We start from the raw sequence: 57,671 nt of genomic DNA on the forward strand, positions 1-57,671 counted from the left end.
CCCAGGTAGCCGCTGTAGTAGCTGCGGTCGTAGCCTTCGTGTTGAAGTATAAATTCCAGGGCAGGCTCTTTGGGCAGACCGCAAACAGCCGAAGTAGGGTGGAGGAGGTGCAGCATGTCCGTTCCCAGCGTCGGGAAATCCACTTCCTTCGTATCTACCTTAAAATCGGTGCGCAGGTGCATCAGGTTACCGGCTACCACCGTTCTCGGGCCAATTTCGGAATATTCGCGCAGGCGCAGCTTCTTAAAGCAGCTCAGGATGTAGCGCTCCACCATGGCCTGCTCCTCAATTTCCTTTTGCCGCCAGATGGCGCTCGAAGTGCAGCCGTCTTCTGTCAGGGGCTGTGTGCCGGCCAATGCCACTGTTTTAAATATATTGTTCTGATCGATACTTACCAGGATCTCCGGCGAAGCGCCCATCCAAGTACCTACTCCCGGCACCGAAACCAACGACACAAAGGCATTTGGATAGGTTTGCAGCATTTGCTCAAAAGCTGCAACAGGGGAGAAGGAGGCAGGTACGACCTCGCTGAAATTGCGGGATAAAACCACTTTCTCCATTTCTTCGGCGGTGATAGCTGCCACCGCTTTTTCTACCGCAGTTTTAAAACCGGCTTCCGTTTGATAGGAGGCTTGTGTGGCGTCTGAGCTGTGCCAGCCTAGAGACGCGTGCTCTATACTTTGTAAAGCCTCTGTAAAACCTTCAACAGCCGCTGCAGGCGCATCTGCTGCTGCAGTTATACTTTGAGAAGTTGCATCAAAGCACAGATCACCTTTGATAAACAGTTGCTGCTCCTGCCCCGACGTATGGAAGGGACAAAACAGGAACCCAAAAGGGCTTTGTTCCAGGTTAGGCAGACTAGTAGTATAACTTTGCTGCAGCGATATACAAGCCTGTACCTGCTCTGAAAGCGGCAAACGCCAGACAGCCACCGCCTTTTGCTGTGCGATGGCTGCCCGGAAAATATTTTCTAAAGTATAATGCCGGGTTTCTGTACCCATCAATTCAGTTATCAATGAACAGTTATCAGTAAACAGTAAAAAATGAAACGGATAGCTGTACGGTTAAAAATACACTTATCAAAACACGAAACACTGTACACTACTTCTTGTCAATAACGGCCACCGTCATGCGGCTCAGGCACACCAGGTCGCCGGTTTCGGTCGTGATTTTGGTTTCCCAGATCTGCGTGCTGCGCCCGATGTGGATGGCCGTTGCTTTGGCATACACCCAGCCCTCCTTTATACTTCGCACGTGGTTTGCGTTGATTTCTAAACCGACACAGGCTTTCTTTGTTAGATCTACGTGTATGGCAGCGCCTATACTTGCCAGCGTTTCGGCCAGGGCTACTGAAGCACCTCCGTGCAGCAGGCCCATGGGCTGGTGCGTGCGGTGGTCTACCGGCATTTTTCCGCAGATGTAGCCTTCGCCAAACTCCGTCAGTTCGATGCCCAGATGCTCCACCATCGTATTTTTTCGCCACTCATTGAGCTGCTCTAACGTAATATCTTTTTTGTGCATAAGCTGCGGATCGTAATTTCGCACTCTGGTTAACGTAAGAAAGCAAAAGTAGAAGAAATTTGAGTATTAAGAAAATATACCTCATCCGGCATGGCCAGACCGATTTCAACGTACAGGGCGTTGTGCAGGGCAGCGGCGTGGACTCTTCTCTGAACGATATCGGCCAGCGACAGGCGCAGCTGTTTTACCAAAAGTATAAAGATATCCCGTTTGATAAAGTTTATACTTCTACCCTGAAGCGCAGTGTGCAGTCGGTGCAGGGGTTTATAGATAAAGGTATTCCGCACGAAACGCATGCCGGGCTCAATGAAATAAACTGGGGCACCCGCGAAGGCACCCGCATCACCCCGGAAGAGGACGCTTACTACCACCACATCCTGCATACCTGGAGCGAAGGCAACACCCACATCTGTATAGAAGGAGGGGAGAGCCCCGACCTGGTGGCGGCCAGGCAGAAGCCTTTTGTGGACCTGATGCTAAGCCGGCCGGAAGAGGAAAATGTACTTATTTGCATGCACGGCCGGGCCATGCGCATCATGCTGAGCCATATGCTGCACTACCCGTTGCGCTGCATGGACCAGTTCCTGCACCAGAACCTGTGCCTCTACCAGCTCGATTTTACAGGCAGCATGCTCGTAGTGAAGAAGTACTGCGATGTATCGCATCTGCAGGAAATGGGGGTATAAAACTGTAACACCTGCGTGTTCGATAACAAATTAGAATCTATAGTTTGAATAGTATATTTTTAAATCTAATTTTGGGCAGATTAAACACGACCTTTGGGCGAACAAACAACACGATTTTAATATGGCTGAAGTAATACGAATGCCCAAGATGAGCGACACGATGACAGAGGGGGTGATAGCATCTTGGCTCAAAAATGTTGGTGATAGCGTTAGTTCAGGCGACGTATTGGCTGAGGTAGAGACCGATAAGGCCACCATGGAGCTGGAGTCTTACAACGATGGCACACTGCTGTACATCGGTCCTAAAAAAGGAGAGGCTGTGCCAGTAGACGGCGTTATCGCAATTATTGGCAAAGAAGGAGAGGACATCTCCGGCCTGCTGAGCGAAGTACAGGGAGGCGGGCAACCAGCTGCAAAAGCTGAAGAAAAGCCTGCCGAGCAGAAGGAAGAGAAAAAGGGGGCTGCTCCGGCCAAGCAGGAAGCTCCTGCGGCAAAAACTTCCGTTGACACTTCCAATATCAAAGCCTCTGTGATCCGCATGCCTAAGATGAGCGATACCATGACAGAAGGTGTGCTTGTTTCCTGGCTGAAGAAAGTGGGCGATAAAGTAAAATCAGGCGACATTCTGGCTGAGGTGGAAACCGACAAGGCTACCATGGAACTGGAGTCGTACGAGGATGGTACGCTGCTGTACACTGGCGTTAATGCCGGCGACGCGGTTCCGGTTGACGCTGTTATTGCGGTGATTGGAGAAGAAGGTGCTGATTACAAAGCGCTGCTGAATGGCGGTGCTGCAGTACCAGCCGGTGTAGAGGAGCGCTCACGCGAAGAGAATGCTAAAACAGACGAGAATATAGCCGCACAGGAAGAAGCAACTACATCCGAAAGAGTACAAGAGGTAAAAGTACCTGCTACGGGTGCTGCAACAACAACTGTAACTACGGAAGCTAACGGCCGCATTAAGGCTTCGCCACTTGCCAAGAAACTGGCACAGGAAAAAGGCTTTAACCTGTCAGAAATCAAAGGCTCGGGTGAGGGCGGACGTATCGTGCTGCGTGACATCGAGAACTTTAAACCATCTGCTGCTCCGCAACCGGCTGCTGCGCCACAGGCAAAACCTGCTGCTGCACCAGCTGTTACTGCTGCCGTGCCAGGCGCACCTGCCGAGGCTTACGAAGAAGTGAACGTATCGCAGATGCGTAAGGTAATTGCCCGCCGTCTGGCCGAAAGCAAATTCTCTGCGCCGCACTTCTACCTGACCATGGAAATTGATATGGACAAGGCCATCGAAGCCCGTACCAGCATCAACGAAGTGTCTCCGGTGAAGGTATCGTTCAACGACTTGGTAATCAAAGCTGCTGCTGCTGCCCTGCGTCAGCACCCTGCAGTTAACTCTTCGTGGTTAGGCGATAAGATCCGTTACAACAAGCACATCAACATTGGTGTAGCTGTAGCGGTAGAAGAAGGCCTGCTGGTACCTGTAGTGCGCAACGCTGATTTCAAATCGCTTTCTGCCATTGCAGCTGAAGTAAAAGACCTCGGTGGTAAAGCAAAGACCAAGAAACTGCAGCCATCAGACTGGGAAGGTAACACCTTCACGATCTCTAACCTGGGTATGTTCGGCATCGAAGAATTTACCGCCATCATCAACCCGCCGGATGCCTGCATCATGGCCGTTGGTGGTATCAAGCAGACGCCGGTAGTACGTAACGGTGAGATCCGCATCGGCAACGTAATGAAAGTTACGCTTTCCTGCGACCACCGCGTGGTAGATGGCGCTGTTGGGTCAGCTTTCCTGCAGACTTTCAAGAACATGCTGGAGAACCCGGTGAGAATACTGGTGTAACACGCAAAGTATAAAGTATAGAAAAAGCCTCTCCGGATACGGAGAGGCTTTTTGTTTTGGGAGCAATGCCGGTTTTACGACTTCGCTGGAGTTGATGCTATCCTCCAATACAGGAACTGCAATAAAAACTGCTTCCTACAGCTTTTACAATCAAAGTACTGTTGACCTGCAACCTTTTTGCAATTTTTTACTACTATAGTACTATAGCAGCAGGGCAATACATCCGCACTTACAACATACTCACCCATCTTCCACATCTCCGCTGCTACTTTCTTCCCATCACACTTTATTAAAGCACTACCTGAGCAGTTAATTTAAATTAAGGAGTGAAAATGAAGAACACCACACCAATTCCAGCAGGCATTGCCTCCCCCGACAGGGTGGAAACTCGCCTTGGCACCCTCAGCTTCTTCGATGGTTTTCCCGATGATGCCACGGTGCAAAAGTTGTACAATAACCTCGACTTTCAGCGTGCGGTCCAGTCATACCTGCTGGGTTTGCCGGCGGTGAGCCAGGTTGCTGCGAGAAAGGCGATCATCGGGTGGGGGCCTGCAAACGCCACTCTCCTCATCTGGGAGAACATGATCACCCCACGAAGCATCATCCTGACGGGGAACAACAATACGCCTTACAGCACAATGTGGATCGATCTGAAGGAGGGGCCACTGGTTCTCGAAATACCTCCCAGGGTGCTGGGCGCCGTCAACGACATGTGGGGCCGTTGGGTAGTCGATGTAGGCTTTATCGGGCCAGACAAGGGCGAAGGCGGCAAGTATTTGTTTGCTCCCCCAGGCTATGAAGAGCAAGTACCCGAAGGCTACATTGCGGTGCGGCCCAAGACGTTCGGGATGTACATCTTCTGGCGCAGTTTCCTGGACGAAAAAGGAGACCCCAAACCCCACATAGACCTCATCAAGCAGAAAACTCAGGTATACCCGCTCTCTAATGCCGGTAACCCACCTGAACTCACCTTTGTCAACATGACAGACAAGCCCTTCTGCCAGGTTGCTCCGGCGGACTATACCTTCTGGGAATACCTGAACGAGGTCGTGCAGTCGGAATCCTCCGATTCGCTCGACCCGGTAACGCTCGGCTTCTACCGATCTATAGGTATAAAGAAAGGAATGCCCTTTGCACCAGACGAGCGGATGAAAGCCATGCTAAAAGAAGCTGCAACTGTAGGAGATGCGACCGCAAGAGCGATTACTTACCGTATGCGGGAGAAGGAGGCCTATTTATACGAGAACAGCGCGTGGAGACCTTTCCTCGTCGGTGGCTATGAGTTCCTGGACAATGGCGCCCTTAACCTGGACGCGTACGTGCAGAACTACTTTCACGTAACGGGCATATCGCCGGCCGAGGAGCAGAAAATGGTAGGTCAGGGTTCGCAGTATGCTGATGCCTTCGTGGATGCGGAGGGCAGGCCGCTTGATGGCGCTAAGAACTATAAGCTCCATCTTCCGCCCAACATCCCTGTAAACAACTTCTGGTCGGTGATCATCCACGATACCCAGACCCGCTCTCAGCTGCAGACAGATCAGCACTGGCCGGGCCTGAGCAGCCAGGATGCGGGGTTCCGGCTGAATGAGGATGGCTCGGCTGATGTCTACTTCGGACCGGAGGCACCCGCGGGTAAGGAGAGCAACTGGATCCAGACCATTCCCGGCAAAGGGTGGTTCGCCATGTTGCGCCTGTACGGACCGCTGGAGCCCTGGTTCGATAAGACCTGGCGTCCGGGAGAGATTGAGCCGGTCAGGTAGTTGCTGGATGGGGGAGCAGGCGAAGTATAAAGGCACTCACACCTCTTGAAGGCAAAAGAAAAGGACATAAGAGGCTGTTAGTTTGCGATGCAAATAATTTAAGACTCGGCATTTAGTGATTTAATACATATTTGAGCAAAGAGATACCAAATAAGAAAAGAGTAACAGACTTTAAGATAAGGAGGAGTAAATGAAGAACACCACACCCATTCCAGCAGGCATTGCCTCACCCGACAGGGTGGAAACTCGCCTTGGCACCCTCAGCTTCTTCGATGGTTTCCCCGATGATGCCACGGTGCAGAAGCTGTACGATAGCCTCGATTTTCAGCGTGCGGTCCAGGCGTTTTTGCTGGGGCTGCCCGCGGTGAGCCAGGTTGGCATGAAAAAGGCACTCCTCCAATGGGGACCTGCAAACGCAACGCTCCTCATCTGGGAAAACAGGATCACACCTAAAACGATCTTCTGGATGACCCAAAACGTTACGCCGTACAGCAACATATGGATCGATCTGAAGGAGGGGCCGCTGGTTGTTGAGATCCCCCCGAAAGTGCTCGGCATGATCAATGACATCTGGGGCAGCTGGGTTGCGGATGTTGGGTTCACCGGACCTGACAAGGGCGAAGGCGGCAAGTACCTGTTGGTGCCACCAGGCTATGAAGGAGGCGTACCGGAAGGATACATCGTCCTGCGGCCCAAAGCTTTCGAGATGTTTATCTTCTGGCGAAGTTTCCCGGATGAGCACGGAGACCTGAAACCGGGAGTTGATATGATTAAAAAGACCGCGCGGGTATACCCGCTCACGAGTGCCGGTAACCCGCCTGCGCTCACCTTTGTCGACGTGACAGACAAGTACTTTTGCCTGGTGCCTCCGACAGATTATACCTTCTGGGAGTACCTGAACGAAGTGGTGCAGGCTGAACCATCGAACTCCCTCGACCCGATAACCTTAGGTTTCTTCCGGTCAATTGGCATAAGGAAGGGAGTGCCCTTTGCTCCAGACGAGCGGATGAAGGCCATTCTGGTTGAGGCTGCAGCAGTGGGAGCTGCGACCGCACGAGCGCTCACTTTCCGGATGCGCAATAAGGAAGCATATTACTACGAGAACAGCGCGTGGAGAAGCTTCTTCGTGGGCAACTATGAAGTACAAGAGGACGGAGTCCTTATCCTTGATGCCTACTCTCAAGCTTACTTCCTCGGTGGAGCAGGCACAACACCTGCTGAGGAGCAGAAAATGATCGGCCAGGGATCGCAGTACGCATCGGCATTTGTGGATGCGGAGGGCAGGCCGCTCGACGGCGGCAAGAACTACAAGCTCCACCTGCCGCCCAACATACCGGTTAACAACTTCTGGTCAGTTACTGTCTACGATAACCAGACCCGCTCCCAGCTGCAGACCGACCAGGACTGGCCAGCGTTAAACAGTAGGAACGAAGGATTTCGCCTCAACGAGGATGGCTCTGCCGATGTCTACTTCGGACCACAACCACCCACAGGCAAGGAAAATAACTGGATTCAGACAATACCAGGCAAGGGGTGGAACGTCACCCTGCGCCTCTACGGCCCCCTAGAGTCCTGGTTCGATAAGACCTGGCGTCCGGGAGAGATCGAGCTGGTCAGGTAGCTGTCGGCTATCGTGCAAGTGAGGTATTATGGCACTCACACATCTTGAAGGCAAAAGAGGGGAAATTAAATAGTAGAAAAGGAGTAGACCTTAAAGTAAGGAGGAGCAAATGAAGAACACCACACCAATTCCAGCAGGCATTGCCTCCCCCGACAGGGTGGAAACTCGCCTTGGCACCCTCAGCTTCTTCGATGGTTTTCCCGATGATGCCACGGTGCAGAAGCTATACGACAACCTCGATTTTCAGCGGGCGGTCCAGGCGTATTTGCTGGCATTACCTGCGGTGAACTTAGTTGCCACACGCAAGGGGCTCACGCAGTATGGGCCCGAAAACTCGACGCTGCTCATCTGGGAAAACAGAATTACCCCCCGGACGATCTGGTGGCTCACCCAAAACGTTACGCCTTACAGCGCTATGTGGATTGATCTTAAGGATGGTCCGCTGGTTGTAGAGATTCCTCCCAAATTGCTCGGCTTCATCAGTGACATGTGGGGTCGCTGGGTCGTCGATTTCGGCTTCATCGGACCCGACAAGGGCCAAGGCGGCAAGTATTTGTTGGTTCCTCCGGGCTATAAAGGCGAGGTGCCCGAAGGCTACATTGTCGTGCGGCCTAAGACATTCGAGATGAATATTTTCTGGCGCAGTTTCCTGGACGAGCACGGAGATCCCAAACCCGGAGTTGACCTAATCAAGAAGACAGCAAGGGTATATCCGCTCTCAAAGGCTGACAGCCCCCCGGAGTTCACCTTTGTCAACGTGACCAACGAGCCCGTATGCTTTGTCGCTCCTGCGGACTATACCTTCTGGGAGTACTTAAATGACGTCGTGCAGTCTGAGCCATCCGAGTCGCTCGACCCGGTGACGCTCGGCTTCTATCGATCAATCGGTATAAAGAAGGGAATGCCCTTTGCGCCCGATGAACGAATGAAGGCTATTTTGGTAGAAGCTGCAGCAGTAGGTGATGCTACGGCACGAGCGCTTACCTATAGGATGCGGGAGAAGGAGGCATACTTCTATGAGAACAGCGCGTGGCGAACCATCCTGCTCGGCGGTTACGAATTCTTGGACAACGGTGCCCTCATCCTCGATTCCTACTCGCAGCTTTATTTCTTCGGCGGCTTGGGCATATCACCAGCTATGGAGCAGAAGATGGTAGGCCAGGGATCGCAGTATGCAGCGGCGTTCGTGGATGCGGAGGGAAGGCCGTTCGATGGCGGCAGGAGCTACAAGCTCCACCTGCCGACCAACATACCGGTTAACAACTTCTGGTCGGTTACTGTCTACGACAACCAGACCCGTTCTCAGCTGCAGACCGACCAGGACTGGCCGGCACTAAACAGCCAGAACAAGGGGTTGGCTTTAAACGGGGATGGCTCGGCTGATATCTACTTCGGCCCGGAGGTACCCGCGGGTAAGGAGAATAACTGGATCCAGACAATACCAGGCAAGGGGTGGAACGTAGCCCTCCGCCTCTACGGGCCACTGGAGCCCTGGTTTGACAAAACCTGGCGTCCGGGAGAGATTGAGCCAATTAGGTAGTTGATAGGTGGCGAGCAGGCGAAGCTCGATCATATTTTGAACTCCCGAAGGTAGGGTAGAAGCTTCCGATTTTTTTGTAAAAGCAGGCCGATAAAATTTAAGGGAAAGAAATGGATGATAAACAACCTCCTGTTAACGATTTATCGCTTGAACGAACCATTTTTGCGGCTGAGCGCACCCTGATGGCCTGGATCCGGACAGCTCTCTCCATGATCAGTTTCGGGTTTACGATCTACAAGTTCATGAAAATGTTCTTGGCAGAGTCTGCCACGTCTGTTATTCGAGCTCAAGAACCACGTAACGTGGGCCTTACCCTTATTAGCCTGGGTAACTTTGCGCTCATTGTCGCCGCTATCCAACATGTAAGATACATGAAAAGGTTAAACCCCGATAAACCTTACAGGTTTTGGAAAGACCTGTCCTTCATCGTAGCATGCTTGCTACTGCTTCTTGGTTTTCTGATGTTCGGAAGCATTATTCTCAATACAGGCCCCTTTAACTAAAAGCACTGGCGTTGCTGAAGGTATCAACAGTTAGATTTGCGCAGAGAGGCATTAATTCGTGCCTAAAACACCAGCGAAGGCAAAATAACTACCAACTTCTGTGCGGTCTGCTTACGCTTTTAAAGTTACACCTACGCCTCTACGTAATGTGTTATGCACTTCTGCTATTTTATCTACGTGCTCAATCAGCTCTCTCAATTCAAACTCAGAATGATTTGGTGCCTGAAGGTGTACTTCATATACGATATTCGAGGCTGGCTCTCCTTCTTTGCCAAACTCTCCTGACACAGTAACCTCCACGGTACTTATTTCCATACTTCTTCGGGCAGCTTCGCGATATACATCGTTGCAAAAGCAGGTGGCCAGCGACAGGAACAGCAATTCGCCTCCGTTTACCGATGAGCCATAACCTTCTGCCTTAGCCGGTATGCTAATCTCCTTCTGGTTGCCTTCAGTTGTAACGATCAAGTCGTTCTTCTGAAAGCTATTCCTGATAGTGGCGGATATATTCATGGTTAAAGTTAAGAGTATGTGCTTATTGGTAACGGTTGGGCTAAAGCACGTTTTAATGTGCTTTAGGTGTGGTTAGCGGAGGTATTTCTTAGTACGGCTGAAAATCATATTTCTCTTGGAATTCACGTCCATTAATATGACTTTTCACTTTTAATGAAATTGAGTTCTGTTCAATTTTACCTTTATAGACTACCACTCCAGATTCTGTATTAGTTTTAAACTTTATACTATCATCAATTATCGTAAAATTTCCTCTTTCTATTGGGCTAGTTGGAGATTCCAGCAAATTTTTAACTATTTCCAATTTATAGGACGAACTCGTCGCATAAACAGTACTGTCAATGTTAAATTTCAAATAGTGTTTTAAATTTTCATCGCCATGCATAGGTATATCAGTAACATAAACTCCGTCCGTTTGTAAAAGATGTTTATTCTCTTTTTTTTGGCAAGAAGCCAATAGTAACAAAAACAATAAGAAGGATATAGAGTTTTTCATGATTTCATATTACTGCTAACGGACCGCGTGCATGCGGAGCCTGAGCATTAGCGAAGGTTGAGCATGCATTGTGTTGGCAAATGCTATTCTTCCTGTTTTTGAATTACCCATTTACTGTTTACACTCTCTCTATAAGCGTAGTAGCCTTCGGGCATATCAGCCAGCTCAAGAATGGACTTATCCATTTTTATGATTTCGCCGAGTCCGACTATTTTAGCTATACTTTCAAAATCTTCAAATTCGTCGTCGCTGAAGAACTGCCAAGCCCCGTCATCTGAATCATGCATAACGTAGGTGATTGGCTTACTTTCTTCAATCACAAATTTCGTCGTAAATACTGCTGTGTTTAAAGGCTCTTTAAATTTTTTAACTGACTGTGCCTTAGTGTTACCAAATCCGAAGAGTGCCATAATAAGGGTGAGGTAGATTATTTTCATTGATTTTAGTATTTGCCAACGGGCTCGTACAGGCAACGGGTGAGGCATCAGCCGATCCTGATGGATGTGTTTTGTTGGGTGAAGACGTTTTTCCATACCTCCTGTCATAATTTATTTTGTTTGGCTTAAGAGCAACTCATAAAGCTTTTTTCTTCTAAAGACAATTGTTTGAAGCTTCTGGCTTGTACCGTCCTGGAGTAGCAGCAGAATACCGTTCGGCATGATTCCCAAGGTATTGGTTCTGGTCACCTTGGCTATTTCATCCAAAGGAATTTCTTGAATGCTTACATCTTTGGAAAGAAAAGTTTTGATGGGAGTAAAAATAAGCTTGGTGCTAGTCACCGAGATAATTCCTCCATTTGGTAATAACTCGCTCTTCCCGATTAAAGCGCCGTATCTTGACAGCTGAATGTTCTCCGGCAGGCTGTCACTTTTTCTCTCATCCCATGTCACCGGTCTACAGAAGGCGGTATTTACAAGAAGTAGGAAAGCCGCTAGAAGTAAGTTTGAGATTTTCATATGTATCTGTTTTAGAAGCGAAGGATGATTTGTATATAACTGATCTCTTTCATTCTATGATTACCGTTTACACCCAACTACTGGATAAACGGAAACATACGTTTATCTGCACTATGTATGGAGTTGTTTTACTTTCTACAAACATCTTCATTTCTACTTGAAGAGAGTATTATTAGTGTCTGTGATAAGAAATTCTCCATTTATTCAATATAATATAATATTCTGGAAGCGTAATATTGTTTGATCAAAATTTCAAAAATGAGTCTGCCAGGAAGAATTTAGATCCATCTTTGAGTTTGCCAGATTAATTCTATGTCTTCGGAATGTCTATTGTGGTATAATTCTAATGTATGATTTGTATGCCTGCCCATCTGTATAGCCCGAAGTGTCGTTTCTACAGGGTTTACTAAGCGTGCATATGCGTTTATAAGCGCTTATAAACGCATATGCACGCTTAATTTAATTGATTATTAGGTACATATGATTTGGCGTAAAGATGATTTGCAAAGCAATGGCTAAGTAGGTTGATAAATTTTACTAATCATGAATAATAGCAGGGCAAGAGCATAAAAAAGCCGCTCTGGTTAGGAGCGGCTTTAATGACCTCTGATGGCTGAATGTTGGTAAGAATACCAACAATGGCGCAGTATAGAAATATAACAATGATTGTCAATTTCTGCACGAGTTGGAACTTAGTGTAACTTTAATCCGACTCGCACATCCAAGAAATCGGCTACATGGCGGTGCGCTTTCAGGTTAATGCCGGCGAAGACTTTCCCGGAAGTATGGTACTCCAGTCCCCAGCGTTGGTATACCGGGTCGCGTGCTGGTTCAGGTGCATACACATATACCCCCAGCTGCTGGCTAAACCGGAACCTGCCGATCTGGAACTCGTGCCCTGCCAGAAGCGCACCCCGCTGGAAATCCTTTTCCTCGCCTTGGTCTTTCAGCTCTTCTTTCAAAGTATAATCTGCCACCCACTCAGCCCCGGCTGTAAGCGCACTTAACCTGCTTATTTTCTGGCTGGCATAAGCGGTGGCACCTACCAAAGGCAGTTTATCACTAGGTATATCTTTTCTATCTTTAAGGGTGCCCAGCAGCGCAAATAGGTAATGGCGTGTTCTTGGCAAAGTGCTCGCCTTCGGAGGCTGACGCCTGGGAAAGCTTGCCATTTGCAGGGCATAATCTATACCCAGTGTAGCCGACGGAAAATTGATGCCCTTGTTAGGCTGGCGTATGCCCCCGTTCGACATATGATTGTAGGTGCCGCCGGCCCGCAGCAACAGGTGTTCGTTTAGCCTGTAGTTGCCCAGGAGGTTGGCTACCAGCGGAAAACTGATCTTGGTGCTGTAAAACAGGTTGTCGGGGTTGGTAACCGGATCATACACGTTGTTGAGGTAGGCCAGCCCAGCACCCAGCCGGAACGAGAAGTTGAATTTTTTATGAGCTGCCAGAAACGGCTCCACATAAAGTATAAAAGCAAAGGCATTGCCCAGTACATCCGGATTATCGAAGTTGTAAAAGGCAAACGTAGCCCCCAGCCGGGGGTAAGCCTGCAGGTATTGCCACGCTGCACTGTCTGTAAAATGGAAGCTCAACTCGAGGGCAACACCCCATGGGTTAGAGTCGGAGATACTGCGGATGTCTTCTGAATGAGGAATGATAAAACCGTAGTAACCGTACAAACCCAGATTGATGGCAGGGCGTGTAGTGGTATCGGCTGGAGCTCGGACAGAAGCATACAGTGGGGGAGAGGCCGCAAAAAGCAGTACTGCTGAAACGAAGCAAAGTATAAACCTTGTCCTGACCTTTCCCTTCATAAGCAAGTCGGTTTATTTAAAACTTACGAAGTTTTGTATTTACGGTCAGCACAAAACCATGCTACCGATGCATGGGTTGCACTTTGCAAGATGTCCCATATGGTCAATAGCTTTGAAAAGTAAGTTTAGCTCTCTAGGACTCATACTATGTAACTTTGCCTGTCCACGTCTGGTCTTGTCGAGGTCTTCCTGTTCTAAAATGAATGTATTTATATCCTCTTCACTAATCCAGATATAGTTTTGAAGCTGCTCTTGATATTTTCTGTTTCAAGACTGATTTCAATTCTATAACTGGGATAATGTTCCTTTACAGACTCAACAACTAACAGCTCAACAAACCTGCTTTTTATTTCATTTGAAATTTTCTTAGTTCAAATCACTGCTAACGTTAAAGTATTTGCGATGGCATGGCAATAGCGAACTGGCAGCTTGAACAAATACCCAATTGAAAAATTAAAGTTGAAGATAACGACTAATGCTCAATAGCGTCATGTCTGCTGGAACAAAATCTGATAAGTGCTTTGTAGAGGAGGGGTATTCGTTAGCCATACTATTGCAAATACCGTGTCAGTGGCTGGCTTTTAAGATAGTATTCATGTCGTATTACTTATGAACCAAATGCCCAAGCCGTTCACCCATTAAAAGATGCTTGTAAGTATTATTGTCTGCAGCTTTAGGGGCGTCTAAGGTAAACTGAACTTTGTGTTGAAACAACATAATGAAGTCTGAACCACCAAACAAAAAGTAACCTAACATATCACCTTTCTTAACCTTTGTACCAACCTTTATATTATCCATAAAGTTTACTGAACCTACTGCTGCCATTCCAACAGGAAGCAAGGCAACCAATCCATACTCATCGGTTTCTAAAACCACGCAACCACGTGTTTCCAGCATTTGCCAGCCTGTTGCGGAAGGATTGAATTTATATCTCCTTTGGTCTTTATCCCATGTAAGTGTACCGCCTGAGGGATTGATGCCCTGAATGATCCTAACTTCCTTGATGGTACCAGTTACTGGGAAATGATAACGATGATAATCATTTACATTTAAAAATGAATGTGTGAATGTGCCATTGGCAAATGAATCTTTGTATTGACTATCATCGCCTAAAAGTTTTGTAATAGATTTTATAGTGGCAGATTTAATGGCTAATCCTTCTTTATCTACAATATTAGAATTACGATCAATTGCCCACACACCCTGCGGTACTGCATCAGCAAATGACGTCACAACAGAATTATTATCAGGAGATGCAATGGGTCGTGCGGCGGGCGAACGCAACTTCCTGGAGAAAAACTGATTAAATGTTTTCCAATGCGAGGGATCTTCATACCACCCTTTTTGCAGACCGAAAGAAGAATCTTGTAGTGCCATTTGGTAATAGCTTTCATTCCATGACTCTTCCGAATCAAGATACTTCCCCCACGATTTATTGAATTTCGTTAGCCAGGAAGCCAAAGGCTCGGCATACTGAAGCGAGTTGTTGAAATACCCTTTACCTTCCAATTGCGGCAGTGGCTGATCTATAGGAAAGTAAAGAGCGCAGAAAGCCATAAAAATGTTATTTGACGGCAAAGGGTGTTCTTTATCTTTTGCTAATGCCCATGGCACGGATGTTTCAGCTTTTGAAGCATAAGCATAAAATTCATCCAGTGATTGCGCCGGGTTTGTAGCCGTGTCCGGATTTATCTTACTTGCTTTTTCTATAGAAGCTATCAGCATTGATTTTAGATTGGGTTTTTTTTCTACCATCTCCATCAATTCCTTTGTCGCCTCGCCATAAGAAGCCTTCTTTTCTGAATGATTATAGCTTTGGCAAGATGAAAAAAGAATACTTACAAAAGCCAAATAGAATAAGCTCAGATGTCGAATAATTCTTCTCGTTAACATGATATTTAGGTTTAACTGTTAAAATTATTTTAACGCTGTATGTCTTTATACCTTGGTGGTGAGGTGCTAGCCGAAGCATAACTGCTATACTTTGTTGTATGGGGGTTATTCTTCCTTCTCTGCTGAATTGTATCTGTAAATATCTACGTCGGTTACGGTCTGCGTTCGGTATAGAAATTCAATTGTTTTTGAATCATGCCCTAAGGCTGGTGTTGGCTCTTCTGGATTGTCATCAATGTACAGCACAATTTCAAGTACAGAAGTCAGCTTCCAGTTGATTACTTCCAATAAGCATATTTTTGATTAGGAAGATACTGTACTTTATCTCCCTTTTTCTATGAGTCTGTTGGCTCTTTTCATAGTGACATTATTATCTGTTCATAAACGGATGTAAACGAATAACTGCTTTTAAAGGAGCTGCAAATCAATGTTTGATGTTTATGCCTGGCTTGTAGCAGTACATGCTCTAAATCTATGTGGTAAATAAACAATCAAAGGATTTCTGATATTGGGATACCCTCTAAAATATAAAAAAGCCGCTCTGATAAGGAGCGGCTTTTTAAGTTTATACTTTGTGGTTATACTTTACGGTATCCACTTGATGTCCGAGAAGTCTGGCTTGCGTTTCTCCAGGAAGGCGTTGCGGCCTTCTTTGGCTTCTTCGGTCATATAGGCGAGGCGGGTAGCTTCTCCGGCGAACACCTGCTGGCCCACCATGCCGTCGTCAGTCAGGTTGAAGGCGAATTTGAGCATCTTGATAGAAGTAGGGGACTTGGCCAGGATCTCCTGCGCCCACTCATAGGCTGTGTCCTCCAGTTCCTCGTGCGGGATCACGGCATTCACCATACCCATATCATAGGCATCCTGTGCAGAATAGTTGCGGCCCAGGAAGAAGATCTCCCGTGCGCGCTTCTGACCCACCATCTTGGCCAGGTAAGCCGAACCATAGCCACCGTCGAAGCTGGTTACGTCGGCATCGGTTTGTTTAAATATCGCGTGCTCTTTGCTGGCCAGCGTCAGGTCGCACACCACGTGCAGCGAGTGTCCGCCGCCTACTGCCCATCCAGGTACTACCGCAATCACCACCTTCGGCATAAAGCGGATCAGGCGCTGCACTTCCAGAATGTTAAGGCGCGGCATACCTGATTCGTCTACATAGCCCTGGAAGCCGCGTGCGTTCTGGTCGCCGCCACTGCAGAAGGAGTACACGCCATCTTTCGTAGAAGGACCTTCCGCCGAAAGCAGCACCACGCCAATGGAGGTGTCTTCGCGGGCATCTAAGAAAGCTTCGAAAAGCTCTGCTACCGTTTTAGGGCGGAAAGCGTTGCGCACGTTTGGCCTGTTAAAGGCGATCCGGGCCACGCCGTTTGATTTTTTGTAGGTAATGTCTTCGTATTCTTTAACGGTTACCCAGTTTGCCTTGCTCATATCTGTAAGCTTTTTATTGCTGATAGTTCAAAATCGGAGCAAAGATAATAAAACGAAGCAGGATTTGGCAGGCTGCTTCGGTCGGTATTATACGAATGTGTGGGCTTATACCTGCTTTACCCGACATTTTGTCGGCTGCTGTACCTTTGGCTTTTTGTTTGAAGATGCCGTAGCTTTACAACGTAGCGCAGCAAAGTATAAGCGAGACTGCGTATACACCATCAATAAATTAAGATACACATGACCAAGATAAGATCAACTACGGTAGTAGGTATTTACCATAACGGCGAGGTAGCCGTGGGCGCCGACGGGCAGGCCACCATGGACAAGCACATCGCCAAAAGCAACGTTAAGAAGATCCGAAAGCTGTTGGATGGCAAGATCGTGACAGGCTTTGCGGGCTCAACTGCCGATGCTTTTACGTTGCTGGAGCGCTTCGAAGAGAAACTGAACGCGTACCAGAGCAACATGAAGCGTGCCGCCATTGAGCTTGCAAAAGACTGGCGAAAAGATCAATACCTGCGCAAACTGGAAGCCATGATGGTGGTAGCCAACAAGAGCGAACTGCTTATTATTTCCGGTACCGGCGATGTGCTGGAGCCCGATAACCAGATCGCGGCCATTGGTTCCGGAAGTATGTATGCGCACGCCGCTGCCCTTGCTCTTAAAAAGCATGCTCCTCACTTATCAGCCGAAGAAATGGTAAAGGAAAGCCTTAACATTGCAGCAGATATCTGTATTTACACCAACCATAACCTTATGATCGAAAAGCCGGCCTAAGAAGTTCAATGTCATTTCGACCTTGGGGAGAAATCTTAAAGATTGCTGCACTTTGAAAACAACCAGATTTCTCCCAAATGTCGAAATGACAAGGTCGCAAACGCTCTTGTTTAAGTAGATGGTAATGGGTTTAAGGCCTGTTGAAGGGCTGATAAAACAGCAGAAAAAAATAATCATTTGAATGCCTGAAGTATGGAATTATTTGGGCGCATTGGTGTTTAGTTTTCTGAAAACTGGAGGACAATATCCTTGCGAGGAATTCCGCCCCGGATCCGGGTGTCGAACTGTGCATTGTAAAAGCCGTAAAGTATAAATCGTTTTTAATTTATAACTTGCCGACTCAAGCCGCTCTGCGGGGCAGGGCTTTAATTGTACATTATGGAAGTAAGCAACTTTTTAAAGAAACATTACAAGCACTTTAATGCAGCCTCTCTGATAGACGCTGCCGAAGGTTACAAGACACACCTGAACAACGGTGGTAAAATGCTGGTGACGCTGGCCGGTGCCATGTCTACAGCAGAGTTGGGTATCATTCTGGCCGAGATGATCCGCCAGGACAAGATCCACGCTATCTCCTGTACAGGCGCTAACCTGGAGGAGGATATTTTCAACCTGGTAGCCCATGATTTCTACGAGCGTGTGCCGCACTACCGTGAGCTTTCTGCTGCTGACGAGGAAGAACTGCTGAGCCGCCACCTGAACCGTGTAACAGACACTTGCATTCCGGAAGAGGAAGCGATGCGCCGTCTGGAGCACACCGTACTGAAGTACTGGATGAAGGCGGATCAGGAAGGTAAATCATACTTCCCGCACGAGTTCTTCTACCAGATCCTGCTGAGCGGCGAGCTGGAGCAGTACTACCAGATCGACCCGAAAAACAGCTGGATGCTGGAAGCTGCCAAGAAGAACCTGCCGATCATCTGCCCGGGCTGGGAAGACTCTACACTGGGTAACATCTATGCAGGCCACGTGATCAGCGGCGACGTGAAGAATGTGCACACCATGAAAACCGGTATCCAGTACATGATGGAGCTGGCTAACTGGTACACCGAAACTGCCAGAGAAGAGTCTACCATTGGCTTCTTCCAGATTGGCGGTGGTATAGCCGGTGACTTCCCGATCTGCGTGGTACCAATGCTGCACCAGGACCTTCAGCGTACCGGTGTTCCGCTTTGGGGTTACTTCGCACAGATCTCTGACTCTACTACCAGCTACGGTTCTTACTCAGGCGCTGTTCCAAACGAGAAGATCACTTGGGGTAAGTTAGGCAAAGACACACCAAAGTTCATGATCGAATCGGATGCTACCATCGTAGCACCGCTGATCTTCGCGATCGTGCTGGATATGTAATATAGCTATAAAGTATAGTATAAAGGCCGGAGAAATAATTCTCCGGCCTTTTCTGTTTTAAAGTAAATTCTCTTTTATATTTGAAATATACTATACTTTAAAACAGCTATACATGAAGCTAACTTTTACGTTTCTTTTATCCCTTACCTGTGCGCTGGCTTTTGCACAAAAGAATTATGTACAGGGGCATTATATCACCCACCAAGGCGATACAGTACAGGTACACATCAATGATCAGAACTGGGACCGGAACCCGCAGTTTATTGAAGTAAAACGCGAGGCTCACAGCTCAGATGTTCAGAAGTTAAAAGTCACCGACATCAAGGGTTTTTCGCTTTCTTCAGGAGATAAGTATGAATCTTACATAGTTGATGTAGACAGATCGCCTAATAAGCTACATCAGTTAGAATCAATCACCCAACCTGTAGTTGAACGCGATACCGTTTTTTTACGGGCTCTTGTTCTAGGAAAAGCAAATCTTTATTCTCTGAAAGATGAGCGTGCAAAAGAACATTACTACCTGAAAACAGGCGAAGAGGAACCCGTGGAATTGATTTACAGGGTTTCGATGGTTGAGGATGGCAACAGAACAGGCTACACCCAATTACCAATTTACAGAGGTATGCTTATTGCAAAGCTTACCGGCTGCCCGGAAGTATCGGGAAAAATAGCACGTGTAGAGTTTAAGGCTAATGCGCTGCAGCGTGTTGTTCAGGAATACAATGCCTGTGTGATCGGCACAGATGGCAACTATGCTACTGCTGAAGAAAAAGTAAAACTGAATCTGCTGGCAATAGGCGGTGTCTCCTATACTTCTCTGAAATTTAGTGGCTCCGGTTTCAACAGCCTGTTAGGAGAAGACTTTACAGGAGGTAATTATAATTTGGGCTTTTCGCTGCTTGCTACTTTGCCAAGAGCGCGCGGAAAATGGGCATTACGAAATGACCTTACCTATCATACTTTAAAGACTGAAGGTTTGTATGAGGAAGGGAGCAATGTGGGGCAGGAAAATTATACAAAGGTGGAAACAACCTTCGATATGGGGTATGTTGGTTTAAGTACCTCTGTACGCTATAAGTTGCTGGAAGCAGGTATAAAACCTTACATCCATGTAGGTATGGCAAATAATTTTATGGTTAAGAATAGCAGTAACCAAAAGAGTTTCAGAAGGTATTATGGTATTGAAAGAACAAAAGAAGAAAGCCCTCTTAATGATTTTCGTAAGTACGAGCAGGCTTTATTTGTAGGTGCTGGCATGCAAATAAAGAAAGTAGTTGCTGAGATTAAGTATGAGAGTGGTAATGCATTTTCAATCTATAAAAGCCTTGCATCAAGCAGAAATACACTTACGTTCCAGTTAGGCTATGTTCTGAGATAAGTAGCTGTAACAAGAACCTATAAAAGAGGCGCCTGGCTGTAATACAGCCAGGCGCCTCTTTTTTTATACTTTGATTATTGCTGTTGCAATACCTTCTCCACCCTGAACACACCATCCGCCGCCTGCAGTATCTTGCCTTTCAATTTGGGGTTATAGTTCGGGTGCTCACTCAGGAAGGTACGTATGGTTGCAGCGGCATTAGGCGTCTGGTAATAGGCAAAGGTGGATTGCAGCCAGTTGGTCGGGAAGAAGATGTCGCCGGTTAGCTGGATCTCTTCTACCAATTCCAGGCTCTCCCGCAGGTATTTCTCAGAGGTATTAGCCCGCAACGGATGGTGCAGGTAGCCTAAAGCAGTTGCTACCCAGGCCTCTTTTTCGCGGTTACGCTGGTTTTTGAGCGAGGCAAAGAAGGCATCGCGTTGCTGCACATCACCCGACAGAGCGGGCATCAGGAATTGCATGCGCTTTTTGCGATCCGGGTTGTTAATCCGGTTTGTCTGCTCCTGAAGTATAGCAGTAGCCCCCGGATAATCGCGCAGGGCAAGGGAGGCGGCAAGCGAAGTATAATCGTCTTCGTTCAGCTTCACGCCGGCAGGTGCTTTTTCCTCTTTCCATACGTTGTAGAGCCTGTCCTGTGCCTCTTTGCTAAGAGCTATACTCTGGTAGGCTTTGAACAGCAGCTTTTTAGAGTTAGGCTGTTTGTTCTGCTCCATGGCCTTCCATAGTTCGTTCTCCAGTTTGGCTGCCACTTGCTGCCTTTTGGCAGGTGTAAGTAGCCTCCAGTAAATATCCCCCAGCTGTCCTGTGAGTAGCTTAATGTTCAGTTCTTCGGTTTCTCTGGCAGATTCCTGCGTGGTGAACGTCAGCAAAGTTTCCGGAGTAATATCACGTCCGTTGAGCATGTTCTCGTACAGGTTGATGTAGGCAGAGGCACGCATAACCGGGTTCTGCAGTTTGTTAATCCCTGACAGCATTTGCTTATCCAATGGGAAAACGCCGTAGCCCTGACCGGATGAGTTGAACAGTATAAACAACGGCTTCGTCTTTGCTTCCGCTTCTTTAAGATTTACCTCTTGCGCATCCATTTTCACCGACAGTTCCTCCACACGATCCGGGTACACCAGCGCAACTTCAAACAGCTGCGGCCACAGGCGGTCAGAGCCATCTTCTCCTTTCTGCGAAATGGTAAGTGAGGTGATTTTATTTCCTTCGGTCTTCAGTTGGTAATCAAATACAGGACGTCCGGCCTCGTTTACCCATACCTTGTTCCAGGCCTGCAGGTCGGTTGGGGTGCGTGCGTCCAGAATCTCGATCAGGTCTGGCCAGGAGGCGTTGCCGTTGGCATACTTTTTCAGGTACTGGCGCAGCCCCTGCTTAAACTGTTCTTCACCCATCAGCCGTTCCAGCTGGCGCATCATAATAGGGGCTTTGTGGTAGATGATGTTGCCGTACAGGGTGCCGGCATCTTGCAGGTTCGCCAGGTCCTGGCGGATCGGGTTGGCACCGGCTGTGCGGTCAACGCCATAGGCAGCCGGGAAATGATCAACTAAAAACTTAAGATCGTAATTGGAGTTCTGCACTGATACCTGCGTGATCTTGTCGGCCATGAAATTAGCAAACACCTCCTTCATCCAGACATCGTTAAACCACTCCATCGTTACCAGGTCGCCGAACCACATGTGGGCGGTTTCGTGGGCGATGAGGCTGGAGCGGGCAATCTTCTGATCCTGTGTGGCACCCTCGTCCAGGAACAGGGTAGAGGCTTTGTACTGAATGGTGCCAACGTGCTCCATGCCGCCGTACTGGAAATCAGGTATGGCTACAAAATCGAACTTCTGGAAAGGGTAGGGGATCTGCGTGTAAGTTTCCATAAACTTCAGCGCATCGGCATGTATCCTGAAGATTGGGTTCATACTTTCCCTGATCTTGGCCGGATCGGTTTCGCGGTGCAGGAACTCCATTTTTCTGCCGCCTTCTTCTTTTACTACGCGACTAAAATTGCCGGCTGCAAAGGAGAACAGGTAGGTGCTGATGGTATCGGAAGGCAGGTAACTGTACGTTTTAGTATTGCCTGCGATTACCAAATCCTGCAGCGTCCCGTTTGCCTGTGCTTTCCAGTCCTGAGGTATGGTTAGCGAGAGCTTGTAAGAGGCCTTCAGGTCCGGCTGATCGAAGCAGGGGAAAACAGTGCGGGCGCGATCGGGCACCAGCAAAGTATAGAGGTAGTCCTCATTACGGTTGAGCGACATGTCGCCGGCAATGAATTTTATACTTACCTCGTTTCGCCCTTTTTTCAGGTTTTTGGCAGGTATCACCAGGTGTTCGTTGGTATGAACGATGGCTATACTTTTACCATTCACACTGACCGCCTGCAGTTTCTCTGTTTTCTCCTTAAAGTCGATCTGCAGCGGCTGGGCATTATTTTTCAAATCAAAAGAGATTGTTTCGGAGGCAAGTATAGGAGCGTCTTTGCCGTCCGGAATGGTCAGTTGAATGTCATACCCGATGTTGCGCAGCACTTCTTTCCGGTACTCGGCCAGCGTATGGGCAACTCCTGTTTCAACCGGTAACACGGTGGTAGCTGTAGGCTTTGGCGCACAGGAGTATAAAAAAGAAAGCGAGAAGGCTAAGGCACTATACTTGAGAGCTGTATGAGCTTTGTTGTTCATGGTAAGGATAGGGTGAGTAAGCAAACAGCAGGAAGTTACTAAAAAAACGTTTTCCCGGGTACAGTATGCTTCGGTTTCTACTTCATAAGCTGTACTCAATAATTTATACTTTATGTAAGCCTACCCGAGAAGTTCTAGGGTTGTGTTCAGGATTGCTATTGCCTTTGCGGTGTCTTCTGACCAGCGAGTTGTTGGTGAGAACACACAACAACGGCAAAAAATTAAATTATTTGTGCGTAATAAAAGCCCCCGCTTGCCTCCGGTGAGTGTAAGGTATCCCACGGCCTCTGTCGGCTGAAATTTATACTTTAAACCTCAGCATATTCTTATACTCTTGTATGTAACGTGGCGGGACACAACCTTATGGCCGAGCGAGGGCGCTACTATTTACCTAAGGCTGATTTGATAGAAGGTTTATACTCCTTTTTGTTCCCTCTGCAAAATGCAAGAGCCGCGAATATCACGGCTCTTGCTTCTAACAAACAATCAAATAACAAACAATTTCTAGGCTGGTACCATTGTTTTCTCCTCGCGGTCCCAGTGGCGGTGTTTTTTGATGGCATCTATAAACTGGCCTGCAAACTCATCTGCATCGGCTTCGCTGCCGGCCGTTACCACGCCTTTGTGCGACATTACCTCGCCAGACGTGTTGCTGGCAAAATTAACCCCTAGTACAAAAGCACGCTCCAGTAGAGCAATCCCGTTGCCGGAGGTGGCAATAGGTTTGCAGTGTTTAAAGGCTTCACTGATAAAGTGGAGGGCATCGCCTTCCTGCTTCATAGCCTGTATGCTCTGCTGTCCGTCCGGAATGTATACTGCATCGAACATGATGGAGCCGGTGGTAACGTGGCTTTTGTCAACCTCCATTGCTTCGCCGGTGCTGGATCTGCGCTTGCCCAGCAATTTTGAAATGATCTTGGCTTGTGCACCTGCAGCTTCCAAGGCTTCTTTTACCTGCATTACTTCGTTGCTGTCAAAACCGTCTTCTATCAGGATGGCTACTTTGCGTGATTTTGCTGTCTCGATCTTATTCCTTTCCATACTTACAGCAGGAGATTCCTTCACTGAGGCGCCTTTCTTCATCTGCTTAGAAGCGTCGTTTTCTTCGTAGTTGCCTGTAGATATTACCTCCAGGTCTTTGGGTACTTCTATTCCGATACCTGCAGCCACTCTGCGGGCAAATTCCGGATCTACTTTATAGAAGTTGGCCAGCTGGCGCTCGCGTACGGCGATGGTTTCTACTTTACCCAACTCAAAATGAGCGGCCTCTACCAGGTGTTTTTTCTCAGGCTCGGTCAGGGAGTTCCAGAACAGGGTAGCCTGGCTGTAGTGGTCGCTAAAGCTTTCGCTGCGGGCGCGTATTTTGTGTCCTTCCACTTTCTCCTGATGGTGCACATACCCGCCCGCACTTTCCGGTGCCATCATCGGGCAGCCATTGCCCAGTGAGTTTGGCCAGTAGTTTACTTTTCCTTTGCCGATGGTCATTTTCATGAAGCCGGCCCCGTTGTGGTTGTGCACCGGGCACACCGGGCGGTTTATCGGCACTTCGGTAAAGTTGGCGCTGTTGAAGCGGTTGAGCTGCGTATCGACATACGAGAAGAGGCGGCCCTGCAGCAGCGGATCGTTCGTGACATCAATGCCTGGCACCAGGTTGCCTGGGTGGAAGGCTACCTGCTCTGTCTCGGCAAAAAAGTTGTTGGGGTTGCGGTTGAGCACCATGCGCCCAATCGGTTTCAAAGGTACCAGTTCCTCCGGTATCAACTTGGTGGCATCCAATAGGTCGAAGTCAAATTTGAATTCATCTTCTTCGTCTACCAGCTGCACACTTAATTCAAATTCAGGGTAGTTGCCCATTTCTATCGCTTCCCACAGGTCCCGGCGCAGCCAGTCCGGGTCTTTACCGCCCAGCTTCTGTGCCTCGTCCCATACCAGCGAGTGGGCGCCGATGGTAGGCCGCCAGTGGAATTTTACAAAACGTGCTTTACCGGCTTCGTTTATGAAACGGAACGTATGCACGCCAAAGCCTTCCATCATCCGGAAGCTGCGCGGAATAGCTCGGTCCGACAGCACCCACATAAGCATGTGTGTGGATTCAGGCATCAGCGAAGCAAAGTCCCAGAAGGTGTCGTGAGCGGCCGACGCCTGTGGCATCTCGCTGTCAGGCTCCGGCTTGATGGAGTGTACCAGGTCCGGGAATTTGATGGCATCCTGAATAAAGAATACGGGTATGTTATTGCCTACCAGGTCGTAGTTGCCTTCTTCGGTATAAAACTTCACGGCAAAGCCGCGTGCATCGCGCACCGTGTCGGCTGAGCCACGCGAGCCTACCACGGTAGAAAAGCGCACGAACACCGGTGTTTTTATACTTGGGTTGCTTAGAAATTTTGCTTTGGTAAACTCGGCCATCGACTCGTACGGCTGAAAGTAGCCGTGTGCACCGGAGCCCCTGGCATGTACCACGCGTTCCGGAATGGACTCGTGGTCGAGGTGCGTCATTTTCTCACGAAAATGAAAATCTTCCAGCAGGGTAGGCCCCCGCGAACCGGCTTTCAGCGAATCGTCGGTGTGGTTGATGCGCACGCCCTGATCGGTAGTCATGAACTGATCTTTGGGATCTTCCCGGAATTGTTCCAGCTGCTGATTTTTACTGTCTTCGTTTACCTTGAAATCTGTTTTGTTTTGGTGGTGTGGCTTCTCTTCTTCGTTCATAATTTGGTGTTTTGTATGCTGACCTGTGGTGGATGTAAGGGGGTGGTTCAGGGTGTAAGTGCCTGATTTACCAGCTTGTTCCGATTAAGGGAAGGTACGGCGTCCAAAAAGCCATTGTTCAACTTGTTATGATATTTTAGTATTAAAATAAGATTAAAATTGGAGTATATAAAGTGGGATGCCTAAGCAAAAGGAACAGGATAAGCAGTAGTTGCTGTAATTGTAAAGTCGCATGTAAACAGACCACACGCTGTATTATAGTACAGCTTATTTTACCCTGACTAAAAGTGAGGAAACAGAAGGAAGTTGATTTTTACGATTTAAAGGCCGGTAAAAGGCAGCTTCTATTATTGGCATGGAATTGAATTTATTTAAGGTGATTTTTTATCAAAAAAAACACCTTTCCGGAAGGGCTGCTACTTTATTGGGCATTGACTGAGGTTAACCGCTGAGCTACCTTTTATTGAACAGGAACTCCTCTTCTTTTAAAAAATATTCGCCGCGCTTCTCCAGTATGCACAGGTTATCTATTGTAATCTCCCAGTTAAAATTATAGCTGCAGAGGAAGGACAACACCGGGCCAAGCAGCTGTGGGGTAGTGTCTCCCAGGGCCAGCGAAATATGCGGCAGCCACATGTTGGGGTTGTAGTAAACGCCCATCTCGGTGCTCATTTCGGAAATGTCGCGGTGCAGCCGTACGTGCAGCTGGTTGAGAAGAGTTGTACGGAGCACCGGTATGTAAATTACGGGTGTCTCGCCCGGGAAAATGCCCAGACCGGTGGTCCGGATCTTGAAAGGCCGCGTTTCCAGGCTAGTTTGCTCCAGGTATTCGACCAATTCTTCTTTGTCGGGTATTTCCGCCGTAAGAAGCGTCAGGTGCGGGTAGGGCGTCATTTTAACGCCGCTGAGGCCAAACTTTTTCTCCAGAAGCTCAGTCAGTTCAAGTACACATTCCGCGTGTGGTTTATCTAAAAGAGAAGTAACCGCAATCATAAAAAGTTTAGATTTTTCAGCTGGTATACCATGCTTTCAGGCAAGCCCGTTTGCACGTGAAGAACTAAGAAACGGTGCACAGCTGATATTGTTTAACTATTCAGCAGGGCTTTTGTTGCGCCTGCTGTGTTTCTGTCAAATAGAAGCTGCTTTGGTTACTTTCTGGCCTCAGAACGATTTCAACATGCCTTGTTCATACTTTGTTTTTGCCTGGGGAACCCTTAACAGGAACCTGCAAGTTAAGCACTCAGCGGAGATACACAAGCAGGCAGATCAATCTTGGTGGTCTGATCCGGAACAGTGCCTTTATAAAGTATAGTATAACAGCGCCACGCCGAAGTTGTGAGAGCTAATGCCTGCAACGGCTGTATCTTCTTATCTAAAATAAGTACCTTTGTGTTTCAAGAATAACCGGAGCGCATGATCTCTATCAATAACCTCAATTTCCATTTTGGCAGCCGCCCAATGTACGAGGATGCCAACCTGCACATCAAACCCAAAGACAAGATCGGCTTGATCGGTCTGAACGGTACGGGCAAGTCTACGCTGCTGCGCCTGATTGTGGGAGAGTACAAGCCTGATGGCGGCAGCATACAGATGAGCAAGGACACCACGATCGGTTTCCTGAACCAGGATTTGCTGAGCTACGAGACGCACGAAAGTATACTTTCGGTGGCCATGCAGGCATTCGGGGAGGCGTTAAGCCTGCAAAAGGAAATTGACCGGGTGCTGGTAGAGTTTGAGAACAACTTCCACGATGACCTGGTAGACAAACTGGCCAGACTGCAGGAGCGATTTGAGCAGCTGGGCGGCTATACCATGCAGGCAGAGGCCGAGGCGATACTGGAAGGTCTTGGCTTTACGACCAAGGAGCTGCAGCAGCCGCTGGCCTTGTTTTCGGGTGGCTGGCGCATGCGCGTTATGCTGGCCAAGATCCTGTTGCAGAAACCCTCGCTCTTGCTGCTCGATGAGCCTACTAACCACCTCGACTTACCTTCTATCAAATGGCTGGAGTCGTACCTGGAGCGTTTTGAAGGTGCCGTGGTGATCGTGTCGCACGACCGCGAGTTCCTGGACCGTACCACGAATGTGACGGTAGAAGTATCAGGCGCCAAGCTGAACGTGTACCCGGGCAACTACAGTTTTTATGTAGAGGAGAAGGCGCTGCGCAACGAGATACAGAAAGGCGCTTACGAAAATCAGCAGGCGCACATCCGGCAGACCGAGCGCTTTATCGAGCGTTTTAAGGCCAAGGCAACCAAAGCCAAGCAGGCCCAGAGCCGCATGAAGCAGCTCGAGCGCATGGAACGTATCGAGGAAGTAGCACCGGATGCAGCTAAAGTAAACTTCAGCTTCCGTTTCAGTGTGCAGCCCGGTCGGCATGTGTTCCGACTGGAGCACATGAGCAAAAGCTTCGGCGATAAGGTCATCTTCCGCGACACGAACGTGCACATCGAGCGGGGCGATAAAATAGCCCTGATCGGAGCCAACGGAAAAGGTAAATCGACTTTGCTGCGCATTATTGCCGGCACCGAGCCCATCCAGGGCAAGCGCGAGCTGGGCCATAACGTGATCATGTCGTTCTACGCGCAGCACCAGCTCGAAGCGCTAAACGTGGAGAATGAGATACTGCAGGAGATGCAGCAGGCAGGTTCCAAGAAATCAGAAGTAGAGCTGCGTACGCTGTTGGGCTCCTTCCTGTTCACCGGCGACGATGTGTTCAAGAAGATCAAGGTACTTTCAGGAGGGGAGAAGTCGCGTGTGGCACTGGCCAAAACGCTGATCTCAGAAGCCAATTTCCTGATGCTCGACGAACCGACCAACCACCTGGACATGCAATCGGTTAACATCCTGATCCAGGCGCTGGAGCAGTACGAGGGTACGTTTGTAATCATCTCGCACGACCGATACTTCGTGGATAACGTCGCGACCAAGATCTGGTACATTGAAGATTACCAGCTGAAGGAGTATCCGGGTACGTACCACGAATACGAGCTCTTCCAGGAGAAGCGCGAGAAGGAAGCAAAGCTTGCCGCTGCAAATACGCCGGCACCAAAAAAAGAGGAAGCCAAACCTAAACAGCAGCGGGACAACAATGAGTACAATGCCCTGAACAATCAGCTGAAGCAGGCAAACAAACAACTCAGCGAGGTAGAAAAACAGGTGCAGCGCCTGGAGCAGGAACTGGCCAGGTATGAGGCCGAGCTATCGGACCCGAAAGTATACGGGACCGTAGGCCTGCTACAGGAAACCTCCCAGAAGTTTGAAGCTGTGAAAAAAGAGCTCGACACGACCAACGCAAAATGGGAAGCCCTGATGCTGGAGGTAGAAGAACTGGAAGAGAAACTGGCTTAAAGTATAAGTATAAGTATAAGTATAAGTATAAGTATAAGTATAAGTATAAGTATGGAAGCACCGGCGCTGTTAAGGGCCGGTGCTTTTTTGTTCTGGTGATGACGGCTTTGAAGCAACTGCCCCCTTCAAGACTACTGTTAATACAAGCGGTTTTCAGCCACGCCGCTATCATCTGACAAAAACACAGCATAAATTTTTATTATAAAGCTGCTATATTGTTTCTTCTGAATATTCTATTTTTGTATTATAACATACCACGTTTTGCATGAAGAAATTATACGCATTGCTTATAGTAGTGCTTTTGGCAGGATATGTGAACCATGTAAATGCCCAAAGCCAGGGAGAGATTGTTGTGAAGAGGAATGCTATCGGTAATGCCTACTTCCTCAACGGGCAGCTTCTCAGCAGAAATGAACTACTTTATGTGCTGGAAAGTAATCCGGAGGCAAAGAAAGAATTAAAGATTGCTTACCGTAACAATGCCCCGGCTACGATTCTGAGTTACGCAGGTGGTTTCTTAATAGGTTACCCTATCGGTGCGCAGTTAGGAGGAGGAGAACCGAACTGGAAAGTTGCCGGAGTTGGTCTAGGTTTAATGGCTTTGAGTTTCCCTTTTACATCGGCGATCAGGAAGCACGAGCATAACGCTATTTCAATCTACAATAATGGTTTAAAAAAGACCTACAAGTCAAAAGTTGACCTGCAGTTAGGCTATGCCGGCAACGGCGCTGCGTTGAAGCTTGTTTTCTGATCGGGTGTTTGCTCAAATGCTGTTCATTTACAGTCAATATCAATGATCAAAGGTTTAAGCTCTTCAACCATACTTATACTTCTTGTAGGTATAATAGCTTATGGTCAGGATAAGTACCTTGACCCAACCGGCTCCTATATTTTGAGGGGTAAAAAGTTGAAAGAAGGAGAAAAAGGCAGTTATGGTGAACTACATGTTAAACTTATTAGTAAAGACAGATTAGCAATAAGCTTTTACTACGATAAAGGTTATCCAAGCTATAACTCTGGTTCATTTGTAGACACATTAGAATATAACTACAATCGAGCTGTTTATATATACAATGAAGCTTTTGATCCATCTGATTGTAAACTGACCTTCACTTTTGAGAAAAAAGCGGTTGTTATAAAGCATGAGGCTAGTAATTACAATTATAGCTGTGGCTTTGGAACGGGAGTGATTGCAAACACAGTAATGAAGAAAAGCTCAAGTAAAGTACCAGTTATCAAAGATTATTGGGAGAACTAAAAATAGCAATAGTTAACAAGTTATCTAATTAGATTTTGGAATGCCTTACTAACATTATATCAAAGACGTAGCAATACATCCTGTTCGCGCAAAGTCCTTCCGTAACTCATCTCGGTAGTAACAAGTATCATAAGGCAAGTATAGGCTGGCTTTGTGCCGGTAGTTCTGCTATGGTCCAGAAGTCCACTTTCCGTATTACCCAGATGGATTGCCCTTCGGAGGAGCAGATGATCCGCCTGCGTCTGGAAGGTGCCGCTAGCATACAGCACCTGGATTTTGACATACCCAACAGGCAACTGACCGTTTACCACACCGGCGAAGTTGCACCTATTGCAGATTCCATCGACACCTTAAACCTGAACTCCACCCTGCTGGGCACGGAGGAAACAGAGGCACCGGCACAGGTGCAGCAGCCGCCATCTGAAAGAAAACTGCTGTGGGCGGTGCTGCTCATTAATTTTTCGCTATTTCTAATTGAGGTGGTTACAGGTATCATTTCCCGCTCTATGGGCTTGGTAGCCGACTCGCTGGACATGCTGGCTGATGCCATTGTGTATGGCCTAAGCCTGTTTGCCGTTGGTGGCAGCACTGGCCGTAAAAAAGGAGTCGCAAAAGTCAGCGGCTATTTTCAGCTGGCATTGGCAGTGCTGGGCTTTGCCGAAGTGATCCGACGCTTTCTGGGTTACGAGCTGGTGCCCGATTTCCAGACCATGATCTACATTTCGTTGCTGGCGCTTGCCGGCAATGCCACTTCTTTATACCTGCTCCAGAAAGCCAAAAGCACCGAAGCACACATCCGGGCGAGCTGGATCTTTACTTCCAACGACGTGATCGCCAACATCGGCGTTATCACGGCTGGCGTCATCGTTTACTTCACCAATTCCAACAAGCCTGACCTGATCATCGGTACGCTCGTGTTCCTGTTGGTTGCCAGGGGCGCCTTCCGCATACTAAAGCTGGCCAGGTAGCAGGTTTATACTTAGCTGCCCTCATAGCCATACTTCAATTCCTTTCGCTAAATCAAACTTCATTACGGTTCTAGCTGCAACTGCCTGAACTTGTACCTTATTGGGGCCGCCGCAAACGTCTGGTACTATAATCCGTTTTAGGACTATAGAAGAAATGAAGTATAAGTTCTAAAAGATAAAACTATGAAAGCTGTTTGGAAAGGATCACTGGGCTTCGGGCTCGTGAACATACCTATAAAAATGTACAGCGCCACCAAGGCGCGCCGCCTGGATTTTGACCTGATCGACCGTCGCAATCATGCACGGGTGCGTAACCAGCGGGTGAACGAGAAAACAGGCGAGGTAGTGCCTTACGACGAGATCGTAAAAGCCTACAAATACGAAGGCAAATATGTGGAGCTGACCGACGAGGATTTTGAAAAAGTAAGCGCCGAAAAGAACCAGATCGTGCAGCTTACCGCTTTTGTAGATGAGGAGGAAATCGACGAGATATACTTTAAAAAGCCCTACTACCTGACTCCTGAAAAAGGAAATAAAACCGGTTATGGTTTGCTGCGCGATGCCATGCGCCGCACCGGCAAAGTGGCCATTGCCTCCCTGGTGATGCGCGGCACCGAAGACCTGGCGGTGATCCGTCCGGTAGGGGATGCGCTGGTGCTGCAGATGCTGCGGTTCGGGGAAGAGGTGCGGGATGTAAAAGACCTGGAACTGCCGCATAAGGTAGACATCGGCGGCAAGCAGCTTGACATGGCCGTGGAACTGATCAACCAGTTCTCAACCGAATTTGACATTCAGGACTACAAAGATACTTACACCGAAGACCTGATGAAGCTGATCGAATCCAAAGCAAAGGGTAAGAAGAAGCCGGCTCCGAAAAAGATGGAAGTGGTGCCAACCAAAACAAAAGACCTGATGGCTCAGCTCAAAGCCAGCCTCGAAGGTGGGCAGCCTAGACTTCGCGCCTCTTAATCAGCCACACCTATGGGACTTGAAAAGTATAACGAAAAACGCGACTTCAGCCACACACCCGAGCCTGAGGGAGCAGTAAAGAAAAGCAATGGCAAACTGCGCTTTGTGGTACAGCGCCACGAGGCTTCTACACTGCATTATGATTTCAGGCTGGAGATGGAGGGGGTGCTCAAAAGCTGGGCCGTACCCAAAGGCCCCTCGCTGAACCCTGCTGACAAACGGCTGGCCATGATGGTAGAAGACCACCCACTGTCGTACCGCACTTTTGAAGGCGATATACCCGAGGGCAACTACGGCGCCGGCCACGTCGACATCTGGGACGAAGGCACGTACTATGCTGCCGAAACCTACGACCGGAAGCAGGACGAGGAGTACCTGCTGCGCGGGCTAGAAGAGGGCAACATCAAGTTTGTGCTGGACGGCAAAAAGCTGAAAGGGGAGTTCTCCCTGATCAAAATGAAAGGCCGACAGGAGGGAGCCTGGCTGCTGGTGAAGAAATCGGATGAGATGGCCATGAAGGAAACCTACGACAGCGAAGACTACCTTGACAAGCCGGCAACCAGAAAGCCGGCTGCTGCAAAGAAAAAAAGTACTGCCAAATCAGAAACTGACAGTAAGAGCAAAGCAAAACCTGCCACCATGCCGCACCATATCAAGCCTATGATGGCAAAATTAACAGATGGTCCCTTTGACGAAGCGCAGTGGCTGTTCGAAATAAAGTGGGATGGCTACCGGGCCGTGGCGGAGGTGAAGGATGGCAACGTAGAACTTTACTCGCGAAGCGGAAAATCTTACGGCGACAAGTATAAACCCATAGTAGAAAGCCTGAAGGAACTGGGACACGACGCGGTGCTGGATGGAGAGATCGTAGTGCTGAACAATGAAGGTTATGCGACTTTCCAGCAATTGCAGAACTACCAGAATACGCCTTCCGAACACCTGTACTTTTACGTGTTCGATTTGCTGTACCTGGACGGGGAAGACCTACGCGACCTGCCCCTGATCGAGCGTAAAAAGCGGCTGGAAGAAATATTGCCGGAGTTGCCCACAGTGCGCTATTCGGATCATGTGGAGGCACAAGGCGTGGCCTTTTTCAGGGAGGCGCAGCGCAAGCAGATAGAGGGCATCATGGCAAAACTCGCTACCAGCCCCTACCGCACCGGCCAGCGCAGCAGCGAATGGCTTAAGATCAAAACACACCTGCGGCAGGAAGCTGTAATCGGCGGCTTTACGGAACCCAAAGGAAAGCGCAAGCACATTGGGGCGCTGGTGCTGGGCGTGTACGAAGATGGCAAGTTTACCTATGTAGGGCAGAGCGGCAGCGGCTTCAATACCAAAACTTTAGGCGAGCTCAAGGTCCGGCTGGAGCCACTCATTCAGGCAGAATCGCCGTTTGCAGGCAAGGTAAAGCCCAATGCACCCGCTACCTGGGTTAAACCGGAACTGGTGGCTGAAATTTCATTTGCCGAATGGACTTCGGAGGGTATTATGCGGCAAGCCATTTACGAAGGGCTGCGCGAAGACAAGAAAGCCAAAGAAGTCGTGCGCGAAACAGCCCTGCATACCACTGAGGCGGTAGAAGAAGCCGAAGAAGCACCTAAAGCAAAAAAGAAAGACCCGCCCAAAAAAGCAAAAGAAATGAAGAGCGACAGTAAGAACAGGGAAGAAGTGGTGATCGAAGGGCAGGAGGTGCCGCTTAGCAGCCTCGATAAACTATACTTTCCGGACGAAGAAATCACCAAAGGCGACCTGATCGACTATTACCAAAGTATAGCCGACGTGCTGTTGCCCTACTTAAAGGACAGGCCACAGTCGCTGCTACGCCACCCGAACGGCATTGCCAAACCCGGTTTTTTCCAGAAAGACATCGACCATACCCCGGACTGGGTGCGCACCGTGGCGCTTCGTGCCGAATCGACCGGGCAGGACGTGGATTACCTCATATGCGATAACAAAGCCACACTGGCTTACATGAACAATCTGGGCTGCATCCAGCTCAACCCCTGGAACTCGCGGCTGGCCAACCTCGACAAGCCGGATTACATGGTCATCGATCTGGACCCGGGTGAGAACTCCTACGACGAAGTAGTGGAAGTAGCGCTGGTAGCAAAAGAGATACTCGACAAGGCCGGTGCTGAAAGCTATGTGAAAACATCCGGGGCTACAGGCATGCACCTCTACGTGCCCTTGGGAGCTCAGTATACTTTTGAGCAGGTAAAGCAGTTTGCCCTGATCGTGGCGCAACTGGTGCACGAGCGGCTCCCCGACCTTACCAGCCTCGAACGCAATCCTAAAGCGCGCAGCAAGCAAGTATACCTCGATTATTTGCAGAACGCGATCGGGCAAACCGTAGCTGCTGTGTACAGCGCCCGGCCTAAAGAAGGAGCCACAGTTTCTACTCCGCTGAAATGGGAAGAAGTGAAGCCCGGCCTGCATCCGTCAGCCTTTACCATCAGGAATGTGCCGGAACGCCTACGCAAATTGGGCGATCTTTTTGAAGGTGTGCTGGGGAAGGGAGTTGACCTGGAAAAATGCCTGAAAAATTTGGGGAAAGTATAAGGTGTTGAAGGGCAATAGTATGCGATACAGGTAGGGTATAGAGTTTAACCTATGCCTTGTTTCAGTCGTTACAAAAAGGCACAGTCAGATCACCTGATGCTGACTAGGCTGATAAAAATTTATCGCTAAACAAAATAAAGCTATGGCTGAACTTAGAAATTTAGAAGACCTGTTCAAACACGAACTGATGGAGCTTTACGGGGTAGAAGAGAACCTGATACAGGCAATACCGGAAATGGCATCACGGGCTAATGACCAGCTGCTCAAGATGGCGTTGGAGAACCACTTGGAGCAAACAAAAGCTCAGAAAGACCGCCTCGACCAGGTTTTTCAAATGCTGAACATACAGAAGATGGAGGTACCGGCTTCTGCCATTGAAGGTATGGTGATGCAAGGCAGGGAAATGATGGCTGAAGACGCATCTCCGGAGGCACAGGATGCAGGTATTATTGCCGCAGCGCAGAAGATCGAGCACTACGAAATTTCAGGTTACGGAACTGCCACACACTATGCCGAACGACTGGGCCACATGGAAGCTGCCGCTTTGTTAAGACAGACACTGGACGAAGAGAAAATGGCCGATACCAAGCTGAACGAGCTGGCCAAAAACTCTGTGAACCTGAAAGCTATGTAATATAGCTGAATGAAAGTATAAAAAAGCTGCTGCTATACTTTAGCAGCGGCTTTTTTATTTTTAGCTCATTGGTACGGATTTCTATGTTACTTATAGTTTGCCCTCGTATACGGCTATACTTAAAGGCGCAAGCTTTACCTGCTCTTCTGCCTTTACATACGTAGGCAATGGCTTCGTTTCAGCTTCCTCTTTTCCCAACCATTTCTCCTCTTTAGAGTCCAGGATTTTTTTCCAGTCCGCTGCCTTTTTCGAGAAAGTATAAGACAGTTCCGTATCCGAAAGATTAAAGAGGCAATGCAGGTGCCTGAGGCCATCTGCTGTCTGGCGCTGCAGCACAAATCCTCGTTGTTCCAGCACATGGACCTGCACATCCTTTTTTTCAAAGTTCTTCAGGACAGGATGCTCTTTGCGCAGCCAGATCAATTGCCGGTGCCACTGTTCCAGAACTTTATGATGTCCTTTTTTGCGCTTTTGCCACTGCAGCTTACAGGAGTTAAATGTTTCCTCTGACTGCGGATCAGCAGGTTCTCCTTCCCATTTATACCGGGAAAATTCCTTTTTGCGCCCTTCGCGTACCGCTTCGATCAGGTCTGTGTCACTGTGGCTTACAAAGTATAAAAAGGGGGCATCCTCTCCATACTCTTCTCCCATAAACAGCATTGGCACGTAAGGCGCAAGCAAAATGGCTGCGGCACCAAGCTTCAGCTTTTCAAAAGATACCAGCTGCGACATGCGCTCCCCTTTCACGCGGTTGCCGATCTGGTCGTGGTTCTGCAAAAAGGCAACAAACCTGTCCCCCGGCACTCCTGCCGAGGATGCGCCATAGGTACGTTTTCGGAAGTTGACGTACTCACCGGTCAGTACAAAACCATCCGTATAGGCTTTTGCCAGTTGCTCTGGCTGGCCAAAATCTTCGTAAAATTTTTTCCCGGGCGGATGAAGCAGCACATACAGGGTATGATGAAAATCATCGAGCCACTGTGCATCAAATCCCATACCTCCCAACTCAGGCGATCTGATCACGCGCGGGCTGTTCAGGTCGCTCTCCGCTACGAGATACAGCGGCTTGCCCATTTCCTGCTGCAACTGTTTTACCCTGCGGTGCAAGAGCTCCCAGAAGCTGACGGCGCTGTCATCGTAAATCGTGTGGATGGCGTCGAGGCGAAGCCCATCCAGGTGGTAATGCCGGAACCAGTGTAAGGCGTTTCCTGTAAAATAATCGCGTACGCCGTCGCTCCAGTCGCCATCGTAGTTTATCGCTTCACCCCAGGGTGTTTTATACTTATCTGTAAAATAAGGACCGAACTTAGAAAAGTAGTTGCCTTCCGGACCTACGTGGTTATACACCACATCCAGAAAAACTGCAATACCACGGGCATGGCAGGCATCGACCAGCTTCTTTAACCCATCAGGTCCTCCGTAGGAGTTTTGTACGGCATACAGGTCTACACCATCGTAGCCCCAATTGCGGTTGCCCGGAAACTGCGCGACCGGCATCAGTTCTATGGCATTGATGCCGGTCGCAGCCAGGTCATCGAGCAGTGGGATGATGGCTTCGAAAGTGCTTTCCGGGGTCAGGGTACCCACATGTGCTTCGTAGAGCACCATATCCTGAAAAGCTATGTTGCGCCAGTTCTGATCGTGCCATTCGAAGGTGCTGTGATCCATTACTTCCGATGGGCCGTGTACGCCTTCCGGCTGGTAATGGGATGCAGGGTCCGGGTAGCCTTTTTCTTCTTCATCGGGTATAAAAAAGTAGCGTGTTCCGGGGAATACATCCTGAACTGTTACCTGAAAACAGCCCCACTTATCCTGTTTCATCTCTACAATCCTTTCTTCAGGATGTACCAGTTGCAAGGTCATTTTCTGTTTTTCCGGAGCCCATACTGTAAATGAACACTGTCCATCTCCCAGGTACTCTGCACCTATCGTTTGCATTTTGTTGATTGTTATAAACGTGTTGCTGCCGGAGCAAAGATTTTCAATGGCTATACTTCAATAGGCAGCAGCTGAAGTATAGCCAGGTACAATCACCAGATCAGATCATGCTTCTTCCAGCCTGATCACCAAGCCCTCGTCCCCGGCAAGGCTGGTGCTGTTGTTAAACGCTTCACCTTCCCGCTCGGGATAAGTGGCAATTGCTATTCTGCCTCTGCAGCTCAGATTCCGGGGCTTGAAAAAGACAGGTCGGTGACTCAGGTTAAGCACGATCAGGAACCGCTGACTTTCATGTTGCCGGATAAAAGACAGCACCTGTCCTTCTGGCGGCACCGGAACGTACGTACCAATGTTTAATGCCGGTTCTTCGTGGCGCAGCTTCAGGAGTTTCCGGTAAAGCGACAGCATGGAGTAGGGGTCCTGCTCCTGTGCCTGCACATTCAGGCGGCGGTAATTGTCTGGTAATCGTAGCCAGGGTTTGCTTTCCGAGAAACCGCCATTTGCCTGGTCATTCCACTGCATGGGGGTGCGGGACGGATCACGACTCAGGTACAGATCCGGCATGTTGAGGCCCTGGGGATCCTGTACTTCTTCAGGCGGAATTGCCACATCACGCATGCCAATTTCATCGCCGTAGTAAATGGTAGGCGTACCCCTTAGCGTGAGCAGCAGCATGGCTGCCACCCTGGCCTGTGATTTACCTACCCGGCTGGTAATGCGGGGCTGGTCGTGGTTGCCCAGTACCCAGTTTGGCCATCCTCCGGTTGGCAGCGCACCTTCGTACTGGCCAATGGTAGAGGCGATCTGTGCGGCATCCCAAGGCAGGGAAAGCAGCAGGAAGTTGAAAGGAAGGTGGGCGCCTGAGTTGTCTGTGCCATAATAGGTCATCAGTTTGTCGATGGGTAGGTAAATTTCACCGATCATCATGCGCTCGTGGTAGCTGTCGAGCACCTGCCGCATCATTCTTACAATCTGGTGTACCTCCGGCTGGTCGGTAGAGTAGGCAGGCACCAGTTGCTCGTAGGTCGCCATGTTAGGCGTGTAGTTCGGGTTGGGTGGGTTGTCGCGTAGCTGTTTGTCTTTGATCATGTGCCACATCACATCTACCCGGAAGCCGTCTACGCCTTTGTCGAGCCAGAAGCGCATTACGTCAAGCATGGCTTGCTGCACCTCCGGGTTGCGCCAGTTCAGGTCAGGCTGCTCTTTCAGGAAAGCGTGGTAATAATATTGCTGTGTTTTCTCGTCCCATTCCCAGGCACTTCCCCCAAACACGCTCAGCCAGTTGTTGGGTACCGATCCGTCTTCTTTGGCATCGTACCAAAGGTACCAGTCGCGCTTGGGGTTATCGCGTGAGGAGCGCGATTCCAGGAACCACGGATGCTGGTCGGAAGTATGGTTGGGTACCAGGTCCAGTATCAGTTTCATGCCGCGGGCATGCACCTCCTGCAGCAGTTCGTCAAAGTCATCAAGCGTACCGAACAGGGGATGTACGCCGGTATAGTCGGAAATGTCGTAGCCGAAATCGGCCATGGGCGAAGGGTAGATGGGCGAGATCCAGATGGCATCGATGCCCAGCCATTGCAGGTAATTAAGCCGGCTGATGATGCCACGCAGGTCGCCTACGCCATCGCCGTTACTATCTTGGAAGGATCGGGGATAGATCTGGTAAATTACACTTTCTTGCCACCAAAGGTGTTTTTGCTGCGCTTCTTTCATAGTTTCAATCTCTTTGGAGTTACCTTTATAGCTTTTACAGGCTACACCGGCAACAGGAATGTCTTATGTACGAAGGTTAGCAGCTGTAGATTTTTAACAAGCCAGGAAAGTATGGCTAGTTTACTTTGCCCACCCGCATATAGATCGGAAAACTCACCTTTTTCCGGGCTTCCGGATCTCCCCACACGTCCAGTAGGTGTGGCATCAGTACATCTACCGGGCTCTGGCCGTGCTGGCGTATGTAGCGCTGTACCGCCGACCAGGTGTTCAGGTATAATCCCACATCCTGTAACGTCCACTCATACTCCATGTAAAATACGGGTGCTTTGATCTCCTCAAAAGGAAAAGGGATGTTGGCGTAATGCTTGTCGATAAGTTTGCGCTCCGGGTCCCAGTAGCCGGCAAGGGTATGATTATAAAAGGCATCTAGCAGCTCGTCTATTTCCCTGGCTTCGATGCGAAGCAGGTCGTAGAGCCAGAGCGCGAGCAATGCGTCGGAGGTAGCCACCCGGCGAACTTCCTTGTAAAAGGCTTCTGCATCAAACCAATGGAACGCCTGCCCTACCGTGATCAGGTTAATACTTTTATTCTGAAGTACAGTTTGTTCTGCCCGGCTCAAAAGGTACTGAATGTTGGGAAGACGGGTAGCATGGTTCAGTTGCGATTCGCTTATGTCGGTGGCGTATACTTTAGCGAAACGGTTTGCAAGTTGCGCGGCTACCTGGCCGTTGCCGGTGCCACAATCCCAGGCTTTATCAAACACAGCGGTATGGGAGTATAAAAACTCATACAGTTCCTGCGGGTAGTGTGGGCGGTAGCGGGCATACTGGTCCGCCTGCTGCGAGAAATTATCTTTAAGCTCCTTCATACGGGTTTATACTTTGCTCGGGTGGTTTTAGGGATGTTGCGGGTAAAGTTTAAGTTAGCTAGGTTATCTTTTTATACTTACAGCCTCAACCAGCAGCGAAGTGAAGATAATAGAGAAGAAAACAATTTCTACCAGGTATTTTAGCTTCTGACCGTTTGAAGCAGCTCGCCCGGGCTCTTATTTTCTAAATCCTTAAAGTCTCCGCGCATGGCCTTCAGGGCAAATACTTCTTCGCTGATCTCCTGCCTTGTCCGGATCTTGAGGGCACGGAACAGCGGCAGGGGAGGGCACCAGCCTTGCAGGCCGTGCTGCAGCAGAAACGAGGCTACCACGCCCGGAAGTATAAACCACCGCCTGTTCACGAACGCACCGAGCGCCAGCCCGGTCAGCGCCAGTGTAGAAGCGTTCACCTCCAGCGTCTTTTCTATATCCCACTCCTTGGTAAGTTCAGTCAGGCGCTTGTCTATTGCCTCACGGCTGCGGTACCCGTATCGCTGAATGTTTTCTATCGTTTTCTCATCGATCTCTTTATTGGCTTCCAGCGGAGTGCTTTTCCGCACCCTTCCTTTTCGTTCTTCCTTCATGGCTTACGTTTTGAGCATGTTTCCTTCAAAGTACGGTGCCTTTAGGCACATGTTTTGCAGCGGGTAGGTGTACAAGGTATGAGAGAAGATGCTCTGTATAAACTATATATGGAGCGATAAATTGGATTTAAGTACGTAGCGAGATTATTTTAAAAATACAATGCGTGAACTACGTAGCTCATTTCGGGTTAAAAAGAAAAAATACTGACAAAATCAGCAGATATTGTATTATAACATAGGATAAATTTCTAGCTTTACGTTAGTTAATCTATTCACCAACAGAGCGATTATAATAGTTGACCAGAATAAAAACTTAATTAATAAGAATAAGTAAAATTTAAAGTATAATAGTCATAGAATTTAACTACAAGAGGTCTTTTGACACTATTTGTTAACTTAGTTTAATATCCAGCTTTAGAAAAGCCTTACATGTTGGTAGTGTCGTGAGAATTGAAATTTTCGAATAGCATATGGAAAAGTACGATAAGTGGTATCATCCTTACAATATAGATGAAAAGTACAGCAAACGGGTAGCTTACTTCAGCATGGAGTTTGGCATACACCAGGCGCTGAAAACATATTCCGGAGGTCTGGGTTTTCTGGCAGGTTCGCACATGCACAGTGCCTACGACCTGAAGCAAAACATGATCGGCATTGGCATGCTGTGGAAGTATGGCTACTACGACCAGGACCGAAACGAAGACCAGACCATGCACCCGGTTTTCAGGAAGAAGTTTTATACTTTCCTGGAAGACAGTGGCATAACGGTAAAGGTGCTGGTGAACAACCACCCGGTAACAGTTAAGGCACTGGTGCTGAAACCAGAGATCTTCGGTACTGCGCCGATGTATTTCTTAACGACAGACATACCTGAAAACGATTACCTGGGCCGCACCATCACGCGCATGCTCTACGATCCGGAACCGGCAACACGGGTAGCCCAAAGCATCATATTGGGTATTGGCGGAGCGAAAGTGGTAGAGGCACTCGGTGGGGCCGATATTTACCACATGAACGAAGGCCATGCGCTGCCGCTGGCATTCAAGCTGCTTTCAGATTATGAAGACGTAAACGAGGTGAAAAAACGCCTGGTATTTACAACCCATACGCCGGAGAAAGCGGGTAACGAAGAGCATGACATCCATATGCTCGATCGCATGAGTTTCTTCAACAACACTACGCTGGAAGAAGCCAGAACCATCACGGGCATGCACGGACACATGTTCAACTACACGCTGGCAGCGCTTCGTATGTCGAAGGTGGCTAATGGTGTATCGCAGCTGCATGGTGAGGTTGCCCGCCAGATGTGGTACGACAACGAAGGGGTGTGCGAGATACAGGCAATCACCAATGCGCAGAACGTGCCTTTCTGGATGGATGAGACCATGAAGCAGGCGCTCGCCAACAACGATGATGCTGCGCTGGTGAACAGGAAAAAGGAAATGAAAAAACAGCTGTTCGACCTGGTAGCCGACCAGACGGGCAAGCTCTTCAAACCCGATGTGCTGACGGTAGTATGGGCCCGACGATTTGCCGCCTATAAAAGACCCGACCTGATCTTACGCGATGTGGAGCGTTTCCTGGAGCTGATCAACCGCCATGATATGCCAGTACAGGTGATCTGGGCAGGTAAACCTTACCCGTTTGACCACGGAGCGATCAGCGTGTTTAACAGGCTGGTGAAACTAGCTGACCGCAAGCCGAACATTGCGGTGCTGACAGGATATGAAATTGAGCTGAGCCGTAAACTCAAACAAGGTGCCGATGTATGGCTGAACACGCCGCGTCGCCCAAGAGAGGCTTCCGGCACCAGCGGCATGACTGCTGCCATGAACGGAGCCATCAACTTCTCGGTGCTGGACGGCTGGTTGCCGGAGTTTGCCCGCCATGGCGAAAACAGTTTTGTGCTGCCGATAGTGGACCTGAGCCTGCCGGATGAAGTTCAGGACGAGACAGATTACCAGAACCTGATGCACATCCTGGAACACGAGATCATACCGACGTACTATCACGATAAAGAAAAGTGGCTGCGCATCAAAAAGCAAAGTATGCAGGATGTGCTTCCGCAGTTCGGAGCCGACCGCATGGCCAGTGAGTATTATGAGCTCCTTTACAGCTACGAGTTTGAAAAAGTCGGAGCTGAGTTTGTTTAACGCGATAAAGTATAAGTATAAAAAAAGCTGCCTCTGTACAGAGGCAGCTTTTTTTATACTTATACTTTAACTTACATAGTCTAGAAAGGATAGCCAATCGCAATGTTGAGAATCATGCCATCGTCGCCAAAAGTTGGTTTGAAATCACCCAGCACAAATTGGGAGCCTTTTGGTAACGCCGGATTTCTGACTGGTATGCCAAAATCAAAACGGATTACAAAGAATTCCACATCCACGCGCAGGCCAAAACCCGTGCCGATAGCCAGTTCACCCAGCACGTTGCCAGCATTGAATTTGCCTCCCGGTTTTTCTACTTTTCCGTCATCACCTATATAATCTTTTATGAGCCAGATGTTACCGGCATCAATAAAAAAAGCTCCGCGGAAAAATCCTGTAATTGGGAAACGGTACTCCACATTCGCTTCCAGCTTTATGTCACCTACCTGGTCGTAATAGGAGAGTGAGTCGATCAGAGTATCATACGTACCGGGTCCAATGCTACGCGCCCTGAAGGCCCGTATGCTGTTGGGGCCTCCAATAAAGAACTGCTTCACATAGGGCAGTGTGCTGGAGTTGCCGTAGGGCAGCCCTGCTCCCAGAATAAGGCGGGTTGCCAGTTGCGTTTTTTCTGTGAAGTTGTAGTAATACCTAAAGTCGTTTTCAAGGCGTGAGTACTGCGAGTAAGGCTGCCCTATTAGAGTTCGTGGTTCTTCGTCGGTGGGTTTGGTCGTGCCCATCAGCGATTGTATCGCATTAACCGCGTTACCTGATACATCAATGTTAAACCTGTTGTAAAACTGGTGCGGCAGATCCGGCAGTGTCAGGTTGCTGAAAGTAAACTGATAGATAGAGCCGATTATGAACTGGTTCTCGAAGCTGCGCCGCAGATAGGTACTCTTGTTCAACTGTTCCTGAAATTGATCTGTTACCTTGGCTGTTCTCACAAACTGTAGGTTTATAGGCGTGATCTCATGTGTCAGGGTTCTTTTAGGGCGCCAGTTGTAACCATACGAGGCGTTGTAAGAGTTACTCTGGAAGTACTGCACTCGGTTCAGAAAGCTGTATCCTGCCGTGATCCGGGTATTGGGAGCAAACTCTGAGCGTAGGTTCTTCACCTTGAAGGGAGCAATGATACGGGGAAGTATAACGGAAGCTTCTGTTGTCAGCTCATAGGAGGTCTGGCCTGTTGTGCTTTTCGTATCGCCGCCTGTATCGGTGGTTCCGCTAGTGCCGGTGCCGCCTACCTGGCTCTCAAAACTGCCTGTTACGTTAAGCGAAAGCAGCTCGGACCCTTTGAAGGCATTGCGATTCCGGAAGGAGGCCGTTACGCCGGGCCCTGCAAAGTTGTTCGACTTACTGACCATCTGCGCCTCTACCCGGAGCGATTTTTTGAGGTTGGGTGTGAGGTAAATGAACGCATCCAGTTTTCCCTGGCTGGCAGTGTCTGGGACGTATTTAATGTTCGCATACTTGTACGCTCCCATTTCCATCAGGCGGCTGGTGGTGAGCAGATGGTTCTGTCGCGAGTACAGGCTATCCTGCTGCAGGAACACGCCCCTGAGCAGGTGGCGGGCCTTAACATAGTTCTCGTTGGGTATGTAATAATACTGCTCGTAGCGGATGGTATCGCTGTTGTACAGGCTGTCGGCAAGCGAGTAGTTGGCGAAAATGTAGATGTCCTCCAGTGTATAAGGTTTCAGCGCCTGCGCCGGTGCATCTTTCTTTACGCGTAACAGCACATCCGCCTGCCGGTTACCTACCATGGTATCCACGCTGAAGATCAGCAGGTCAGGCCCAAAATAGAAGTAACCTTCATTTTTCAATTGCTTGTCGATGCGCTCCCGCTCCAGCACCATGTTTTGCAGGTTGTACAGATCGCCGGGTTTCAGCAGCGATTCCGATTTTGTTGCCCGTATAGCAGCATGCACTGCCAGCGAGTCATTTTCAGGGAACTTGATGTTGCGGAGGCGGTAAGGCCCTTCTACAGTGGCAGTCCAGTTTATAGTTGCTTTCTTTTTTTTAACAGTAGTGGCGCTGACCACTTCGTTATCGAAATAGCCGCGGTTGTGCAGGCGGGTTCCCATCACGCCGCTGATGCTGTTGGTATCTACCTGTGAGATTAAAACCGGCGCTTCGCCCAGCTTGTTTTTGATAAAATGCTTTAGCCCTTTTTCTTTTTTAGTCGGTTCGACAGCATTGTAGATCCATAATTTGGGTCGCAGGCCAAGTATGGAAGCGTTTGGTTTCGGACGTACGGTGTTGCTAAGCTCTGTGGTTATACTTGCACGTTGCTTCTTGTCATTTTCACCTTTTACTTCAACTTTAAAACCTGTAAATAAAGCATCTCCTTCCGGTACACTTTTCGTGCTACTGCATCCCTGCACCATTAACAGCAGTGCTAACATGAGCAGCGATGAAAGAAGCGGCTTCCGGAGTATAGAATGTATCATAAAGGCTTCGTGTCTATTGTTGTGTTCTGATTTCCTGCAACGCTTCTTCACGGCGCTCCACCTTTCTTGCTTTTCTGGATTCCAGGCTGCGGAAAAGGTCGGAGAAGTTATCATAATCGCGTACGAAGATCAGCGAGAGGCCTGTTTCGCGTATATCGCCTTCAATAATGTCTTCGTACCTGTCTCGCTGGAAACCACTTACCCGCAGGCGTCCGTCCGGTGTAAGCGAATATTCTACGGTAATATTGCCGCCAAAGCCTCCGCCTGCACTTTGTTGCGGCCCTTTGCCTTCCAGCCCGATAGCGCTGCCTACTCTTACCGTCAGCCGCTCGTTCAGGAACTGCTGGCGTACCGCCACATCCAGGTCCGTGCGGCCTTCAGCTGAACCCGATGAGTAGTCTTCGTAGGAGTTAACACCAAGTTCGAGGCCGAGGCCACCGGCATAGCGCTGCGTAAGGTTATTTAACTGATCGCTCATGACCCCACTCAGGGAGTTGCGAGCAGTAGAGGCAAAACCACCACCAGAACTCTGAAGCGGGTCAGGGGCCATAAAGCGGCCTAGTACCAGCAGCGAGAAAACCTGTTTGTTCATTTCTGCCTCGTCCTGGCGCAGCGTTATCAGTTTATTTTCGATCTGTCCGTCATAAGCATTGCGCTGCTGCTCGGGTAACTGTATGTCAAATCCAATCTCCGGCTTCAGCATTTCACCTTCTACATTCACGTATACCTGGAACGGCAGCTGAGTACGGTAGCGGTTTTGTTCGGCCTGCTCCAGTGAGGCCAGCTCTGAAGAAACCAGTTCCAGTGGGGCCGTTTTAATGTTATAAATAGCTGTTATGTTGATGTCTGCCTGCAGCGGGTCACCTTCCCAGGCAACGTAGCTGCCTTTGGCAATATCCAGTTCCCGTGATACAATGTCGTAAAAGGCCATTTTATATTGTCCTTCTGTGATTTCATATCGCCCTGTCATATTCATCTGGCCGCTTGGTGTCATGCCAAATACGATCGGAGAAGCTTCGCCTTTAACAACGAGGTTGTCACCCGTGATCGGGTCCATGATGATGGTGATCGGTGTAGCATCAGTAACCGTTATCTCTACTTCGATATCAGCCCCTACAAAGCCTGATTGAGCTGCCTCTTCCTCCAGCCCTCGCTTGAGTATTACATTCAGCGAATCGCTCAGGTCTACAAACTCTACAATGCCTTCGCGTTCGGCAGCACCGGCTTCGTCTGCGGGAACTACGGCCGTAAGAGCAGAATTATCCAACACCCGCACCCTGGCATTTATTTCAGGTTCTGCCAGGTTACCAGTTATGGTTGCGTCCGCATTGATGCGTACAGTGCCGTAATAGAGGTCATTGTCCTTCGCTGTGGAGTTCATCGCCAGGAAGTTCTGGGTATTGGCACGCAGGTCGAAGCGGTAATCGGTGTAGGTCTTGGTATAAATGGTGCCGTTGATCTCCAGCGGGTTGTTCAGCGAATCGGAAAGCGTGAAATTGGAGAAATTGATCCCATCTTCGTTGAATACCAGTCGCTCGTTCTGCAGGCGGTACACGGCATTCAGCATGGCAACGTTAAACTGAGCCTGGTTAAAGTTAAGCACACCGGTGATGTTTGGATCGTCCAGCGTACCTGTGATGCGGAGGTTCCCGTTTGCCGTTCCCGCCATATCCTTTACCATACCTTGCATAAACCCTTCCAGTGCTGCCATGCTCAGGCTGTTGATGTCGGCATTCAGGTTGAGAAGACCGGCGTTAGGCTGCGCTTCGTAGAAGCCGGTAACCAGCATTTGGTTTCCATTGCCGGTAAGTGCAGCATTTAGGTTATAGCGATTGTTGGCTGCCGTGTTTGCCTGCAGGGCAATGTTTCCCACCGGCGTGCCCATGTAGGCAAAGTTGGAAACGGTGATATCGGACGTAAAGCCCGGGCTGCCGGACATGATGTCGCGCAAGGTAGCGGTTCCGTTTATGGTTCCGGCCATGAGGCTGTCCTGCTGTTGGAACGATCGCATCAGATAGCCAATATCGAAGTTGCCGAACTGCACCTGCATGGGAGCCGTAGCCGTAACAGGGCCGGTGCTGTTTAGCGCAACAAAGCTGTTATTGCGTTCCAGCCGGATATTGTGCGCATACAGCAGGTTGGTGTCGAACTGCAGGTAATTGTCCTGTGGTACACGCCACTGGTCGTAGTTGATTACGAGCTGATCCGGATTGAAGGCAAAGCGGTACCCTTTGCCCAGGCTGTTGAGCAGTCCGCCCAGTACAAAACGTTCCTGCCCGTTGTTCTCGGCCACCGCCAGGCGCATGGTAAGGTCGTTGTCGCGGGCGGCACCAACCAGCGATACATTTTTAGCTCTGAAGGATGGTGATGTTACATTGCCCAACCCTACATTGTATCCGATCTGGTTACGGTCGCCTCGGAACTGCAGCGTAAGGTTCTTCAAAGTATAGTCAGTGTACTTGATGGAGCTGAAGGCGCCATCCACTTTCAGTGCCTGGGTTTCGCGGTCGTACGTTCCGGTTAAAGGCCCGGTCAGTTGCAGTTCCATCAGGCCCGGTACAAAAGAGGTGATCAGGTCGGTACGTTTCAGCCCGATCTCAAAGGCAAAATCTCCCAGGCTCAGGTCGGCAGGGTAGGGCGGGTCAGGCTGCAGGTCGAAATAATTGGAAAAGTGCTTTTGCATGGCCGTAGGCAATGTTGCCAGGGTGTTGGCAAAGCGCATTTCTGCATCCATGGCATCGGAGGTCACATTTACAGCTAGACCGCCGCCACGCTGGTCCAGCGTAAGCAGCAACGAGTCGATCGGGAATGTTTTCTGGTTGTGGCGCACCAGGAACTGGCGCATCTCCATCTTTCCGCTTAAGGTGCCTGCATCTGCACCGGTGAAATTACCTGTGATACGCCCCTGCAGCCCCAGTTCTTCCCCATACAAGTTAAGCTTCTTCAGGTCGGCGCCGCCCAGGTCAAGGGCAAAGTTATAGTTTGGCTGCCGGCTGTTGCGCAGGTTAAAATCTCCGTTCAGGTTAAAGTTCAGGTTCTGGTCCCGGGATGTGGCCGCTACCGTATACAGGTTCCGGTTGATGGTCGCATCCATACCAATGTTACGGTAAGTATAGTTGTTGTAGCTCAGCTCCCGTACCTGTGCTTTTGCCTGTGCCCGCATGGTTTCGGGTGTCAGGCCGGCTCCTTTTATAGTTGCCGACATCGACACAATGCCTACCCCCAGGCTGTCGGTCAGCAGCTTGCTTACATCCAGGCGGTTGGTGGTGATGGTGGCGGTAAAAGGCTCAGCGCCTTTTGGCCCCGGATCCATGTTCACTACGGCATCCACGTTGCCGGCAGAGCTCCGGATGTTGGCAGTAGCATCGAAGGAGGTAAGGCCACCGCGGTAGGTACCCGTCATGTTCAGGGTGCTGGGAATACGCACATTGGGCGGCAACGTTCCGGGCGGGGTCAGGGCCAGGATGTCGGTGCGGGTGGTGGCAAGCCGATTGATGTCCAAGTCCATGTACAGTTTATCCGGCTCCATGATGTTGCGGATGTTGCCACGCACGCTTATGTTGGTACCTTGCAGACCGGCTATCTGCAGGCGTGGTATGGTCAGGTTATCCAGGCGGCCTTGTACCTGCCCGTCTACACGAAGCGTGGAGTTGGCGATCTTACGGAACGAGGGGTTCGCAGCCATATCCGGAGCAAAGTATAGCACATCCTGCATGCCAATGCGGCTGTTTTCGATGTCAAGGTCAAGGGCCAGCAGGTCCGGGTTTTCTGAAACCGCTTCCATGGAAGGGTAGCGTACGGCCAGTTCCTTGTTGATCTGGCTGTAGCCGGTCTTCAGGTTCAGGTCGCTGAGGCTGGCGCGGGTCGAGTCCACGTTCACAGCTGCCTGCAGGTTTTGTACTTCAAAGCCACTTTTCTCTTTAAGCTTTAACTGGTTTATATCCAGCGTCATTTTGCTTAGGCTGTAAAGTATATCTTCAGCATCGAGTTGCACATTGCTGAAGCGCAGGTGGTCGTAATCCATGCCCCGTTTCAGCTCCGGAGCATTGAAATTATCGAAAGCCACGTCTACTCCCGATACATCCATTTTCCCCAGGTTCAGCACCCAGTTCACGGGCTGGCCCTGGGTTTCTTCTACGGCTTTGTCGAGTTCTTCTGCGGTGCGCTCCGGGTTCACGGCCAGTGAGTCGGATGGTTTATACTTGTCTTGGGAGTAGGCAACAGAGGTGTTGTGCAGGTCAAAGCTTTTCAGGTCGATGCGGGCATTGGGCAGGTCAATATTATCCGCTACAAGCTCTGACTTGCCAAGTTTTAGATTGATGCGCTGCTCTGCAACCCGGTTCACATAGTTTACTTTCAGGTTCTCCAGTTCCACCCGGTTCAGGCCAAACTGCATGGTCAGGGGCTCGGCTTCTGAGGTGGTGTCCGGCGGGAGTTTGGTCTGCACATAATCTACCCAGGTGTTGCGCAATTCTATTTCATCCACCAGGTATTTCTCTGCATCCAGGTCCAGCTCATCCATGGTGGTGACCAGTTGCCCCACGCGGGTCCGGATGTGGTTGCCTCCCAGCTCATCGTTAAAGTTCACGTACACGTTCTCCAGGTTGATCAGGTCCAGGTTGATCTTCATGGCTCCTGCCGTGGTGTCGACGGGCTGGGCTGCAGTGGTATCGGTGGCAAAAGCATCCAGTATAAAATCATAGTTGGTGCTGCTATCGGGCCGTATGTGCAGTTTGGCCGTGGCGTTCTGCAGGTCCAGCTTGCTCACATTTACTTCTCCTTTCAGCAACGAAAGGATCTTCATGTCTGCTCCCAGGCGCTCGCTGTACCAGAGCGTGTCCTGTTGCTGGTCTTCTATGTATACCTCTTTCAGCACCAGTGCATTACGCCAGTCGGTGGTAAAGCTACCGATGCGCACCTCGGTCTTCAGGGTCTTGGAAAGGTAGGAGGCACCCTTGTGTGCTGCAAAGTTTTGCACCGCAGGAAACTGAAGGGCAACAACAATAAGGAGCAGCAATGCGACTATTGCAATGAGCAGCCACATAAGCACCTTCAGGAAAGTAATTCCGATATGTTTGGCAGAGGCGATAGTTCTACGATTTAGGGTCTACGACTTGCCTTTACGGATTTAGAGGGTATAGGATGAACTGTAATATGAATTTTTTTGCACTAAAATTGGGATATAGCTGCAGAAAGGAATCAGATATAGAAATGTAGTAGTACGAAAGTATAGTTTTGGATTGATGTACAATGGGTGATCCGAAGTATAAATAGTTATATCCAGACAGGTATAATGTGATCTTTACCGGATAGTAAGTGGGGATTGCGGCTCTTGAGCAAGTATAAATTGCAGGATCTCATCGTTTACCTGTTTTGCCTTCTCGTGGTGCAGCCAATGGGTGGCATCGCTCTGGAACACCAGCTTTCCATTGCTGCATTTTTCTATACTTTGCAAAGCCATCTCCGGCACCAGGAATTTGTCCTGTTTTCCCCAGATCAGCAGGGTTGGCGAGCTGATCTCGTGGTCCGCATCAAAGTTTTTATACTTGTATGCCCGGTACCAGTTAAACATCGCGTTGAGCGCGCCCGGCTGCTTCCAGGCCTCTTCGTAGCGCTCGAGCATGTCATCAGTAAATGTGCCGGGTTTGGAAGAGTTGATCATTGCCTGTTTGAGTATGGTGAAATCGATGACAGAACCCAGCAATTCAGGAAGTATAGGCAATTGGAAAAAAGCCGCATAAGAGCTCTTCAGCATTTGTTCCGGGTCTTTGGTCAGGTGCTCGTGCATGACGGCAGGGTGTGGCATGTTGAGGATGACCAATGATGAGATAAGCGCCGGGTGCTGCATAGCCGTAGCCCAGGCAACGGCACCTCCCCAGTCGTGGCCTACCAGCACCACCTTATTAGTGGTAAGCTGTGGGATGAGGCCGGCAATATCACACGTCAGGTTTTCGATGGTGTAATCGTCTACGTTTTCGGGCTTGCTGCTGAGGTTGTAGCCGCGCTGATCGGCTGCCACTGCCCGGAATCCTTTTTCAGCAAAAAAGTCCAGCTGTTTGTGCCAGCCATACCAGAACTCCGGAAAACCGTGCAGAAACAGCATAACCTGCCCATCCTGATTGCCAGCCTCTACTGCATGCAGGCTGATGTCGCCGATCTGATAATATCTCTCTTCCATAGCTACCTATTATCTTTTACTGAAAAAAAAGGCCGGAGGTCAAATCCTCCGGCCTTTTTTGTTATATAATATGCGGTTATAGCACCAAAATACTGAATTTAACTTATCGCGCGACTGAAGTGCTGAAGCGGGTGCCGAAGAAATCGCCGGGTTTCCAGCTTGGTCTTTGCGGGTTCTGTGCCACCTGGTAGCTGATCAGGAAATTAAGCTGCACGTACTTGCGTCCGGCCTCGAAATCGAAGGTGTCGTTTAGCTCGTCCTGTGGCTTGTGGTAGTGCTTCTCGCGCCATACTTCCACCTGCTTGTTCAGGTTGTTTTGCCCGTCTGCGGTCTTGTTGCCATACTTGATGTGCAGGGCAGGAACACCCTGAACCACAAAGCTGTATTGATCGCTGCGGACAAAGCGGTTCTGGTTCGGCTCCGGATCGGCCTCAACACTCAGGCCAAGGTACGAGCTGGCATTTGCCACCTGTTCTTCCAGGCTGGAGTGGTTCGCACCCAGGGCTACTACCGACAGCAGCGGGGCAATGATGGTAGGCATATCGGTGTTGATGTTGGCTACCATACTTTGCTTCGGCACGGTAGGATATTTGGCAAAATAGGCGGAGCCCAGTAAGCCCATCTCTTCGGCTGTTACCATCACCAGCAATACCGAGCGTTTCGGCTTTTCTTTCAGTGCTGTGTAGAGCCTGGCAATTTCCAGTACGCTGGCAACCCCGGAGGCATTGTCGTGTGCACCGTTGTAGATCGAATCGCCATTGATTGGCGTGCCGACACCTACGTGGTCCAGGTGAGCGCTGTGCACCACGTATTCGTCTTTCAGCTTCGGATCCGAGCCTGTGATCTTGCCCACCACGTTGTAGCTTTCGATATCCTGATAAGTGGAGGTATAGGCTGCGCTGATGGTGGCATTCAACGGGGCAGAGGACGGTGTGCCGCTTTTCAGGGCAGCTACTGTCTTGTCCAGCTCCAGGCCGGCACCTGCCAGGTACTTGGCCATGGTTTCGGCGTTGATGCTGGCCAGCAGCCTGATTTGGTTAGAAACGTAGTTGCGGGAAACAGCTACTTTGCCATCCGGGCCCATCACGCTGTAAACCCCTTTCTTAAGGTCCGGCACGGAGGCAGCAGGGCTGGTAGCGCCTACAATAACCCCAATGGCCCCGTGCTGTGCAGCCGTGCGGAGGATGGTCTGCATGTCCATGCTGTAGGAGGCTACGGTGTTCGGGAAGCTTTGCGGGGTGCCGCGCACGATCAGGACGATCTTTCCTTTCACATCCAGGCCTGCGTAGTCGTCGTAGCCCATGTCCGGTGCGCTGATGCCATATCCGGCAAATACCAGCGGCGCTTCGACGCTTACAGCCTGCTCTTCAGCGTGTGGGTAGATGGTGTATTCTTTTCCAAAGGTCAGGAGCTCCTGCACGCCCTGGCTGCTTTTGCTGCTGAAGGTAGCGTCAGCCCCGGTAAAGGACTTGCGAATGCGTACGCGCTGCAGGTAGGTGTTGTCTTCTCCAGCGGGCTCTACGCCCAGCTTCTTATACTTGTCTGTTACATAGTCAACAGCCATCTGGTAGCCTTCGGTGCCGGGCTGGCGGCCTTTCAGCTTGTCATCTGCCAGATACTGAATATGGCCTTTGATTGCTTTGGGCTTTACCTTTTTCAGCGCCTTTGTTACATCCTTGTTCACATCCAAGTTTTGGGAAAAGGAGCTTTGGGTAAAAAGCAGCAGCCCGCAGAGGCAGGCTAGGGAAGGAGTTATTCTCATGTCTTCAGTTCGGTTAGCAATGGAAGGCCTAAATATAGCACTTTCCCTGAAGATGGCTGCCTCTGCGGGTACAATTCGATGGCTGAGTGGCTGAGGCGGGATAAAGAAAGTATAACCGGACTACAGGCGGCTATACCTGCCCATCAGCTCGCCGGAGCCCAGCACATGTTGCTCCATGGCTTTCAGCAGGTCTTGCCTGCTGCTGCCCTCGCGCAAGCCAAGCTTCCGGTCCAGTGCGTAGAGTTTGAAATAGTAGCGGTGCGTGCCGCCGGGAGGACAGGGGCCGCCATACTGCACGTTACCGAAATCATTCCGGCCTTCTGTACCGGGTTTGCTGTCTTCGCGGATGAGCGTGGTGGCTGGGTCAATGTCCCAGACCAGCCAATGGGTCCAGGTGCCACCCGGCGCATCCGGATCGTCTACGATCAGGGCCAGGCTTTGCGTGCCCTCCGGTAACCTGCCCACTTCCAGCGCCGGATTTATATTTTCCCCGTCGCAAGTATAGCGGGAGGGTATATGTTCACCTTCGCGAAAAGCGGGGCTACTCACAGATAGGCGGACTGTGCTTTTTGTTTCCATAGTTTTTTTTGCGTTTGAAGTGGCACATAACTTACATGAAAAGGCAAGTAGTATACAGATAAAGTATACGTTACCAGTGTGTTTTGCCTGCATTTATAATATATACTTTAACTAAAATTGAGAAGCGCCTGCAGGCTTTTTGTCAGGCCAGCAGCCACATGCGCGCTTCATCCTCTGTCAGGAAGTACTGCAGGGTGTAGGGCAGGTTCATGCACTCGAGCTTGCTGCAGATAGAGTCGCTCATGGTTTGCTGCAGGGAGTCGGGAGAAGCGACAATGGCCAGCTTTTTGAGATTTGCTCTGTTGGCAATGTTCGTGGTTGTATGTACCACCCAGGACTGATCTGCAAGTGTGAGCACACCCAGTTTGTAGTTGATGAGCAGCATTATTTCGAGTTTGTGCTCCAACACTGCCCGGGCTGCCTTTAACATGCTATACCGGTACTCGCGGCTTTGCGGCGGCCTTAACCATCGGAGCGAGAGCAGGCTTTTCTTTTTGTCAATCTTTATCTCTACATAGTCGGTCCGATACTCAATGCTAACGGTATCTGCCTTGTCTGTAACAGGAGTCGGGTTTTGAGTATCTGATGCGGCATGAGGCTGTAGATTCAGCTTTCTCAGTTCTTTCAGGTTGAAGTTAAAAGGAATGGCGATACGTTCGTTTAATCCGTCGGCAGCTGGCATATCCTTGAACAGCCAGGCTTTTGCTTCTTGCTCAGAGGTAAATACCTGCGAGATGTAAGGGAAATTGTGCACCTTGTCTACAACCACCTCGTGCGCAAATAACTGCGCTTCGTCGGTCGACAGTACCCTGGCGCAGTAGCGCAACAAGGAATGCTTCATCACTTCTTTCAGAAACGATGCGGTCCAGTTCTGGTCGGCAATGGTAGGGGTGCCCATCATTGTAAAATCTATCAGGAGCATTTTAGCCCGCAGGGTGGCAATGCATACGGCAATGGAGCGGATTCCCTGCTTGTACTCTTTGCTGCTTACGGGTCTGTGCCAACGTGCCTCCAGGCATTTGGCAGCAGGTAAAAAGCAAAAGGTTAGATATTCAGTTTCTGCGCTATTCGTCAGCGCATTTGCCGTATGGGTATTAAGTTGTTTTTCTGGCTGCCCGTGGGCAGGTTGTAAAGTTTTCATGCGTACTATTTTGTTCTACTGCTGGAGTGTCTGCTCAGTAGTAATGCTAAAAACAATATGTTCCGACTTCCCTCTTGTTCAGCCGTAAACGCGCTCAGTATTTACCCGGGACGGGCACGGATGAATATTCAAGTATACGTGTTTAAACCAGAAGCTAAGTAATTGAGTTCATTGGATTTAGGCTTGTGTTATGGGTTGTGCAGGTGCGATGCAGCCCGGAAATGATGGGCCAGTTTATTCACAGTTTATACTTAGCTGTTCATCAGCAAATTCAGCCTTTTCACTAAATATCCTGCGAACAAGAAACTTTCATTCTTGCCGGTAAAAAGATCACGAAATGGTGAATCAGCCTGCAGTATTTCGGTACTATACTTCCTTCAGCATGCAACTACATTACATTACTTCAGCGCCTGCAGTGGCTGTAAAGGGACACCAGCTATTCTAGGGCTTTGATCCGGTTTTGCTCTGTGTTGAGCAGCTACTACAGGAGCGTGCTGTGGGTGTACAGCTCATCGAGGTTGATGAACTGGCCAAAGCCTGGTGTGTTATAGTTGTAAGAGGGTACCAAGGTATAAGGCAGGCGGCCCCAGCGGTTGCGGTGCGACAGGTAAGGGAGGTGCGTAGAAAGTATGCCGAGCCGGCTCCTACAAACACATCCGATTGCCAATGCATGTTCTTCAGCATACGGATGGCGCCTACACCTGTCGCGATGCCATAGGCTCCTACACCGTACCACTCCCCATATCAGATCAGGATGGCGGATACAATGGTAGCTTTGAAAAGCCTGGATTTGTAGAAAGGTACCTTTAAGGTAGTGTCGGGCCGGGAGTCTGAAATTTTTTAAGCGTGTCTGTTTCCTGAGCCAGCAGGTTCTGGCTGCTCATAACCATGACCAACACCACAGGGGCAGCCAGTAATGGAAAATGCTTTTCATCATCTCAGTTGATAAGGAAAGCTCAGCTACTAATCCCGTCAATATCACAGCCATACAAACATTGTTAGCCCTATGGTAAAAGTGGCGCCTGCAAAACAAGGAACATCAACCAGCTATACTTACCCCGATCAGCTTGCCGATGCCAAACGTAATGGCTGCGGCTGCAAGCCCGAAGAGCACCTGTCGGAAGCCCGAATACCAGATACTTTTGCCCGTAAAAAGGGTGATGGCAACACCGATCAAGAACAACCCGACAGTGCTGAAAGCAAGGCTTTGAATGATAGCAGAATAGCCGGTAGCATAGAAAAATGGGATAACCGGAAGTATGGCGCCGATTGCAAACAGGAGGAAAGAGGTGATGGCTGCTTCCCAGGCAGAGCCTCTCAGTTCCTCCGTGTTGATACCGAGCTCTTCCTTTACCAGGATCTCATGGGCATGTTCGGTGTCAGCCATAGCTGCAGCGGCCATCTGGTGTGCCTGCGCTGCGGGTATGCCTTTGGCGATGTAGATGAGGGCCAGTTCGCGCTTTTCGCCTTCCGGGTTGGTTTCGATCTCCAGCATTTCCAGCGCCATTTGCCGCTCGTACAGTTCCTGCGAGCTCTTCACCGATATCCACTCACCCAGTGCCATGGACAAGGCTCCGGCCAGCAAACCAGCCATACCAGCCAGCAGCACGCTGTCTCCGGCGTCGGTGGCGCCTGCCACGCCCATCACCAGGCTCATGTTTGATACCAGCCCATCGTTGGCGCCCAGCACAGCAGCCCGAAGCGCATTTCCGCCAATGGTTCGGTGCTTGCCCTCTATGCGGGAAATGTGTTCGCCGGCTATCTTGCTCTTGTTGTTGAGCAGCGACTGCAGAATTTTCACATGGTTGGCTTCGTCTCCGGAAACGGGTATATGGTTTTTCTCTTTTTGGGCCAGCTGGGCTGCAGTTATACTTTTCTCGGTGTCCATCAGCACCCCGATCACATAGCCGTAGCCGAGGGTTTTCCCGATACGGTCCAGTACACGGGCGCGCCAGGAGGGTGGTGGCAGCGAAATTGAAATACCATCCTGCCGCAGCTTTTCGCTCATTTTAGAGGCATGTTCCTGTTCTATTTCGCTCAGCTCCCGAAACATGCCGGCAATGGCAGGCACTTCCTCGGCAGCGGCAATGCGCTCGTACAGAAAAGCAGCGTCTACCTCAGTCTGCAGGCTTTTGGTATACTTGCTATCGGGTAAAGAATCTATGGCAGCCATATCAGGAGAGGTTTAAAGTATACATATGATTTACTCTTCTTCCTTGTTCTTCAGCTTCATCAGCAGGGCGTAGGCTCCTTTGGTTACATAGGTCTGGGTTTCCGGTTGTAGCGTAGGGCTTGGTACCAGCGCGGTAAAGCCATGTTCCGAGTTACCGGTTTGTGCTTCCACCATCTCAAAAATGCCGCTGTCGCGGGCTGCAAATACATACTGCTTGTTGCCGTAGCGCACAATGGCGTCCTCGGGCAATGTATAGGCTTCCTTACTGTGCACCTCGATCTCTGCATTCATGAACATGCCCGGTACCAGCGCCGGATCTTCCTTTTCCAGATGGCAATGTACTTCCACGGCACGGTCATCCGCCACATCCTTGCCGATGTAGATGATCTTAGCAGGGTATTTCTTCTCGGGCTGATTGGCACGATAGGCCAGCACCTGCTGCCCGATCTCCAGTTTGTCCAGGTCTTTTTCAAATACGGTCAGCATGAGGTGCAGGTCGCGCGGGTCAACCAGCTCGAAGAGCACATCTGTCGGCACGACGTACTTGCCGGTGTTCACGTTCACTTTGGTCACGTAACCATCAATAGGGGAGTAAATGCGGAGCGTGCGGGAAAGATTGCTCTCCGTTAAACGATTCGGATTGATGCCCACCATGCGCAGTTTCTCTCCTAAGGCCTTCAGCAGTACCTGCTGGCTCCTGTATTCGGCCTGGGTCTGCTGGTATACTTTGTCGCTGCTGGCTTTGCTCTGGTTCAGCTCGCGCTGGCGGTTATATTCCTGCTCCAGGTAGGCAAGGCGCGCTTTGGCGGTTAGGTAATCCTGCTGCAGCTGGATGTAAGACTGGTCTTCCAGTTCGGCCATCTGTTGCCCCTTTTTCAGGTGCATGCCAGGCAGCAGGGTAGTTTTTTTCAGGTATCCGCCCAG

General features: G+C 49.6%; 43 protein-coding genes (2 of these 43 only partly in view). 17 read left to right on the forward strand and 26 right to left on the reverse strand.

Translation table 11 applies throughout. The features are described 5' to 3' along the window. Both MJ611_RS15550 and MJ611_RS15555 read right to left on the reverse strand, forming a co-directional pair. On the reverse strand, window positions 1-1,001 hold the 5' portion of the coding sequence (locus MJ611_RS15550) for a chorismate-binding protein (protein ID WP_250430986.1). The gene continues 184 nt to the left of window position 1, outside the view; only the first 1,001 of its 1,185 coding nucleotides appear in the window; the start codon lies at window positions 999-1,001; the stop codon falls past the left edge of the window. A gap of 100 nt (window positions 1,002-1,101) precedes the next feature. Further along, window positions 1,102-1,521: a PaaI family thioesterase gene (locus tag MJ611_RS15555; protein WP_250430988.1), complete on the reverse strand. Its 420-nt coding sequence runs from the start codon at window positions 1,519-1,521 to the stop codon at window positions 1,102-1,104. Between the two features lie 59 nt (window positions 1,522-1,580). Here MJ611_RS15555 and MJ611_RS15560 point away from each other — a divergent pair, with 59 nt between their 5' ends. The 3 genes from MJ611_RS15560 to MJ611_RS15570 all read left to right on the forward strand — a co-directional run bounded on the left by MJ611_RS15560 (window position 1,581) and on the right by MJ611_RS15570 (window position 5,813). After that, window positions 1,581-2,207, forward strand: a complete 627-nt coding sequence (locus MJ611_RS15560) for a histidine phosphatase family protein (protein WP_250430990.1) — start codon at window positions 1,581-1,583, stop codon at window positions 2,205-2,207. Between the two features lie 121 nt (window positions 2,208-2,328). Further along, on the forward strand, window positions 2,329-4,053 hold the full coding sequence (locus MJ611_RS15565; RefSeq protein ID WP_250430992.1) for a pyruvate dehydrogenase complex dihydrolipoamide acetyltransferase: 1,725 nt from the start codon (window positions 2,329-2,331) through the stop codon (window positions 4,051-4,053). Between the two features lie 332 nt (window positions 4,054-4,385). Continuing rightward, the gene (locus MJ611_RS15570) at window positions 4,386-5,813 is read left to right on the forward strand and encodes a DUF1254 domain-containing protein (RefSeq protein WP_250430993.1); all 1,428 of its coding nucleotides are present in this window, start codon (window positions 4,386-4,388) and stop codon (window positions 5,811-5,813) included. 226 nt (window positions 5,814-6,039) lie between these two features. On the opposite strand, the gene MJ611_RS15575 is transcribed toward MJ611_RS15570, so the two are convergent. Beyond that, window positions 6,040-6,213 (reverse strand): hypothetical protein, encoded by a 174-nt coding sequence (locus MJ611_RS15575; RefSeq protein ID WP_250431409.1) that lies wholly within the window; start codon window positions 6,211-6,213, stop codon window positions 6,040-6,042. Between MJ611_RS15575 and MJ611_RS15580 the strand changes: the two genes are divergently transcribed. The 3 genes from MJ611_RS15580 to MJ611_RS15590 all read left to right on the forward strand — a co-directional run bounded on the left by MJ611_RS15580 (window position 6,193) and on the right by MJ611_RS15590 (window position 9,477). Beyond that, on the forward strand, window positions 6,193-7,434 hold the full coding sequence (locus tag MJ611_RS15580; protein ID WP_262921697.1) for a DUF1254 domain-containing protein: 1,242 nt from the start codon (window positions 6,193-6,195) through the stop codon (window positions 7,432-7,434). The genes MJ611_RS15575 and MJ611_RS15580 overlap by 21 nt on opposite strands. A gap of 109 nt (window positions 7,435-7,543) precedes the next feature. Continuing rightward, complete coding sequence (locus tag MJ611_RS15585; protein WP_250430996.1) at window positions 7,544-8,974, forward strand: DUF1254 domain-containing protein; 1,431 nt, start codon at window positions 7,544-7,546, stop codon at window positions 8,972-8,974. Between the two features lie 110 nt (window positions 8,975-9,084). Further along, complete coding sequence (locus MJ611_RS15590; RefSeq protein ID WP_250430997.1) at window positions 9,085-9,477, forward strand: YidH family protein; 393 nt, start codon at window positions 9,085-9,087, stop codon at window positions 9,475-9,477. A 111-nt stretch (window positions 9,478-9,588) separates the two neighbouring features. On the opposite strand, the gene MJ611_RS15595 is transcribed toward MJ611_RS15590, so the two are convergent. From MJ611_RS15595 to MJ611_RS15625, 7 genes are all read right to left on the reverse strand, one after another. Beyond that, a complete protein-coding gene (locus tag MJ611_RS15595; protein WP_250430999.1) occupies window positions 9,589-9,990 on the reverse strand; it encodes an OsmC family protein in 402 nt (133 codons plus the stop codon). A gap of 88 nt (window positions 9,991-10,078) precedes the next feature. After that, a complete protein-coding gene (locus tag MJ611_RS15600; RefSeq protein WP_250431001.1) occupies window positions 10,079-10,486 on the reverse strand; it encodes a hypothetical protein in 408 nt (135 codons plus the stop codon). An 83-nt stretch (window positions 10,487-10,569) separates the two neighbouring features. After that, on the reverse strand, window positions 10,570-11,019 hold the full coding sequence (locus MJ611_RS15605; protein WP_250431003.1) for an immunity protein Imm33 domain-containing protein: 450 nt from the start codon (window positions 11,017-11,019) through the stop codon (window positions 10,570-10,572). A 15-nt stretch (window positions 11,020-11,034) separates the two neighbouring features. After that, entirely contained in the window at window positions 11,035-11,442 is a 408-nt protein-coding gene (locus tag MJ611_RS15610) for a hypothetical protein (RefSeq protein ID WP_250431004.1), read from the reverse strand. A 692-nt stretch (window positions 11,443-12,134) separates the two neighbouring features. After that, window positions 12,135-13,262 carry an acyloxyacyl hydrolase gene (locus MJ611_RS15615; RefSeq protein ID WP_250431006.1) on the reverse strand — a complete coding sequence of 376 codons (1,128 nt, stop codon included), beginning with the start codon at window positions 13,260-13,262 and terminating at the stop codon, window positions 12,135-12,137. A gap of 603 nt (window positions 13,263-13,865) precedes the next feature. Continuing rightward, window positions 13,866-15,155 (reverse strand): phosphatidylserine decarboxylase, encoded by a 1,290-nt coding sequence (locus MJ611_RS15620; RefSeq protein ID WP_250431008.1) that lies wholly within the window; start codon window positions 15,153-15,155, stop codon window positions 13,866-13,868. Window positions 15,156-15,740: 585 nt separating this feature from the next. After that, window positions 15,741-16,583, reverse strand: a complete 843-nt coding sequence (locus tag MJ611_RS15625; RefSeq protein WP_250431010.1) for a 1,4-dihydroxy-2-naphthoyl-CoA synthase — start codon at window positions 16,581-16,583, stop codon at window positions 15,741-15,743. Between the two features lie 240 nt (window positions 16,584-16,823). On the opposite strand from MJ611_RS15625, the gene hslV reads away from it, so the two are divergent. The 3 genes from hslV (at window position 16,824) to MJ611_RS15640 (ending at window position 20,091) form a co-directional block, all read left to right on the forward strand. Continuing rightward, the gene (hslV, locus tag MJ611_RS15630) at window positions 16,824-17,363 is read left to right on the forward strand and encodes an ATP-dependent protease subunit HslV (protein ID WP_250431012.1); all 540 of its coding nucleotides are present in this window, start codon (window positions 16,824-16,826) and stop codon (window positions 17,361-17,363) included. Window positions 17,364-17,741: 378 nt separating this feature from the next. After that, the gene (locus MJ611_RS15635; protein WP_250431014.1) at window positions 17,742-18,713 is read left to right on the forward strand and encodes a deoxyhypusine synthase family protein; all 972 of its coding nucleotides are present in this window, start codon (window positions 17,742-17,744) and stop codon (window positions 18,711-18,713) included. Window positions 18,714-18,825: 112 nt separating this feature from the next. Beyond that, window positions 18,826-20,091: a PorT family protein gene (locus MJ611_RS15640; RefSeq protein ID WP_250431016.1), complete on the forward strand. Its 1,266-nt coding sequence runs from the start codon at window positions 18,826-18,828 to the stop codon at window positions 20,089-20,091. Between the two features lie 74 nt (window positions 20,092-20,165). On the opposite strand, the gene MJ611_RS15645 is transcribed toward MJ611_RS15640, so the two are convergent. From MJ611_RS15645 to MJ611_RS15655, 3 genes are all read right to left on the reverse strand, one after another. Then, on the reverse strand, window positions 20,166-22,760 hold the full coding sequence (locus tag MJ611_RS15645) for a M1 family metallopeptidase (RefSeq protein ID WP_250431018.1): 2,595 nt from the start codon (window positions 22,758-22,760) through the stop codon (window positions 20,166-20,168). A gap of 504 nt (window positions 22,761-23,264) precedes the next feature. Further along, window positions 23,265-25,469 carry a catalase gene (locus MJ611_RS15650; RefSeq protein WP_250431020.1) on the reverse strand — a complete coding sequence of 735 codons (2,205 nt, stop codon included), beginning with the start codon at window positions 25,467-25,469 and terminating at the stop codon, window positions 23,265-23,267. Window positions 25,470-25,922: 453 nt separating this feature from the next. Then, the gene (locus MJ611_RS15655; RefSeq protein WP_250431022.1) at window positions 25,923-26,462 is read right to left on the reverse strand and encodes a 2'-5' RNA ligase family protein; all 540 of its coding nucleotides are present in this window, start codon (window positions 26,460-26,462) and stop codon (window positions 25,923-25,925) included. 420 nt (window positions 26,463-26,882) lie between these two features. Between MJ611_RS15655 and abc-f the strand changes: the two genes are divergently transcribed. The 7 genes from abc-f (at window position 26,883) to MJ611_RS15690 (ending at window position 35,205) form a co-directional block, all read left to right on the forward strand. After that, window positions 26,883-28,817, forward strand: a complete 1,935-nt coding sequence (gene abc-f / locus MJ611_RS15660; RefSeq protein WP_250431024.1) for a ribosomal protection-like ABC-F family protein — start codon at window positions 26,883-26,885, stop codon at window positions 28,815-28,817. A gap of 265 nt (window positions 28,818-29,082) precedes the next feature. Further along, window positions 29,083-29,568 (forward strand): hypothetical protein, encoded by a 486-nt coding sequence (locus MJ611_RS15665; RefSeq protein ID WP_250431026.1) that lies wholly within the window; start codon window positions 29,083-29,085, stop codon window positions 29,566-29,568. A gap of 42 nt (window positions 29,569-29,610) precedes the next feature. Next, window positions 29,611-30,075 carry a hypothetical protein gene (locus tag MJ611_RS15670; RefSeq protein ID WP_250431027.1) on the forward strand — a complete coding sequence of 155 codons (465 nt, stop codon included), beginning with the start codon at window positions 29,611-29,613 and terminating at the stop codon, window positions 30,073-30,075. 170 nt (window positions 30,076-30,245) lie between these two features. After that, window positions 30,246-31,043, forward strand: coding sequence for a cation transporter (locus tag MJ611_RS15675; RefSeq protein ID WP_250431029.1), 798 nt, complete (start codon window positions 30,246-30,248; stop codon window positions 31,041-31,043). A gap of 183 nt (window positions 31,044-31,226) precedes the next feature. Next, on the forward strand, window positions 31,227-32,012 hold the full coding sequence (gene ku, locus MJ611_RS15680) for a non-homologous end joining protein Ku (RefSeq protein ID WP_250431031.1): 786 nt from the start codon (window positions 31,227-31,229) through the stop codon (window positions 32,010-32,012). Between the two features lie 12 nt (window positions 32,013-32,024). After that, entirely contained in the window at window positions 32,025-34,571 is a 2,547-nt protein-coding gene (gene ligD, locus MJ611_RS15685; RefSeq protein ID WP_250431033.1) for a DNA ligase D, read from the forward strand. Window positions 34,572-34,713: 142 nt separating this feature from the next. Beyond that, window positions 34,714-35,205: a YciE/YciF ferroxidase family protein gene (locus tag MJ611_RS15690; RefSeq protein ID WP_250431035.1), complete on the forward strand. Its 492-nt coding sequence runs from the start codon at window positions 34,714-34,716 to the stop codon at window positions 35,203-35,205. Window positions 35,206-35,295: 90 nt separating this feature from the next. On the opposite strand, the gene treZ is transcribed toward MJ611_RS15690, so the two are convergent. The 4 genes from treZ to MJ611_RS15710 form a co-directional block, all read right to left on the reverse strand. Then, window positions 35,296-37,143 carry a malto-oligosyltrehalose trehalohydrolase gene (gene treZ / locus MJ611_RS15695; protein ID WP_250431037.1) on the reverse strand — a complete coding sequence of 616 codons (1,848 nt, stop codon included), beginning with the start codon at window positions 37,141-37,143 and terminating at the stop codon, window positions 35,296-35,298. Window positions 37,144-37,248: 105 nt separating this feature from the next. Then, window positions 37,249-38,859: an alpha-amylase family glycosyl hydrolase gene (locus MJ611_RS15700; protein WP_250431038.1), complete on the reverse strand. Its 1,611-nt coding sequence runs from the start codon at window positions 38,857-38,859 to the stop codon at window positions 37,249-37,251. Between the two features lie 115 nt (window positions 38,860-38,974). After that, on the reverse strand, window positions 38,975-39,727 hold the full coding sequence (locus tag MJ611_RS15705; RefSeq protein ID WP_250431041.1) for a class I SAM-dependent methyltransferase: 753 nt from the start codon (window positions 39,725-39,727) through the stop codon (window positions 38,975-38,977). A gap of 140 nt (window positions 39,728-39,867) precedes the next feature. After that, on the reverse strand, window positions 39,868-40,311 hold the full coding sequence (locus MJ611_RS15710) for a DUF2892 domain-containing protein (protein WP_250431042.1): 444 nt from the start codon (window positions 40,309-40,311) through the stop codon (window positions 39,868-39,870). 470 nt (window positions 40,312-40,781) lie between these two features. On the opposite strand from MJ611_RS15710, the gene glgP reads away from it, so the two are divergent. Continuing rightward, complete coding sequence (gene glgP / locus MJ611_RS15715; RefSeq protein WP_250431045.1) at window positions 40,782-42,464, forward strand: alpha-glucan family phosphorylase; 1,683 nt, start codon at window positions 40,782-40,784, stop codon at window positions 42,462-42,464. Window positions 42,465-42,544: 80 nt separating this feature from the next. Here glgP and tamL read toward each other — a convergent pair whose 3' ends face one another. The 9 genes from tamL to MJ611_RS15760 all read right to left on the reverse strand — a co-directional run. Beyond that, a complete protein-coding gene (tamL, locus tag MJ611_RS15720; protein ID WP_250431047.1) occupies window positions 42,545-44,914 on the reverse strand; it encodes a translocation and assembly module lipoprotein TamL in 2,370 nt (789 codons plus the stop codon). A gap of 13 nt (window positions 44,915-44,927) precedes the next feature. Beyond that, entirely contained in the window at window positions 44,928-49,958 is a 5,031-nt protein-coding gene (locus MJ611_RS15725) for a translocation/assembly module TamB domain-containing protein (protein WP_250431049.1), read from the reverse strand. A 258-nt stretch (window positions 49,959-50,216) separates the two neighbouring features. Beyond that, complete coding sequence (locus MJ611_RS15730; protein ID WP_250431051.1) at window positions 50,217-51,092, reverse strand: alpha/beta fold hydrolase; 876 nt, start codon at window positions 51,090-51,092, stop codon at window positions 50,217-50,219. Window positions 51,093-51,195: 103 nt separating this feature from the next. Continuing rightward, the gene (locus MJ611_RS15735) at window positions 51,196-52,854 is read right to left on the reverse strand and encodes a M28 family peptidase (RefSeq protein WP_250431052.1); all 1,659 of its coding nucleotides are present in this window, start codon (window positions 52,852-52,854) and stop codon (window positions 51,196-51,198) included. Window positions 52,855-52,974: 120 nt separating this feature from the next. Further along, complete coding sequence (locus MJ611_RS15740; protein WP_250431054.1) at window positions 52,975-53,433, reverse strand: YbhB/YbcL family Raf kinase inhibitor-like protein; 459 nt, start codon at window positions 53,431-53,433, stop codon at window positions 52,975-52,977. Window positions 53,434-53,575: 142 nt separating this feature from the next. Beyond that, the gene (locus MJ611_RS15745) at window positions 53,576-54,574 is read right to left on the reverse strand and encodes a hypothetical protein (RefSeq protein ID WP_250431056.1); all 999 of its coding nucleotides are present in this window, start codon (window positions 54,572-54,574) and stop codon (window positions 53,576-53,578) included. Between the two features lie 481 nt (window positions 54,575-55,055). After that, complete coding sequence (locus MJ611_RS15750; protein ID WP_250431058.1) at window positions 55,056-55,241, reverse strand: hypothetical protein; 186 nt, start codon at window positions 55,239-55,241, stop codon at window positions 55,056-55,058. Window positions 55,242-55,613: 372 nt separating this feature from the next. Continuing rightward, the gene (locus MJ611_RS15755) at window positions 55,614-56,747 is read right to left on the reverse strand and encodes a VIT1/CCC1 transporter family protein (RefSeq protein WP_250431060.1); all 1,134 of its coding nucleotides are present in this window, start codon (window positions 56,745-56,747) and stop codon (window positions 55,614-55,616) included. Between the two features lie 30 nt (window positions 56,748-56,777). After that, window positions 56,778-57,671, reverse strand: partial view of an efflux RND transporter periplasmic adaptor subunit gene (locus MJ611_RS15760; RefSeq protein WP_250431062.1) — the 3' portion only. Its footprint extends 252 nt past the window's final position; the window shows 894 of its 1,146 coding nt (coding positions 253-1,146); the start codon falls outside the window, past its right edge; the stop codon is at window positions 56,778-56,780.

Origin of the sequence: Pontibacter ruber (assembly GCF_023630205.1) — a bacterium.
In the GTDB taxonomy this organism is placed as follows: Bacteria; Bacteroidota; Bacteroidia; order Cytophagales; family Hymenobacteraceae; genus Pontibacter; species Pontibacter ruber.

What these genes read in the sequence shown, in the direction of transcription:
- MJ611_RS15580 (WP_262921697.1), top strand. Translation starts at nt 6,193, where the DNA reads ATGAAAAAGGCACTCCTCCAATGGGGACCTGCAAACGCAACGCTCCTC.
- MJ611_RS15555 (WP_250430988.1), bottom strand. Translation starts at nt 1,521, where the DNA reads ATGCACAAAAAAGATATTACGTTAGAGCAGCTCAATGAGTGGCGAAAA.
- MJ611_RS15705 (WP_250431041.1), bottom strand. Translation starts at nt 39,727, where the DNA reads ATGAAGGAGCTTAAAGATAATTTCTCGCAGCAGGCGGACCAGTATGCC.
- treZ (WP_250431037.1), bottom strand. Translation starts at nt 37,143, where the DNA reads ATGCAAACGATAGGTGCAGAGTACCTGGGAGATGGACAGTGTTCATTT.
- MJ611_RS15610 (WP_250431004.1), bottom strand. Translation starts at nt 11,442, where the DNA reads ATGAAAATCTCAAACTTACTTCTAGCGGCTTTCCTACTTCTTGTAAAT.
- MJ611_RS15670 (WP_250431027.1), top strand. Translation starts at nt 29,611, where the DNA reads ATGATCAAAGGTTTAAGCTCTTCAACCATACTTATACTTCTTGTAGGT.
- MJ611_RS15645 (WP_250431018.1), bottom strand. Translation starts at nt 22,760, where the DNA reads ATGAACAACAAAGCTCATACAGCTCTCAAGTATAGTGCCTTAGCCTTC.
- MJ611_RS15615 (WP_250431006.1), bottom strand. Translation starts at nt 13,262, where the DNA reads ATGAAGGGAAAGGTCAGGACAAGGTTTATACTTTGCTTCGTTTCAGCA.
- ku (WP_250431031.1), top strand. Translation starts at nt 31,227, where the DNA reads ATGAAAGCTGTTTGGAAAGGATCACTGGGCTTCGGGCTCGTGAACATA.
- MJ611_RS15640 (WP_250431016.1), top strand. Translation starts at nt 18,826, where the DNA reads ATGAAGCTAACTTTTACGTTTCTTTTATCCCTTACCTGTGCGCTGGCT.
- abc-f (WP_250431024.1), top strand. Translation starts at nt 26,883, where the DNA reads ATGATCTCTATCAATAACCTCAATTTCCATTTTGGCAGCCGCCCAATG.
- MJ611_RS15565 (WP_250430992.1), top strand. Translation starts at nt 2,329, where the DNA reads ATGGCTGAAGTAATACGAATGCCCAAGATGAGCGACACGATGACAGAG.
- MJ611_RS15620 (WP_250431008.1), bottom strand. Translation starts at nt 15,155, where the DNA reads ATGTTAACGAGAAGAATTATTCGACATCTGAGCTTATTCTATTTGGCT.
- MJ611_RS15655 (WP_250431022.1), bottom strand. Translation starts at nt 26,462, where the DNA reads ATGATTGCGGTTACTTCTCTTTTAGATAAACCACACGCGGAATGTGTA.
- MJ611_RS15735 (WP_250431052.1), bottom strand. Translation starts at nt 52,854, where the DNA reads ATGAGAATAACTCCTTCCCTAGCCTGCCTCTGCGGGCTGCTGCTTTTT.
- MJ611_RS15725 (WP_250431049.1), bottom strand. Translation starts at nt 49,958, where the DNA reads ATGTGGCTGCTCATTGCAATAGTCGCATTGCTGCTCCTTATTGTTGTT.
- MJ611_RS15570 (WP_250430993.1), top strand. Translation starts at nt 4,386, where the DNA reads ATGAAGAACACCACACCAATTCCAGCAGGCATTGCCTCCCCCGACAGG.
- MJ611_RS15585 (WP_250430996.1), top strand. Translation starts at nt 7,544, where the DNA reads ATGAAGAACACCACACCAATTCCAGCAGGCATTGCCTCCCCCGACAGG.
- MJ611_RS15600 (WP_250431001.1), bottom strand. Translation starts at nt 10,486, where the DNA reads ATGAAAAACTCTATATCCTTCTTATTGTTTTTGTTACTATTGGCTTCT.
- MJ611_RS15745 (WP_250431056.1), bottom strand. Translation starts at nt 54,574, where the DNA reads ATGAAAACTTTACAACCTGCCCACGGGCAGCCAGAAAAACAACTTAAT.
- MJ611_RS15595 (WP_250430999.1), bottom strand. Translation starts at nt 9,990, where the DNA reads ATGAATATATCCGCCACTATCAGGAATAGCTTTCAGAAGAACGACTTG.
- MJ611_RS15665 (WP_250431026.1), top strand. Translation starts at nt 29,083, where the DNA reads ATGAAGAAATTATACGCATTGCTTATAGTAGTGCTTTTGGCAGGATAT.
- glgP (WP_250431045.1), top strand. Translation starts at nt 40,782, where the DNA reads ATGGAAAAGTACGATAAGTGGTATCATCCTTACAATATAGATGAAAAG.
- MJ611_RS15690 (WP_250431035.1), top strand. Translation starts at nt 34,714, where the DNA reads ATGGCTGAACTTAGAAATTTAGAAGACCTGTTCAAACACGAACTGATG.
- MJ611_RS15650 (WP_250431020.1), bottom strand. Translation starts at nt 25,469, where the DNA reads ATGAACGAAGAAGAGAAGCCACACCACCAAAACAAAACAGATTTCAAG.
- MJ611_RS15635 (WP_250431014.1), top strand. Translation starts at nt 17,742, where the DNA reads ATGGAAGTAAGCAACTTTTTAAAGAAACATTACAAGCACTTTAATGCA.
- hslV (WP_250431012.1), top strand. Translation starts at nt 16,824, where the DNA reads ATGACCAAGATAAGATCAACTACGGTAGTAGGTATTTACCATAACGGC.
- MJ611_RS15730 (WP_250431051.1), bottom strand. Translation starts at nt 51,092, where the DNA reads ATGGAAGAGAGATATTATCAGATCGGCGACATCAGCCTGCATGCAGTA.
- tamL (WP_250431047.1), bottom strand. Translation starts at nt 44,914, where the DNA reads ATGATACATTCTATACTCCGGAAGCCGCTTCTTTCATCGCTGCTCATG.
- MJ611_RS15605 (WP_250431003.1), bottom strand. Translation starts at nt 11,019, where the DNA reads ATGGAAAAACGTCTTCACCCAACAAAACACATCCATCAGGATCGGCTG.
- MJ611_RS15675 (WP_250431029.1), top strand. Translation starts at nt 30,246, where the DNA reads ATGGTCCAGAAGTCCACTTTCCGTATTACCCAGATGGATTGCCCTTCG.
- MJ611_RS15700 (WP_250431038.1), bottom strand. Translation starts at nt 38,859, where the DNA reads ATGAAAGAAGCGCAGCAAAAACACCTTTGGTGGCAAGAAAGTGTAATT.
- MJ611_RS15755 (WP_250431060.1), bottom strand. Translation starts at nt 56,747, where the DNA reads ATGGCTGCCATAGATTCTTTACCCGATAGCAAGTATACCAAAAGCCTG.
- ligD (WP_250431033.1), top strand. Translation starts at nt 32,025, where the DNA reads ATGGGACTTGAAAAGTATAACGAAAAACGCGACTTCAGCCACACACCC.
- MJ611_RS15625 (WP_250431010.1), bottom strand. Translation starts at nt 16,583, where the DNA reads ATGAGCAAGGCAAACTGGGTAACCGTTAAAGAATACGAAGACATTACC.
- MJ611_RS15590 (WP_250430997.1), top strand. Translation starts at nt 9,085, where the DNA reads ATGGATGATAAACAACCTCCTGTTAACGATTTATCGCTTGAACGAACC.
- MJ611_RS15740 (WP_250431054.1), bottom strand. Translation starts at nt 53,433, where the DNA reads ATGGAAACAAAAAGCACAGTCCGCCTATCTGTGAGTAGCCCCGCTTTT.
- MJ611_RS15710 (WP_250431042.1), bottom strand. Translation starts at nt 40,311, where the DNA reads ATGAAGGAAGAACGAAAAGGAAGGGTGCGGAAAAGCACTCCGCTGGAA.